Annotated in this window: 51 protein-coding genes (1 of these 51 running past the window's edge); 40 read left to right on the plus strand and 11 right to left on the minus strand. The window is 41.9% G+C overall.

The window, feature by feature from the left end; translation table 11 throughout:
• Window positions 1-269: 269 nt before the first annotated feature.
• Both alr and PR800_RS06760 read left to right on the plus strand, forming a co-directional pair.
• On the plus strand, window positions 270-1,352 hold the full coding sequence (gene alr / locus PR800_RS06755) for an alanine racemase (protein ID WP_102139108.1): 1,083 nt from the start codon (window positions 270-272) through the stop codon (window positions 1,350-1,352).
• A gap of 102 nt (window positions 1,353-1,454) precedes the next feature.
• Window positions 1,455-2,648, plus strand: coding sequence for an amino acid aminotransferase (locus tag PR800_RS06760; protein WP_166267309.1), 1,194 nt, complete (start codon window positions 1,455-1,457; stop codon window positions 2,646-2,648).
• A gap of 83 nt (window positions 2,649-2,731) precedes the next feature.
• Here PR800_RS06760 and uvrA read toward each other — a convergent pair whose 3' ends face one another.
• Window positions 2,732-5,566 carry an excinuclease ABC subunit UvrA gene (gene uvrA, locus PR800_RS06765; RefSeq protein WP_102139106.1) on the minus strand — a complete coding sequence of 945 codons (2,835 nt, stop codon included), beginning with the start codon at window positions 5,564-5,566 and terminating at the stop codon, window positions 2,732-2,734.
• Window positions 5,567-5,974: 408 nt separating this feature from the next.
• Here uvrA and PR800_RS06770 point away from each other — a divergent pair, with 408 nt between their 5' ends.
• Entirely contained in the window at window positions 5,975-6,496 is a 522-nt protein-coding gene (locus PR800_RS06770; RefSeq protein ID WP_102139105.1) for a single-stranded DNA-binding protein, read from the plus strand.
• Window positions 6,497-6,577: 81 nt separating this feature from the next.
• Here the strand turns inward: PR800_RS06770 and PR800_RS06775 are convergent, their stop codons facing one another.
• Window positions 6,578-6,787 (minus strand): IS3 family transposase, encoded by a 210-nt coding sequence (locus PR800_RS06775; RefSeq protein ID WP_439652721.1) that lies wholly within the window; start codon window positions 6,785-6,787, stop codon window positions 6,578-6,580.
• Between the two features lie 178 nt (window positions 6,788-6,965).
• Here PR800_RS06775 and PR800_RS06780 point away from each other — a divergent pair, with 178 nt between their 5' ends.
• The 3 genes from PR800_RS06780 (at window position 6,966) to PR800_RS06790 (ending at window position 10,781) form a co-directional block, all read left to right on the plus strand.
• On the plus strand, window positions 6,966-7,190 hold the full coding sequence (locus PR800_RS06780; RefSeq protein ID WP_166267325.1) for a helix-turn-helix domain-containing protein: 225 nt from the start codon (window positions 6,966-6,968) through the stop codon (window positions 7,188-7,190).
• 142 nt (window positions 7,191-7,332) lie between these two features.
• A complete protein-coding gene (locus tag PR800_RS06785; protein ID WP_210848956.1) occupies window positions 7,333-9,432 on the plus strand; it encodes a RecQ family ATP-dependent DNA helicase in 2,100 nt (699 codons plus the stop codon).
• Complete coding sequence (locus tag PR800_RS06790) at window positions 9,429-10,781, plus strand: DNA-processing protein DprA (RefSeq protein ID WP_195698157.1); 1,353 nt, start codon at window positions 9,429-9,431, stop codon at window positions 10,779-10,781. Before PR800_RS06785 ends, PR800_RS06790 begins: the two co-directional genes overlap by 4 nt.
• Window positions 10,782-11,411: 630 nt before the next feature.
• Here PR800_RS06790 and PR800_RS06795 read toward each other — a convergent pair.
• Complete coding sequence (locus PR800_RS06795) at window positions 11,412-11,819, minus strand: helix-turn-helix domain-containing protein (RefSeq protein WP_102139104.1); 408 nt, start codon at window positions 11,817-11,819, stop codon at window positions 11,412-11,414.
• Between the two features lie 242 nt (window positions 11,820-12,061).
• Window positions 12,062-13,234: an MFS transporter gene (locus PR800_RS06800; protein WP_272530446.1), complete on the minus strand. Its 1,173-nt coding sequence runs from the start codon at window positions 13,232-13,234 to the stop codon at window positions 12,062-12,064.
• A gap of 331 nt (window positions 13,235-13,565) precedes the next feature.
• On the opposite strand from PR800_RS06800, the gene ivbL reads away from it, so the two are divergent.
• From ivbL to PR800_RS06820, 4 genes are all read left to right on the plus strand, one after another.
• Window positions 13,566-13,655 (plus strand): ilvB operon leader peptide IvbL, encoded by a 90-nt coding sequence (gene ivbL / locus PR800_RS06805; RefSeq protein WP_241098802.1) that lies wholly within the window; start codon window positions 13,566-13,568, stop codon window positions 13,653-13,655.
• Between the two features lie 103 nt (window positions 13,656-13,758).
• Window positions 13,759-15,456: an acetolactate synthase large subunit gene (ilvB, locus tag PR800_RS06810; RefSeq protein ID WP_272530464.1), complete on the plus strand. Its 1,698-nt coding sequence runs from the start codon at window positions 13,759-13,761 to the stop codon at window positions 15,454-15,456.
• Between the two features lie 2 nt (window positions 15,457-15,458).
• Window positions 15,459-15,743: an acetolactate synthase small subunit gene (gene ilvN, locus PR800_RS06815; RefSeq protein ID WP_004260877.1), complete on the plus strand. Its 285-nt coding sequence runs from the start codon at window positions 15,459-15,461 to the stop codon at window positions 15,741-15,743.
• Between the two features lie 194 nt (window positions 15,744-15,937).
• Window positions 15,938-16,600, plus strand: coding sequence for a hypothetical protein (locus tag PR800_RS06820; protein ID WP_272530447.1), 663 nt, complete (start codon window positions 15,938-15,940; stop codon window positions 16,598-16,600).
• Here PR800_RS06820 and PR800_RS06825 read toward each other — a convergent pair.
• Window positions 16,597-17,154, minus strand: a complete 558-nt coding sequence (locus tag PR800_RS06825; RefSeq protein ID WP_102139098.1) for a helix-turn-helix domain-containing protein — start codon at window positions 17,152-17,154, stop codon at window positions 16,597-16,599. The two genes, PR800_RS06820 and PR800_RS06825, sit on opposite strands and share 4 nt — an antisense overlap.
• A 211-nt stretch (window positions 17,155-17,365) precedes the next feature.
• On the opposite strand from PR800_RS06825, the gene PR800_RS06830 reads away from it, so the two are divergent.
• Complete coding sequence (locus PR800_RS06830) at window positions 17,366-18,118, plus strand: sulfite exporter TauE/SafE family protein (protein ID WP_102139097.1); 753 nt, start codon at window positions 17,366-17,368, stop codon at window positions 18,116-18,118.
• Window positions 18,119-18,212: 94 nt separating this feature from the next.
• Window positions 18,213-19,496, plus strand: a complete 1,284-nt coding sequence (locus PR800_RS06835; RefSeq protein ID WP_331001562.1) for an MFS transporter — start codon at window positions 18,213-18,215, stop codon at window positions 19,494-19,496.
• Between the two features lie 45 nt (window positions 19,497-19,541).
• On the opposite strand, the gene PR800_RS06840 is transcribed toward PR800_RS06835, so the two are convergent.
• Window positions 19,542-21,230 (minus strand): ArnT family glycosyltransferase, encoded by a 1,689-nt coding sequence (locus PR800_RS06840; protein ID WP_195698159.1) that lies wholly within the window; start codon window positions 21,228-21,230, stop codon window positions 19,542-19,544.
• A 605-nt stretch (window positions 21,231-21,835) separates the two neighbouring features.
• Between PR800_RS06840 and PR800_RS06845 the strand changes: the two genes are divergently transcribed.
• From PR800_RS06845 to PR800_RS06855, 3 genes are all read left to right on the plus strand, one after another.
• On the plus strand, window positions 21,836-23,182 hold the full coding sequence (locus PR800_RS06845; RefSeq protein ID WP_102139094.1) for an NCS2 family permease: 1,347 nt from the start codon (window positions 21,836-21,838) through the stop codon (window positions 23,180-23,182).
• A 261-nt stretch (window positions 23,183-23,443) separates the two neighbouring features.
• Window positions 23,444-25,093 carry a Na+/H+ antiporter gene (locus PR800_RS06850; protein WP_102139093.1) on the plus strand — a complete coding sequence of 550 codons (1,650 nt, stop codon included), beginning with the start codon at window positions 23,444-23,446 and terminating at the stop codon, window positions 25,091-25,093.
• Between the two features lie 57 nt (window positions 25,094-25,150).
• Window positions 25,151-26,050: a carboxylate/amino acid/amine transporter gene (locus tag PR800_RS06855; protein WP_272530449.1), complete on the plus strand. Its 900-nt coding sequence runs from the start codon at window positions 25,151-25,153 to the stop codon at window positions 26,048-26,050.
• Here the strand turns inward: PR800_RS06855 and metR are convergent.
• Complete coding sequence (gene metR / locus PR800_RS06860; protein ID WP_166267341.1) at window positions 25,935-26,891, minus strand: HTH-type transcriptional regulator MetR; 957 nt, start codon at window positions 26,889-26,891, stop codon at window positions 25,935-25,937. The genes PR800_RS06855 and metR overlap by 116 nt on opposite strands.
• Before the next feature lie 108 nt (window positions 26,892-26,999).
• Here metR and metE point away from each other — a divergent pair, with 108 nt between their 5' ends.
• Complete coding sequence (gene metE, locus PR800_RS06865; protein WP_272530451.1) at window positions 27,000-29,273, plus strand: 5-methyltetrahydropteroyltriglutamate--homocysteine S-methyltransferase; 2,274 nt, start codon at window positions 27,000-27,002, stop codon at window positions 29,271-29,273.
• Between the two features lie 56 nt (window positions 29,274-29,329).
• Here the strand turns inward: metE and PR800_RS06870 are convergent, their stop codons facing one another.
• Window positions 29,330-29,719, minus strand: coding sequence for a YidB family protein (locus PR800_RS06870; RefSeq protein WP_102139090.1), 390 nt, complete (start codon window positions 29,717-29,719; stop codon window positions 29,330-29,332).
• A gap of 382 nt (window positions 29,720-30,101) precedes the next feature.
• On the opposite strand from PR800_RS06870, the gene ltnD reads away from it, so the two are divergent.
• From ltnD to tatC, 17 genes are all read left to right on the plus strand, one after another.
• Window positions 30,102-31,010, plus strand: coding sequence for an L-threonate dehydrogenase (ltnD, locus tag PR800_RS06875; RefSeq protein WP_272530452.1), 909 nt, complete (start codon window positions 30,102-30,104; stop codon window positions 31,008-31,010).
• Window positions 31,007-32,284, plus strand: coding sequence for a 3-oxo-tetronate kinase (otnK, locus tag PR800_RS06880; RefSeq protein ID WP_272530454.1), 1,278 nt, complete (start codon window positions 31,007-31,009; stop codon window positions 32,282-32,284). The genes ltnD and otnK overlap by 4 nt, the downstream gene beginning before the upstream one ends.
• Window positions 32,277-32,918, plus strand: coding sequence for a 3-oxo-tetronate 4-phosphate decarboxylase (otnC, locus tag PR800_RS06885; RefSeq protein ID WP_004260842.1), 642 nt, complete (start codon window positions 32,277-32,279; stop codon window positions 32,916-32,918). The genes otnK and otnC overlap by 8 nt, the downstream gene beginning before the upstream one ends.
• A 10-nt stretch (window positions 32,919-32,928) precedes the next feature.
• The gene (gene otnI, locus PR800_RS06890; RefSeq protein WP_102139087.1) at window positions 32,929-33,708 is read left to right on the plus strand and encodes a 2-oxo-tetronate isomerase; all 780 of its coding nucleotides are present in this window, start codon (window positions 32,929-32,931) and stop codon (window positions 33,706-33,708) included.
• Between the two features lie 12 nt (window positions 33,709-33,720).
• On the plus strand, window positions 33,721-34,488 hold the full coding sequence (locus tag PR800_RS06895; RefSeq protein ID WP_272530456.1) for a DeoR/GlpR family DNA-binding transcription regulator: 768 nt from the start codon (window positions 33,721-33,723) through the stop codon (window positions 34,486-34,488).
• Window positions 34,489-34,551: 63 nt separating this feature from the next.
• Window positions 34,552-35,511 carry a D-erythronate dehydrogenase gene (gene denD, locus PR800_RS06900; RefSeq protein WP_272530458.1) on the plus strand — a complete coding sequence of 320 codons (960 nt, stop codon included), beginning with the start codon at window positions 34,552-34,554 and terminating at the stop codon, window positions 35,509-35,511.
• Window positions 35,512-35,521: 10 nt separating this feature from the next.
• Window positions 35,522-36,898: a GntP family permease gene (locus PR800_RS06905; protein WP_094961394.1), complete on the plus strand. Its 1,377-nt coding sequence runs from the start codon at window positions 35,522-35,524 to the stop codon at window positions 36,896-36,898.
• A 289-nt stretch (window positions 36,899-37,187) separates the two neighbouring features.
• Window positions 37,188-37,946, plus strand: a complete 759-nt coding sequence (gene udp / locus PR800_RS06910) for a uridine phosphorylase (RefSeq protein WP_042848832.1) — start codon at window positions 37,188-37,190, stop codon at window positions 37,944-37,946.
• Between the two features lie 274 nt (window positions 37,947-38,220).
• Window positions 38,221-39,003, plus strand: coding sequence for a tyrosine-protein phosphatase (locus PR800_RS06915; protein WP_096865127.1), 783 nt, complete (start codon window positions 38,221-38,223; stop codon window positions 39,001-39,003).
• Window positions 39,004-39,152: 149 nt separating this feature from the next.
• Window positions 39,153-39,683: a DedA family protein gene (locus tag PR800_RS06920; RefSeq protein WP_102139085.1), complete on the plus strand. Its 531-nt coding sequence runs from the start codon at window positions 39,153-39,155 to the stop codon at window positions 39,681-39,683.
• A gap of 107 nt (window positions 39,684-39,790) precedes the next feature.
• Entirely contained in the window at window positions 39,791-41,146 is a 1,356-nt protein-coding gene (gene rmuC / locus PR800_RS06925; protein WP_102139084.1) for a DNA recombination protein RmuC, read from the plus strand.
• Window positions 41,147-41,221: 75 nt separating this feature from the next.
• Window positions 41,222-41,977, plus strand: coding sequence for a bifunctional demethylmenaquinone methyltransferase/2-methoxy-6-polyprenyl-1,4-benzoquinol methylase UbiE (ubiE, locus tag PR800_RS06930; RefSeq protein WP_102139083.1), 756 nt, complete (start codon window positions 41,222-41,224; stop codon window positions 41,975-41,977).
• Window position 41,978: 1 nt separating this feature from the next.
• A complete protein-coding gene (locus tag PR800_RS06935) occupies window positions 41,979-42,632 on the plus strand; it encodes a ubiquinone biosynthesis accessory factor UbiJ (protein ID WP_102139082.1) in 654 nt (217 codons plus the stop codon).
• Complete coding sequence (gene ubiB / locus PR800_RS06940; RefSeq protein WP_102139081.1) at window positions 42,619-44,253, plus strand: ubiquinone biosynthesis regulatory protein kinase UbiB; 1,635 nt, start codon at window positions 42,619-42,621, stop codon at window positions 44,251-44,253. Before PR800_RS06935 ends, ubiB begins: the two co-directional genes overlap by 14 nt.
• A gap of 114 nt (window positions 44,254-44,367) precedes the next feature.
• The gene (gene tatA, locus PR800_RS06945; RefSeq protein WP_102139080.1) at window positions 44,368-44,649 is read left to right on the plus strand and encodes a twin-arginine translocase TatA/TatE family subunit; all 282 of its coding nucleotides are present in this window, start codon (window positions 44,368-44,370) and stop codon (window positions 44,647-44,649) included.
• 3 nt (window positions 44,650-44,652) lie between these two features.
• Window positions 44,653-45,195, plus strand: a complete 543-nt coding sequence (tatB, locus tag PR800_RS06950) for a Sec-independent protein translocase protein TatB (protein WP_102139079.1) — start codon at window positions 44,653-44,655, stop codon at window positions 45,193-45,195.
• 3 nt (window positions 45,196-45,198) lie between these two features.
• On the plus strand, window positions 45,199-45,966 hold the full coding sequence (gene tatC, locus PR800_RS06955) for a Sec-independent protein translocase subunit TatC (RefSeq protein ID WP_004260806.1): 768 nt from the start codon (window positions 45,199-45,201) through the stop codon (window positions 45,964-45,966).
• Window positions 45,967-46,060: 94 nt separating this feature from the next.
• On the opposite strand, the gene rfaH is transcribed toward tatC, so the two are convergent.
• Window positions 46,061-46,555, minus strand: coding sequence for a transcription/translation regulatory transformer protein RfaH (gene rfaH, locus PR800_RS06960; protein ID WP_102139078.1), 495 nt, complete (start codon window positions 46,553-46,555; stop codon window positions 46,061-46,063).
• Between the two features lie 165 nt (window positions 46,556-46,720).
• On the opposite strand from rfaH, the gene pepE reads away from it, so the two are divergent.
• The 3 genes from pepE (at window position 46,721) to fre (ending at window position 49,886) form a co-directional block, all read left to right on the plus strand.
• On the plus strand, window positions 46,721-47,446 hold the full coding sequence (gene pepE, locus PR800_RS06965) for a dipeptidase PepE (RefSeq protein ID WP_166267357.1): 726 nt from the start codon (window positions 46,721-46,723) through the stop codon (window positions 47,444-47,446).
• A gap of 252 nt (window positions 47,447-47,698) precedes the next feature.
• Complete coding sequence (ubiD, locus tag PR800_RS06970; protein ID WP_102139076.1) at window positions 47,699-49,174, plus strand: 4-hydroxy-3-polyprenylbenzoate decarboxylase; 1,476 nt, start codon at window positions 47,699-47,701, stop codon at window positions 49,172-49,174.
• A 10-nt stretch (window positions 49,175-49,184) separates the two neighbouring features.
• On the plus strand, window positions 49,185-49,886 hold the full coding sequence (fre, locus tag PR800_RS06975; RefSeq protein WP_166267361.1) for an NAD(P)H-flavin reductase: 702 nt from the start codon (window positions 49,185-49,187) through the stop codon (window positions 49,884-49,886).
• A 278-nt stretch (window positions 49,887-50,164) separates the two neighbouring features.
• Here the strand turns inward: fre and fadA are convergent, their stop codons facing one another.
• A complete protein-coding gene (gene fadA / locus PR800_RS06980) occupies window positions 50,165-51,331 on the minus strand; it encodes an acetyl-CoA C-acyltransferase FadA (protein ID WP_272530460.1) in 1,167 nt (388 codons plus the stop codon).
• A 4-nt stretch (window positions 51,332-51,335) separates the two neighbouring features.
• Window positions 51,336-53,528 (minus strand): fatty acid oxidation complex subunit alpha FadB, encoded by a 2,193-nt coding sequence (gene fadB / locus PR800_RS06985; RefSeq protein WP_272530462.1) that lies wholly within the window; start codon window positions 53,526-53,528, stop codon window positions 51,336-51,338.
• Window positions 53,529-53,785: 257 nt separating this feature from the next.
• Here fadB and pepQ point away from each other — a divergent pair, with 257 nt between their 5' ends.
• The 4 genes in view from pepQ to hemG are tightly spaced (at most 60 nt apart) and all read left to right on the plus strand, a layout consistent with a single transcriptional unit that may run on beyond the window.
• Entirely contained in the window at window positions 53,786-55,120 is a 1,335-nt protein-coding gene (gene pepQ / locus PR800_RS06990; protein WP_102139072.1) for a Xaa-Pro dipeptidase, read from the plus strand.
• Entirely contained in the window at window positions 55,120-55,734 is a 615-nt protein-coding gene (locus tag PR800_RS06995) for an IMPACT family protein (protein WP_102139071.1), read from the plus strand. Before pepQ ends, PR800_RS06995 begins: the two co-directional genes overlap by 1 nt.
• Window positions 55,735-55,762: 28 nt before the next feature.
• Window positions 55,763-57,214: a Trk system potassium transporter TrkH gene (gene trkH / locus PR800_RS07000; protein WP_166267368.1), complete on the plus strand. Its 1,452-nt coding sequence runs from the start codon at window positions 55,763-55,765 to the stop codon at window positions 57,212-57,214.
• Between the two features lie 60 nt (window positions 57,215-57,274).
• A protein-coding gene (gene hemG / locus PR800_RS07005; RefSeq protein WP_102139070.1) for a menaquinone-dependent protoporphyrinogen IX dehydrogenase crosses the window boundary here: on the plus strand, window positions 57,275-57,671 show its 5' portion. It continues 128 nt past the right edge of the window; 397 of the gene's 525 nt are visible here — the first part of the coding sequence; its start codon is at window positions 57,275-57,277; the stop codon falls past the right edge of the window.

The raw sequence follows: 57,671 nt of genomic DNA on the forward strand, positions 1-57,671 counted from the left end.
TCGTCATATTTCGCGCTGTCGCGGTGTTGGCTTCATTCCTTAATCCTAGTCACATACTTTTGTATGCTCCTAGGATTATCTCAATCGCCGCCTAGCGACAACGCAAACTATTTAGAGTATTGGAACTAGCGTATTAAAATTAAATGATCCATAAAAATAATATCGAATGGAAATTGATATTTTTTAGCGTATAACAAATAGAGAACATATTGGGCTGCCAAAGGGCAGCTTAATTTTTAGCGGGTTTAGAGAAAAAGAACGAGGAAACAATGAAAGCGGCAACCGCATTGATAAACCGCCGCGCTCTGCGACACAACTTGCAACGGGTGAAAGAAATTGCACCAAATAGCCAAATGATTGCAGTTGTCAAAGCAAACGCTTATGGTCATGGGTTAGTAGGGGTTGGTCAGGCAGTAGAAGAGCTGGTGGATGGCTTTGGGGTGGCAAGGCTCAACGAGGCGCTATTGCTGCGGCAACATGGTGTGGTAAAACCGATTGTGTTACTGGAAGGTTTTTTTGAGCAGTCTGACTTGTTGTTGATGGCAGAAAACCAGATTGATACCGTGATCCACTGTATTGAACAACTTGAAATGCTAGAAGCCACCAAATTGCCTTATCCTCTTAAAGTTTGGATGAAATTAGATACAGGCATGCACCGCCTAGGTGTCCTCCCTAAAGATGCTGAAGGCTTTTATCAACGTTTACAACGCTGCCAACAAGTTCAGCTTCCTATCAACATTGTTAGTCATTTTTGCCAAGCGGATACCCCCCATTTACCGACAACTGAAAAACAAATTGCCTGCTTTAAACAGTTTATTGCTGATAAAGAGGGGGAAAAATCCATTGCGGCCTCCGCGGGGATTTTACTTTGGCCAGAAGCTCATTATGACTGGGTACGTCCAGGGATCATGATGTATGGCGCTTCGCCACAAGAGGGGAAAAGTGCACAAGACTTCGGTTTACTTCCCGCGATGACACTAAAATCAACATTAATTGCGGTTAGGAAACATGCGGCAGGGCAATGTGTAGGTTACGGTGAAACATGGTGCAGTGATAAAGAGACTCTACTTGGTGTTGTTGCAATCGGCTATGGTGATGGTTATCCACGTAACGTACCTTCAGGTACACCTGTGTTAATTAATGGACGAAAAGTGCCTATTGTTGGGCGAATTTCCATGGATATGACCGTGGTGGATTTAGGGTTAAATGCCAATGATAAAGTGGGTGATGACGTAATTTTGTGGGGAAATCAACTACCGGTTGAAGAAATTGCCACACAAACGGGTATTATCAACTATGAGTTGCTGACAAAGTTAACCTCTAGAGTTGCAATGGAATATGTAGACGAATAGCCAGCAAAGGGTTATTTTCAGATAACAACGTAAAAATGGCGCTAAATAGGGCAAATCATCGCTTGGTTTATTTAGCGTAAAATAATGATTAGGAGATGTCCTGTGTTCGAACATGTTGATGCTTATCCGGGCGACCCAATTCTGTCGTTAATGGATGAATTTAATAAAGACACTCGTGAAAATAAAATTAATTTGAGTATCGGTCTTTACTATGATGGTGAAGGGAAAACCCCTGAACTGGCGACAGTCGGTACGGCAAAAGCAGCGTTAAATAAACTGCCAGCAAGCGCATCACTGTATTTGCCTATGGAAGGTTTGAAAGATTACCGTACTGAATTGCAAAAATTAGTATTTGGTGAGGATTGCCCATTAATTGCACAAGAGCGTATTGCTACTGTGCAAACCATTGGTGGTTCTGGTGCATTGAAAATTGGTGCAGATTTTTTACATCAATATTATCCAGATTCCGAAGTGTGGTGCAGTGACCCAACTTGGGAAAACCATGCTTCTATTTTTTCAGGTGCGGGTACAAAAGTGCATTATTACCCATACTTTGATGAAAAAACTAAAGGCGTTAAATTTGATGAAATGTTAGCAACATTCAAAAAATTACCTGCTAATAGCATCATCCTAATGCACCCGTGCTGCCATAACCCAACAGGCTCCGACCTGACTCCTGCACAATGGGATGAAGTCACAAAGGTGGCATTAGAGCGTAAACTGATCCCATTTTTAGATATTGCTTATCAAGGTTTTGCAGAAGGCATTAATGAAGATGCTTACGCTATCCGAACGATGGTTAAAGCTGGCTTGCCTGTGTTCGTTAGCAATTCATTCTCTAAAATCTTTGGTATTTACGGTGAACGTGCCGGAGGGCTATCCGTTATTTGCGAAAACCCAGATGAGCGCGACCGTGTATTAGGTCAGTTAAAAGCGGGTGTTCGTCGCTTATATTCAAGCCCGCCATCGAATGGCGCAAAAATTGTTGCAGCGGTATTAACCAATAGCGCAGAAAAAGCCAAATGGTTAGCAGAAGTGGAAGAGATGCGTTTGCGCATTTTAGACATGCGTACGGTACTGGTTGATGAGCTGAAAAAAGCATTACCAAACCACAATTTCGACCACTTGTTAAAACAACGCGGTATGTTCAGTTACACTGGTTTTTCTAAAGAGCAAGTTGCTCGCCTGAAAGACGAGTTCGCGGTTTACTTGGTTGGAACTGGCCGTGTTTGTATGGCAGGCGTCAATCGCCATAATGTTAAACGCATTGTGGAAGCATTTGCTGCGGTTAGCTAATAACTCTTAGCTATCGTAATAATTATCAGGGAGCAAAATACTCCCTGATAATCTTCTTACTTATTTTTTAATGGCCTTTTTACTTAGTAGCCGCGTTCTAAAATCGTTTTTAAGAACCTTGCAGTGTGAGATTTTTTGCACTCAGCCACTTCTTCTGGCGTGCCGGCAATTAAAATTTCACCGCCACCGCTCCCTCCTTCAGGGCCTAAATCAACAATCCAGTCTGCCGTTTTAATCACATCAAGGTTGTGCTCAATCACTACAATGGTGTTTCCTTGGTCACGAAGTTGATGTAAAACGACCAAAAGTTGCTGGATATCAGCAAAGTGCAGGCCTGTTGTCGGTTCATCCAATATATAGATAGTTTGCCCTGTTCCGCGTTTGGATAGCTCTTTGGCTAATTTCACACGTTGTGCTTCACCACCGGATAGCGTCGTTGCTGATTGGCCGAGACGGATATAGGATAAACCAACGTCCATCAGAGTTTGTAGCTTGCGAGCAAGGGCAGGTACGGCATCAAAGAATTCACGAGACTCTTCGATGGTCATATCCAGCACTTCATGGATATTTTTACCTTTATATTTAATTTCTAGTGTTTCGCGGTTATAGCGTTTGCCTTTACATTGGTCACAAGGGACATACACATCAGGTAAGAAGTGCATTTCAACCTTAATGACGCCATCACCTTGGCAAGCTTCGCATCGGCCGCCTTTAACGTTAAAGCTAAAGCGCCCTGGGTTATAACCACGAGTTCGAGACTCAGGCACACCGGCAAATAATTCACGAACAGGTGTAAACACACCGGTATAGGTAGCAGGGTTGGAACGTGGTGTACGGCCTATTGGGCTCTGGTCAATATCAATGACTTTGTCAAAGTGCTCTAAGCCTTCTACATCCAAATAAGGGGCAGGGGTGATGGTGGTCGCCCCATTTAATTGGCGTTGAGCAATAGGGAATAGCGTATCGTTTATTAGTGTTGATTTACCTGAGCCAGACACACCAGTGATGCAGGTAAATAACCCGACAGGGACTTTTAATGTCACATTCTTCAGGTTATTGCCCTTGGCCCCAAACACCGTCAGCATTTTATCTTTATTAATTGGAACGCGTTTTTGTGGAATGTCAATTCTGCGCTCACCGCTTAAAAATTTACCAGTGAGTGAATCTGGGTTTGCGACAATATCTTCCAGTGTTCCTTGGGCAACAATTTGCCCACCATGCACCCCAGCACCGGGTCCGATATCAATCACATGGTCTGCAGCGCGGATCGCGTCTTCGTCATGTTCAACGACGATCACAGTATTTCCTAGATCACGAAGATGGATCAATGTTTCAAGTAAGCGATCATTATCCCGTTGGTGTAAGCCAATTGAAGGTTCATCAAGAACATACATCACTCCCACTAAACCAGCACCAATTTGGCTTGCTAAACGAATGCGTTGTGCTTCACCACCAGACAAGGTGTCAGCAGAACGTGAAAGTGTCAGATAATTAAGCCCAACATTGACGAGAAATTTCAGGCGATCGCCAATTTCTTTTAAAACTTTTTCTGCGATTTGAGCGCGCTGACCTGTGAGTTTTAGGTTCTGGAAAAATTCCATTGCGTGGCCAATGCTGTAATCTGCGATTTCAGGCAATGTCGTATTTTCAACAAATACAAAGCGTGCTTCTTTACGTAAGCGAGTCCCATGGCAAGAAACACATGGACGGTTACTGATATATTTCGCTAATTCTTCACGGACAGCCGTTGATTCTGTTTCTTTATAACGACGCTCCATATTATTGAGCACGCCTTCAAAAGGGTGTCGGCGCACGGTGATGTCACCACGATCATTACGGTATTTAAACTCAATCGTTTCTTTGCCTGAGCCGTATAAAATAATTTTTTGAATGGCAGGGCTCAGAGTGTCATAAGGGGCTTCCACATCAAATTTATAATGCTCAGCTAATGACATCAGCATTTGGAAATAGTAAAAATTACGGCGATCCCAACCCCGAATTGCACCACCCGCGAGTGAGATTTCAGTATTTTGAATGACTCTTTCGGGGTCAAAAAACTGCTGAACACCTAAGCCATCACAGCTCGGACAGGCACCTGCAGGGTTGTTAAAAGAAAATAGGCGAGGTTCAAGTTCCACCATGCTGTAGCCGCAAACGGAACAGGCAAAATTGGCAGAAAAAACCAGTTCTTCTGCATTGGCGTCATCCATATCTGCAACAATTGCGGTACCGCCAGACAGGTCTAATGCAGTTTCAAAGGATTCGGCTAAACGCTGAGCAATATCATCACGAATTTTAAAACGATCGACAATCACTTCAATCGTATGTTTTTTCTGTAATTCGAGCTTTGGCGGGTCGGATAGATCGCAAACTTCTCCATCAATTCGGGCGCGGATATAACCTTGACTGGCTAAGTTATCGAGTAACTTAACGTGCTCCCCTTTACGTTCTTTAACGACAGGCGCAAGTAGCATCATTCGGCGATCGGTGGGCTGAGCCAGAACATTATCGACCATCTGGCTAACAGTTTGAGCAGCAAGTGGTATGTCGTGATCAGGGCAGCGAGGTTCACCAACACGTGCAAATAATAACCGCAGATAGTCATGAATTTCTGTGATGGTTCCGACCGTCGAACGTGGGTTATGTGAAGTGGATTTTTGTTCAATCGAAATCGCAGGGGATAACCCTTCAATATGATCGACATCCGGTTTTTCCATTAAAGAAAGAAACTGGCGAGCATAAGCAGATAAAGATTCAACATAACGGCGCTGACCCTCTGCATACAGGGTATCAAAAGCTAAAGATGATTTCCCTGAACCAGATAACCCAGTAATAACAATGAGTTTGTCGCGAGGGATGATGAGATTGATGTTTTTCAGATTATGCGTGCGTGCGCCGCGGACTTCGATATTATCCATTTACCACTTCCCGGATGATTTGATATTGAACAATCGCAAGAGACTATTATCACATATTTATGGCTGAATGGATATACAGTATTTCCTATTCGTCATATTTCAAACCGTGGCGGTGTTAGCTGCTCTCTGCGATATCTTCGCTTGCCGCCTAGCCACTGCTTGAACTATTTAGAGTAAGATTTTAATAGTGAAACAGAAAAACAGCGATCTGAATTTATCGAAAAGATAGATGCTGTGCGAATTATTTTATGTCTATACTGAAAATTGGCACGGTAGAATTTCACCAAAAGTTGGAAAGCGTTTCGCAATAACGCTCAGTAGTTTCAATTTCGTGGTGCAAAAAAGCGAGGTCGTGGTAAACTTCACGGCTAATCCAGAGATTAAAATTCAATGCATCAGGAGTAATAAATGGCCAGCAGAGGCGTAAATAAAGTAATTCTTATCGGTAACCTAGGACAAGATCCAGAAATCCGTTATATGCCTAACGGCGGAGCTGTGGCAAACCTGACTCTGGCAACTTCTGAAAGTTGGCGTGACAAGCAAACCGGTGAGATGCGTGAAAAAACCGAATGGCACCGCGTGGTTATCTTCGGCAAACTTGCTGAGGTAGCCGGTGAATACCTGAAAAAAGGTTCACAAGTCTATATCGAAGGTTCTCTGCAAACACGTAAATGGCAAGACCAAAGTGGTCAAGACCGTTATTCGACAGAAGTTGTTGTGAATATCGGTGGATCAATGCAAATGTTAGGCGGCCGTGGCGGTGATGCACCATCACAAGGTCAAGGCGGCCAAGGCGGTTGGGGCCAACCTCAGCAGCCACAAGCAGCACAGCAATTTAGTGGCGGCGGAGCCCCTGCAGCACGCTCATCAGCGCCTGCTCCACAAACCAATGAACCACCAATGGACTTCGATGACGATATTCCGTTCTAGGATTTATCTTGGAGTTATTTTTAATAAATGAAAATTAAAGTCCTTTAATTGTGAAGTGCCCATAAAGTTGGACATTTTTAGCTAAGCGGCTTGTAAGGCCTGATTTCGATATTCAACCGGAGTCAGGCTTTTTAGTTTGGAGTTGGCCCATTTGGTATTGTAATACTCTATATATTTGTCAATTTTTTCAGTTAGTTCATCGGTATTTTGAAAATTATGTCCATGGTACATTTCTGGTTTTAATAGTCCGAATATGTTTCCAGTAGTATCAAAGTGGATTTCACCAGTCACAACGTCCATCACATAATCAATGGATTGGTCAAAAACATACCTGTCAACTATTATAAGGCAGACTACCAAAGAATGTTTGGTGATCAATAAGACTGAAAGTTTTTCTTACTTGATCTCCCTTCCAGATCCTATATATTGACATTTTGGTACTTTTTCGACATTGGTGAAGAATCTCGTCATGAGTAACCCCATATTGACTATCAAAGACGTGGCCGATTACCTCAAGGTGAATGAACGAACTATATACCGTTTGGCTGCAAGTGGTGAACTACCAGGCTTTAAAGTTGGTAACTCCTGGCGATTTAAACAAAGCGAGCTGGAGCAATATATCGCCGCCCAGCACAACCGAGCAAGAGTGAGTGAAGTCATTAAATCAGCAAGCAGTAGTTCAGACGATAACTAGAAATTTGGCCCGACGGCATAACTGGAAAACATCGAAGTAATTGAAAAACGACTGTGAAAATCTGCTGATGCCCTAAAGCCCACGACTAGCTACGGCTCAAACTTATGAGTAACGAGCTAACCATGTAAATCAAGGAGTGATCATGAATCGAGCCCAAGCCCAACAATTACTAAAAGCTGCCTTAGCTAATCCTGCCGCCGAATTCCGCGATGGCCAATGGGAAGCTATTGATGCATTGGTGAATCATCGTCAAAAGCTGTTAGTGGTGCAGCGCACCGGTTGGGGTAAAAGTTCGGTTTATTTTATTAGCACCAAAATATTCCGAGATCGGGGGATGGGACCGACTATTATCGTTTCGCCTTTGTTAGCTTTGATGCGTAACCAGATCGAATCGGCGCAGCGTTTGGGTATTGTCGCCGAGACCATGAACTCAAGCAATCAAAACGATTGGCAGGCGGTGACCCAGCGGGTTCTGAATAATCAAATCGATTGTTTGTTGATTTCCCCTGAGCGCTTGGCCAACGACAACTTTATCCAAACCGTGTTACAACCCATTGCCGATCGTATCGCTCTGATGGTGATTGATGAAGCGCATTGTATTTCGGACTGGGGTCATGACTTTCGCCCCGATTACCGTCGAATAGTGAATATTCTTCGCCAGTTGCCTGCCAATACGCCGGTACTGGGGACTACAGCAACAGCTAATAACCGTGTAGTTGAGGATATTCAAACTCAGCTTGGAACTATTCAAATCCATCGAGGCCAGTTGATCCGAGAAAGCCTTGCATTGCAGACTATGATATTGCCCGACCAGGCTTCTCGATTGGCTTGGTTGGCGCAGGTGATACCTACATTACCGAACACAGGTATCGTTTACACCTTAACAGTACGGGATGCCGAACAGGTAGCTGAATGGTTAAGTGATAATGGCATAGACGCCAGAGCTTATCACGGCAGCGTTAAAGCAGATGGTTTTGAAAATAGCAACTTATATCGACAGTATCTGGAGGAACTGCTGCTCAATAACCAGTTAAAGGTGTTGGTGGCTACTACAGCCTTAGGGATGGGGTACGACAAGCCGGATCTAAGCTTTGTTATTCACTATCAAGCGCCGGGCTCTATCGTTGCCTATTATCAGCAGGTAGGGCGCGCCGGTCGTGGTATTACTTATGCTGTAGGGATGTTGATGTCGGGTGTTGAAGATCAGGATATTCATGAATTTTTCCGCGACTCGGCTTTTCCTTCAGAGGAGCATGTTAATGAGATCTTGTCAGTTCTAGAGCAGAACGATGGTGTGTCGATCCGTAGCATTGAGGAGCAAACCAACCTTCGGCATGGCCAGATTGAAAAAGTATTAAAGCTGCTGAGCGTGGAAAACCCTGCACCTGTCATTAAAGACGGAAGTCGTTGGGTTAGAACACCGGTTCGTTACCAAATGGATCATGCCCGAATTGCTCACTTAACCGGGCAGCGGGAGAACGAATGGCAAGAGGTTCAGGCATATTTGAATGATACTGGCTGCAAAATGACTTTTCTGCGCCGGGCGCTGGATGATCTCGATCCTACGCCTTGCAATAAATGTTCATCTTGCCTAGGGCAGGCCGTCATCAATACTCCGATTGATCCTGCTTTGGTGCATCGTGCAGGTACCTTCCTTAAGCACGCGGAAATGGTGATTACCCCTAAAGCACAAGTGGCGGCCAATTCCTTTCTGGATTACGATTTTCATGGTAATCTACCCCAGCAACTTCGCGCACAAGAAGGCCGTGTTTTATCCCGCTGGGGGGATGCTGGCTGGGGTAGTACGGTTGCTGACAACAAGCATGCCGGGCGTTTCAGCGATGAGTTGGTTGAAGCCATGGCGGAAATGTTTCTTCAGCGCTGGCAGCCGGATCCTGCGCCACAGTGGGTGTGCTGCGTGCCATCGCGTAATCATCCTGAACTGGTACCGGATTTTGCACGTCGTCTGGCTGCACGATTAGGTCTACCATTTGTGGATGCAGTTAGCAAAGTCAAAGACAACCAGCCGCAAAAAGGCCAGCAGAATCGTTTCCATCAATGTCGCAATCTAGATGGCGCGTTTGCTGTAACTCAGCTTTATAGGGAACAGCCAGTTTTGTTAGTTGATGACATAGTAGACTCCGGCTGGACGCTGACGGTCATTGCAGCACTCTTACAGCAAGCAGGCAGCGGAGTAGTTTATCCTGTGGCACTAGCTTCATCTTCGGTGAAAGACTCATGATTGAATCCACTCTATTGTCACCTACGGCGCAAGCGACCTTGCTGCTGACCAGTTATTTTTCGAAAACTAGTAGCGAAGCTGCCAAGCCGCTGACTAATACGGAGTGGGGACGCTTTGCCTTATGGCTAAAAGAAAAGTCCACCACTCCCGCCGACTTGTTGATGACTGACCCGAAAGCATTGCTGCATGGTTGGTACGATGCGCGTATCAGCATGGAGAGAATCATTGAATTGTTGAGTCGTGGCCATAGCCTTGCACTGGCTATGGAAAAATGGCAACGGGCTGGTCTCTGGGTTGTAACCCGCTCAGATCCAGAATATCCAAAACGCCTAAAGCAACGGTTGAAAACCGATTGTCCGCCGGTGTTATTTGGCTGCGGTAATAAATCCTTGTTAAATGCAGGTGGCTTGGCGGTTATTGGCTCGCGAAATGCCAGTGAGCCTGATCTGGCCTTTACCGAACAGATAGGAGCGAAAGCCGCAGTAGAGGGTATTGCCATTGTTTCTGGCGGTGCACGGGGGGTCGACGAAACGGTAATGCAGGGTGCCATCAAACAAGGTGGAGTGGTGATCGGCATTATGGCCGATAGCCTGCTAAAGGCATCAACCAGCAGCAAGTGGCGAAAAGGGGTAATGGATGGTCATACTGTGTTGGTATCGCCTTTCTACCCTGAGGCAGGATTCAGTGTAGGTAACGCTATGGCCCGCAATAAATATATCTATTGCCTTGCGGATAGCTCTCTGGTGATTCACTCAGGTAAAAAAGGCGGTACACTAAACGGTGCAGAAGAAAATCTGAAAAAAACATGGGTGCCTCTGTGGGTTAAACAAACGACTGATAAAGATGCCGCGAATGCCGATTTGGTTGCCAAAGGTGGTCGTTGGCTGGAGGCAGACTCTCAAGCCTTCACTATTTCCGATTTAATGAGTAATGAAGGTGGCTGTGAGAATCAGGTAGAAGGGCAGATAGGCGATTTATTTTCCATGCCTGCTCAGTCGGAATTGTTTTTTCAGCCTCAGTCTAGTCCTGAGCCACAATCTGAGCTTGAAGAAGACGTTATCGAGTCAGAGCGTGAAATAGTCGTTAGCAAAAGTCAGGCAAATATTGAGACTATTCCAGAGCAGGCAACCAAAAGCGAAGCTACGCCAGCAGGGCCTGTCGATTTTTATCAGCTGTTTGCCTCCGAGCTTCAACAATTGGCTGAAAAGCCAGTTACCCTTGATACGCTAGTTGAAAGCACTCAGCTTCATAAGTCTCAGTTAACTGAATGGCTGAAACGCGCTGTTGATGATGGCGTGGTGAAGAAGCTCAATCGCCCGGTACGTTATCAAGTTAAGAATAATAAATAGAGGGATTTATTCATGATTATGAATAAATAGACGCTAGTTCAGGAAGTCATCGCAGTATAGTGGCCTGATTTTGGCTCCACAGTTAGTTGAGCAAAAATACTAAGGTTTGATATAGAGTTGGGGGTAAGAGTGGAAAATGGATTTTTTCACTGAGATCTTACTAGAATATGATTCAATGTTTGTTAAAAACAGCCCGCTTTCGAATACTTACCTATTTGATTTTGAGGGAGCAGCCTGAGTTGAGAAAGTGCTGTTAATGAAAGTGTCAAGATTCTACCTTTACGCTTGGGACAAATACTCCCAGAGTACCGGATCAGAAAGTTGATAATATTAGGCTTAACTAAACGGTTTTTTCTCTGCTTTATGTTAATTACTGTTCTACTTTGTTTGCTTATCAGAGTATGCAAATAAAATAAATAATAAAATTAAAATCATATATCCAGAAAATTATTTTTTATTAATATGGTAAACTAAATATAAAACTAAAACCTTAAGGATTTATTAATTTTAAATTAAAAGTTTCTTAAATGAATAGAAAATAAAAAAGCCCCAGTAATTAACTTACATAGGGCTTTGTATTGGTAGTGTTATTAAAAAAGGAAATATAAATTTTATTTTCATATTAGCGTATCAAGCTACTTTAGGTTCCAGTAGTAATGGGTCATTTTGACTTTCACCGGACAGTCGGTAGATTGACGGTGATGTACCTAAATAAGCTCTAAATCGCTTTGCAAAAGATTGCTGGGAGTCAAATTGGTATTTTAATGCAATATCAATAACCTGGAGTTCAGTGGAACACAGGTCTTTAGCGGCTTCACAGATCCTCCTTCGGCGAATATATTCACCTAAAGGCATACCAACGACTTTTCTAAATACTCTTTGTAAATGCCATTTTGTATATCCTGATTTTAGTGCGATATCATCAAGTAATAGACGACTGGTTAAGTTCATTTCAATCCAAACTAATATTTCATTAACAACTGTAGATTGAAATTCTGTGTATTTCCCATTGCAGGGAACAGGGATTTCTTTATACATAATATCTTCCTATTAGTTACTTTTTAATCTTATCCCTCATTCAGTCAATAGCCAATAAATAAATAGTAAACAAAGTTGAATACAGTTTGTTAATTGGCAAAATAGACAAAATACCGATTTTTAATTAGTTTATAGCCAGTGGAGTTTATCTTAAGGAGATATATTCATCATGATATCGATTAATAATAGATAAAACTATTAGGCTCTCTGAATATAAAACCATCGTACAGTGATGTAACTTTTCATTGGCGTTTGGGGATATATTTTTTTAGCTTCCAAAAACTAATTAAAATGGTGGTGGAAATGACTACAGATAGGGCATTCATCGTCTGCCAACCGAATATAAAGAAAAGAACTCCTGCCCCTAAGCTACCTATTCCTCCGAAGAAATAGATAAGAAAGTCGGTCATTCCTTGCACTTTAGCGCGTTCATGAGCTTCATAGGTATGTGGTAATAAGTTAGTGGTGCTAATTAAAATTAAATTCCAGGCGACACCGACAAAAATACCAGCCAACAAATAATTGTAAAAATGGTTACCTAGCAGGTTCATAGTAGCTGATAAAATTAACAATATGATACCGCAGAAAATAATGCGTTTTGCCCCTAAATGATGGATTAATGTTCCAGTGAAAAATGATGGTGCAAACATACCTAATACATGGAATTGAAATACAATCGCAATAGAGGAAAAGGCGAAATCATGTTGTTTCATGGATAACGGTATTGAGGCAAAGGTGAAAACCACAATGGCATATCCAACCGCGCTAACAATGGCGATTAATTTTAAAATAGGTTGTGAATACAATGCACTGTAGTTGCGTTTGACTAACGCTTCATCCGATGGTGTTTTCTCTATTTTCTTTAATGGCACAACTAATAATAGAATAAATGCGATCACATAGATGGCGGCTAACGTGATGAATGGCCCTGCAAACGGGTGCTCTACAAAAAATCTTTGGGTAGTAATGGCTAATGTTGGGCCGATTAAGGCGGCGGCGATACCTCCGCTCATGACAAGGCCAATAGCTTTTGCTCGCAAAGAAATTGGTGCTTCTTCGATAGCAGCAAAACGGAATTGTTGTGCAGTACCAATAGCAATACCAGTGAAAAATAACCCGATGGAAAAATAAACTAAATGGCTTTCTATCACGCCCAGAATAGAAAAGCCTGCGCCGATTAACCCACCGATATTACCAATAATAAAGCCTACTCTTCTCGAGTACTTTTGCATTAAAAACGCGATCGGAATAGTTGCTAAGATTAAGCCAACGTATTGGCTTACCAGTGGAATTGTCGCATACGTTGGGTTGATAGCCAGTTTTTCGCCAATAACCACTGCTACAGAAAGGACAATAGCATTTCCTGTGATAAATAATGCAAGTGTGATGGTTAACCACCAAACGGATTTTGGCATATATCCCTCTGTTTATTAATTAAAAATCAATTAGTTAATGTTTCCATCAAGAGCGAACCCCCTTGAGTTGGAGTAAAGGATACAACTTAAAGTTAACTTTAAGTCAAGGTTTTTGCTGGGATTTTGAATGGTGATTAATTCTATATTTTTTTATTTTTCTAGATAATATCTCTACTGGAATGGGGTGTGATGAATGTCGCAATTACCATTCCTTTGGAATAAAACAAGAAAAAATGATTGTCATGCTACGAAATTTATGTTTTCTTAAGAAAAGAAACTGAAAAATAATAATCAATAAATTAGACAGACTAAACAGGAAGAACCCGTGAACATGACTATTCATCATTCCAACCTACTACTAACCGCGCCACGTGCCGCGGTGGTCGTGCGTGTGGTGGTGGTCGTGGGCTTAGCGCCGTAACGGGTACAAATCAACGTAGATTTAGAAACCCCGCCGGCGCAAACCGAGCGGGGTTTTTTATCACTTCTCGCTCGAGTCCGCAGGCTAGCAAAGGATAATTATGATGAGCGAATCGGGCACCACAACACCACATAAAACCCGCTTTACGGGTGCAGAATTAATCGTACATTTACTGGAAAAACACGGTATTACCATCGTTTCTGGCATTCCTGGGGGAGCGGCTTTGCCTTTTTATGATGCATTAGGGCAAAGCCAGAAAATCCGTCATATACTGGCTCGCCATGAGCAAGGAGCAGGTTTTATTGCTCAGGGAATTGCGCGTACCACAGGAAAAGCCGCAGTTTGTATCTCTTCAAGTGGGCCTGGGGCAACAAACTTAGTGACTGCTATTGCCGATGCAAAACTGGATTCTATCCCGCTGGTTTGTATTACGGCTCAAGTTTCTTCGTCAATGATTGGCACGGATGCTTTTCAAGAGGTTGATACCTATGGCATTTCGATTCCAGTGACGAAACATAATTATTTGGTTCGTAATATCAATGAATTGCCACAAGTGATTTGTGATGCTTTTCGTATTGCAGAGTCAGGCCGCCCTGGACCTGTTTGGATTGATATTCCAAAAGATGTTCAAACTGCCACAATTGAACTAACTGAAATACCAGAAGTATTACCGAAAGATAAAGCTCCTGCTTTTGACATGGAAAAAGTTCTGCAAGCGGCTGAAATGATTAATAACGCGAAACGTCCAGTATTGTATTTTGGTGGTGGGGTGATTAGCTCCGATTCTACAGAAACGGCAATCGCATTTGCGGAAAAAGCCTCATTACCAACAACCATGACCTTAATGGCACTTGGTACTATCCCGATGAGGCATCCGTTATATTTAGGTATGTTAGGTATGCACGCTGCGGCAAGTACTAACATGATAATGGAAGAATCGGATCTATTGATTGTTATTGGTGCACGCTTTGATGATAGGGCGATAGGCAAGGCAGAGAAATTTTGTCCTAACGCGAAAATCATCCATGTGGATATCGATAAAGCAGAAATCAGCAAAATTAAGCGCCCAGATATCGCTATTCATGCAGATGCGGGGCAAATATTGGAGCTGTTATTGCCTTTGGTTGAACGTAATGAGCGCGCTGATTGGATGGCGCAAGTAAATCAATTAAAAGAGAAATATCCACTGAATTTCAGTGATGCGGATAACCCGCTGAATCACTATGGCTTAGTTCTGTCTACAGCACGTGCGGTAGGTGAAGATGCAATTGTGACAACGGATGTTGGTCAGCATCAAATGTGGGCAGCTCAAGCTTATCCTCTGTCTCGTCCACGTCAATGGCTGACATCAGGCGGGTTAGGTACCATGGGGTTTGGTCTGCCTGCTGCGATAGGCGCGGCGTTAGCAAAACCTGAAAAAACGATAGTGTGCTTTTCTGGTGATGGCAGTCTGATGATGAATATTCAAGAACTGGCAACCGCAGCGGAACATCAGTTAAATATCAAAATCATTTTAATGAATAACCAAGCATTAGGAATGGTTCATCAACAACAAGATTTATTTTTTGAAAACCGCATATTTGCTGCAGCTTATCCGTACCAAACTGACTTTATCAAAATTGCGGCAGGGTTTGGTTTGCAAACTTGCGATTTAAATAATGAAGCAGACCCTGAAATGGCGTTAGAAGCGATAATGAATACCAAAGGTCCATGTTTGATCCATGCCTTGATTGATGTTAATCAGAAGGTATATCCAATGGTTCCACCGGGTGCAGCTAATATTGATATGATTGGAGCGTAATTATGGTATTTGAACATCATCCGATTGCTTTAGAGCTAATTGTTCGTAACCACCCAGGTGTAATGTCACATATTTGTGGTTTATTTGCCCGTAGAGCATTTAACGTTGATGGCATTCTCTGTATGCCGATTAAAGATAAAGATGAAAGCCGTATATGGCTATTAGTACAAAAAGATGAGCGCTTGTCGCAAATGATTAACCAAGTTGAAAAACTAGAAGATGTTCGAGAGGTACGCTTTAGTGATGATTTGCGTCTCTTCGAAACAATGGAAAATTATTTGCAGTAATTCTGAGATTAAGTTTTATGACCGAATAGCCCATTCAACTGTGTGGGCTATTTTTGTTTGATATTTAATCATAGTGATAAATGGGGTTTCCTAAAGCGAACGAAAATGATATAAATTCAGTTGCTGAACAATAATTTTTCGAATGTATTGTGGGTTTCTATTTGGTAAATTGAATAACAAACAGGTATGAATCTATGCAAAATAACATCTATTTATCGAACACTTATCAGTATGAAATCGAAACTTCCTTACTGGCGCAAGGGGAAGATGATGAGGGGCATTGGGTTGCTTTAAAAGATAATATTTTCCACCCACAAGGTGGTGGGCAACCCATGGACACAGCTTGGGTGAATGATATTGCTGTTCGTATTAAGAAACAATTGAGTGGCTTGATTGTGGCATACTTACCAGAACATGTCATTTTGAGCCAAGATAGCAATGTGGTTGCAAGGGTCGATAAGGAAAAACGTCAGCGTTATGCGGCGCTACATACTGCTGGTCACTTGTTGAATTGGGAATTACGTCGCTTTGGTTGGCTTGCACAAAAAGGCCATCACTTTCCTGATGAATCACGGGTGGAATTTAGCATGATGGAAGGGGATGTCACGCCTTTTGAAGAGCTAGATAGCCAATACATTGAAGATATTGTTAACCAAAGCCTTCATAGTGGGCGAGCCGTTGCAATAAAGCAAAAGGGGGATTTGCGGATCAGTTATATCGACCAAACTGAAGAAATGCCTTGTGGTGGAACACATGTTTCTTCGCTAGATAACATTCAGCATTTTTCAATTAAGTCGATGAAATTTAAAAAGGGGACGTTGCGCATTAGTTATGATGCACAACATGCCGCAATTTAAACGCTATCACTAAGGTGAGAGTAAGTCATGACGACGGTTGCTTGCAGCTCTCCCTCCATACAGAGATAACTATGTGGGAAATCACCACTGAAAGCATAAAAATCTCCCGCTTCTAAGACGATATTTTGGTCGTCATGTAGCCGTAACATGAGTGAGCCAGAATTCACCATAATGTGTTCGTGGGTTCCACTCATATGGGCGGGGCTATTAATGATAGCGCCTCTCTTCATGGTTAATTGCCAAATTTCAGAGATATTTCCCATGCTAATGCGAAACTTAAACTGTTGTGAATACTCTTTTTCATTGGGAGTGGCTTTGAGAAAATAGGGATAGGCCTCATGTTGCCGTGTAAACAGATCGCTTAGTGGAAAGCGCAGGGCAATGGCAATCGACTCTAATGTATCAATGCGTGGGTTTGAATCGCCAGATTCTAACTTGGATAAAGCCGCTTTCGAGATCCCCGATAGACGAGATAGCTCGTTTAGTGAAAGATCTCTTGCTTGCCTAAGTAAACGAATTTTCTGCCCGATTTTTAAATTAATTTTTTTATCCACAATGTGTCTTTACCTGAATTTTAATTTATTGTGCTAGTTCTGTATCACTCAGTGAAGCAAATTATACACTCTTAGTTGTATATTGTATTTAAAGTGGCTATTTTGTTTTTTGATATAGATTTGAAATTTAAAACCCTACAAAAATAAAACTATTTTCTGTATTTGAAAGAACCTATAGTGAGGACGTTAAAAAACGTCTGGAGTTAAGGTCATGCCGTTTGAATTATTATCATTAGAAATGGCGATTTGTTTCTCAACGCTACTTTTTGCTTATTTGGTTTTTGGTATGGCGGGGTTTGGTTCGGCCCTCATAGCAACCCCTGTGCTAGCCATGTATTTGCCATTAAATATGATTGTTCCAATTCTTGCGCTAATTGATCTAACCGCCGCAGTTTTGAACTTATTTAAAGATGGCAAAAATGCGGATTATCAGGAAATTAAATGGATAATTCCATTAATGATAGTAGGGAGTTTAGTTGGCGCTGCGATTTTATTAAAAACACGTCCCGATATACTCGTATTATTACTTGGGTTATTTGTTGTTGGTTATGTATTACATGCATTCTTTTCTAAAAAATCAAAATTACCCTTTTCAAAGGCATTGGTTGTCCCATTTAGTTTAGTGGGCGGTGTTTTTAGTGCTTTATTTGGTAGTGGTGGTTTTATCTATGCCATGTATTTATCGAGCCGAATTGAAGATAAACAACGTTTTCGACTCACTCAAATGACGTTAATTGGGTTTAGCACGCTAACTCGAGTGGTGATATTTTTGGTGATGGGAGTGTATCTCAATCTGGATATTTTATTGATTGCCTTAGCGTTTTCTCCTGCTATGTTAATCGGTACGTGGGTTGGGCGGCATATAACATTAAAAATTTCACGTGAAAGTTTTTTAAAATTTATTAATGTCATTATTTTATTATCAGGTATTGCTCTGCTTTATCGATATTTCTTCGTCCTTTAAGTATTTAGAATATTAAAAATAGTTTTATAAAGATAAATAGCAGAATATATAGGTCGTGTTACAATCATCGCGAACATTATTGGTTTTACTAATAATGATGTGGTTTTTTATTTCTCATAACAATCTATTTTATGGAGTTAAAGTCTGTTATTTTGTTAAAAAGAAACAGATTAATTTCAATATGAGCTCTGATAATCAGCGTTTACAACATTTTCGTCGTTCCCCATCCTTTGCTATTTTTACCATTACAATGAGTATTGCTGTCATTGGTATCGTTATTGGGCTAAGTATTCCAATGGTAGCGCTTAGGCTAAATAATTATGGTATCAATGAGTTGTATATTGGCATTATTTCAGCGGCACCTGCATTAGGCATGTTTTTAATTGCACCTGTCGTTCAACGTATTGTGCGTTGGTCAGGTAAGCGAAAAGCAATGCTATTGGCAACGATTGTTTCTGCCATTAGCTTATTACCATTATTGAGCACATTACCTCTTTGGTTATTATTTCCGTTACGGTTAGTAACAGGCTTGGCGAGCGGTGTGCTGATTTGCTTGGGTGAAACGTGGATTAACGAATTATCGCCTGAAAATAAACGGGGCCGTATTTTGGCAATTTACACCACTGTATTCACAGTAAGCCAGCTACTCGGGCCTTCCTTTATTGCTTATTATGGTGTGGAAGATAAATCCCCTTTATTGATTTGTACGTTGATCCATTTAATCTCTGTGGCACTATTTATTTTAATGGATCAAAAAGTCGGTGACCGTTTAGCCGAAAATGCCGAAAAATCTAATTTTTCAATTGTTCAATTTGTGAAAATTGCACCGGGTATTTGTGGCGGAATTTTATTTTTTGCCTTTTTTGATGGAACCATTTTATCGATATTCCCAATCTATGGCATGGGAATGGGTCATACAGAAGCGGTTGCCGCATTAATGATCAGCGCTATTCTTGCTGGGGATGCCATTATGCAACTTCCTTTCGGCTGGCTAGCAGACCATATGAATAGAGAAAAATTGTACCGAATCTGTGGCATTATCACACTTGCAGCCAGTCTATTATTGCCTTTCCTTATAACTCAACCTTATCTGATTTGGGTATTACTGTTTGTCTTAGGGGCGACAGCAGGGGCAATTTATACTATTGCGTTGGTGCAAATCGGCCAATATTTCAAAGGGAACGAGTTGATCATTGCTAATGCTGCGGCTGCCATGCTGTGGGGAATTGGTAATTTATCAGGGCCACTACTTGCGGGAATTGCGACTTCAATCTCACCTGTAGGCTTACCGGTGTTATTGGTTCTGTCTGTGACTGTATTTTTATGGTTCACACGAGAAAAATACAGTGCCCAAAAAGTTGAGCAAGTTACCCAATAAGCTCATTTGCGGTGCTCTACTCAGCCAGCGAGCACCGCAAATAAATTACTCAATAACTTTATACACAACGAGGTTTTCTCTGAATTCATCCGGCCGATGATTGTGCCAGAATAATTCCATGCCTTGCGGTGCAGGTTTAATCGTTTTTGAGAGTACAATTAGCCAGCGGCATTGTTCCGGTTTTTCAAACCGATCTTGGCGTTGGTGTAATACCCCCGCGTAGTAGTAGAGCATCGGTGCTTCAGATTCACCAATATTATCAGATGCCATACAATCATTTTCTGTAAATTGGCCAGATAAATGTTGGTTTAAATCGACAAAAACCCCTTCGAAACCTTTTGCGTAGTCTATCCACCCCAAAAATAAGGTTAAAATTACCCCCCAAACAGCACATAAGCCTAATAACCAGTTTTTCATCATATGAAAAGCAGGTGGCATGAAGTTTGGAATAATTTTATTGCGTAAAAACCATACCAATGTAATCAACAGAGCACAGATGAATACAACGGGAGAAAATGCCATTTGGTAGCTCATAGGGAGCCAGCGGCCAAATGGAGCTAGCCATTCTTGTTGATAGCCAGCCAAAGAGATGAAGTAGCAGGCCCATAAAAAAAGAATAAGTACAGACCACAAAACAGCTGCAAAGCGGGCAATATTATTGAGGAGCTTTTCTGGGAAACAAAATAGTGTCTGGCTTCCTAATATGGCCATGGGGGCAATAAAAGGCAGTAAATATAACGCCCGACCAGAAGCTGAAATCTGTAAAAAAACGATACCTAATAAAGGAAATAGCGCCAATAGAAACTCGTTAGAATTAAATAAACGCTTAACCGGATGCCTTAGAAAATAAGCAACAGCCAGTAAACCAGAAGGAAAGGCAAATAAGGAAACTGCCGCAGGGATCCGGGTTAAATTAGCTTTTGCCCCTAATTTTTCAACCGAAAAACCAAAGAAGCGGCCGATATTATTTTCCCAAAACCACACGATAAACAAATCAGGGTGTTGAAGGTACAGTTGGATAGGCCAAGGTAAAATCGCGATAAAGGCAATTAACCCTGCAGTTAAGCTGTATAACCAAAATTGCTTAGTTCGGCATTGAGCGAGAAAAATTGGCGATAAAAATAGGCAGATCCAGAGAACACCAGGGATAAAAACACCTTTTGACAACATGGTGACGATGGTTCCAAGGGATAACCAAAGTGCAGACATGTGCATTTTTTGTTGTTGTATCAGCCCTAATAACCCATACAAGCCAATAGTCGTCCCAGCCATCAGCGCAACATCGGTAAACATATCATGGCTATGCCTGATAACACCGGGGGCACAAGCATACAGTGCAAATGCGACCCAAATACGGGTATCGGTGAAGTCTTTGGCATGGAAAAAACGGCGCGCCAAAAGAATAAAAAATGAAAAATTGATCACCGAAAAAAATAAGCTTGCACTACGGGCGGCATCATAAAGTGGGATAAAACTTGAAAACAAATGAGAGGTAATTGCTGCAACCCAATAATAAAGCGGAGGTTTTTCCATAAACGGCTCGCCCGCATTTGTGGGGACTAACCATTTACCTGTTTCATACATAGTTTGAATAATACCAAAACTATAATTTTCATCTTGCTTCCAAGGGCTATGACTATATATTCCTGGTAATAAATACATAGCAAGAAAACTAATGAAAAGTAATAAAATACTCCGCTGTAATATGATTAATGGTGCATTTTTATTTGGCATTTTAATGTGTTTTTACTGGATTAAATTGAAACTATAACTGCAGTTGATAATAATTGAGATTATATACTAAAATATATATTTACTCAGTGAGTGATGGTTATTTTTTTATAAAAAACAATAGGGAACGTATTTTTAGGTACGTTTTTAAATAACGCATATTACCACCAATAAATAAATTTTCAGCTATTCGTTTTGTAAGAAAATATTCTAGGATTGTATCAAAAAAATAACCGTACTTTTTAAACAGACACTATATGAAAGGTATTTAGCTATTTTTACGTAAGGTAAATGTAACTAAAAAGAATTGTTATTTGAAAATAATGTTCATTACATAAGAACCTGGGTATTTAGATGTTAAAAAACAGTTAGTGGGTAAGAAATGCTAAAAATACTTGATCATTCCCCCTGTTTAGAATGATAATTGCTCCCCTCACAACATGTTTTATTCTAGTTTTAAAGCCAAACGATTGCGTAGCTGTTTTTATTGGGATTTTTTCCCAGTTAGTTTGTTTTTTCTGAAAAACGTAATCGTTTACGTCGATATATAGATTAGTTGTTAGCAGTACTTGAGTGCTTTCGTTTTCCATTAACAGCAGAGGTATACCATGTCAGGCCAACAGGCTTCATCCAGTTGCAAATTGGATTCATTTTTCAAGATAACAGCGCGCGGCTCTTCAGTTCGCCGTGAAATCATTGCAGGGTTAACCACATTCTTAGCGATGGTTTATTCTGTCATCGTTGTACCTGGCATGTTAGGGCAAGCAGGGTTCCCTCCAACTGCGGTATTTATTGCAACCTGCTTAGTGGCTGGCTTTGGCTCTTTATTAATGGGGTTATGGGCCAATTTACCGATGGCGATTGGTTGTGCGATTTCACTCACTGCATTTACTGCATTCAGTCTGGTGTTAGGGCAGCAAATTAGTATTCCTGTGGCACTAGGCGCTGTATTTTTAATGGGGTGTTTGTTCACCATCATTTCTGTTACAGGTATTCGTAGTTGGATTTTACGCAATATGCCAATGGGTATTGCACATGGTACAGGTATTGGTATCGGTTTATTTTTACTGTTAATCGCTGCTAATGGGGTGGGTTTAGTGATCAAAAACCCAAATGCAGGCCTGCCTGTTGCTCTGGGTGAATTTACGTCTTTCCCTGTCTTGATGTCACTCATTGGGTTAGCGGTCATTTTTGGTTTAGAAAAACGTCGCGTTCCGGGTGGTGTGCTCCTTGTTATTATTGCGATTTCAATTATTGGTTTAATTTTTGATCCTGCTGTGAAATATCAGGGCTTCTTCAAGTTGCCTTCATTGGGTGATGACGGGCTCTCATTGGTTTTTAATATGGATATCATGGGTGCATTACAGCCAATGGTATTGCCAAGCTTGCTTGCATTAGTGATGACGGCAGTTTTTGATGCGACAGGTACTATCCGCGCAGTGGCGGGACAAGCGAATTTATTGGATAAAGACGGCCAAATTATTGATGGTGGTAAAGCATTAACAGCAGACTCCGTGAGCAGTATTTTTGCGGGGGCGATTGGTGCATCTCCTGCGGCGGTATATATTGAATCTGCGGCAGGTACCGCTGCGGGTGGTCGTACCGGTTTAACCGCAGTGGTGGTTGGCGTACTATTCTTATTGATTCTCTTTTTATCGCCACTCTCTTATTTGGTGCCTGCCTATGCAACGGCTCCTGCATTGATGTATGTTGGGCTTTTAATGCTCAGTAATGTTTCTAAGCTTGATTTTGATGATTTTGTGGACTCAATGTCTGGCTTATTATGTGCGGTGTTCATTGTTCTGACTTGTAATATTGTCACAGGTATCATGTTGGGCTTTGCCGCTTTGGTTATCGGCCGTATTTGTGCAGGTGAATGGCGCAAATTGAATATTGGTACTGTCATTATTGCGGTACTTTTAGTGGCATTTTACGCTTCAGGATTAGCAATCTAAAGTGAATTGCTTCAAGAAGGTGGCCAATGTTGCCACCTTTTTAACTTATTGTATTAATTAATCGTAAAGTCTTAATTTTTTCCCCGAAAATGGATGGCTAGGGATAAAATAGAGAGAAGGCAGTTAATCAAGTGGCTGTGTATGACTTCCACTGGTGGCTGGCTTGGTCTCAATTATCATGGTCTGGACGGTGCTATCTCTTACTATGCGGCGGCAGGCAATTCTTGGTTCTAGTCGCTAGGTTAATTCAGTAAGGGCAACATGGAAATTTTCTTTACTATTCTTATTTTGATTTTAGCTGTCTCTGTTTCAGGGGTGGCCGCTAAAATTCTTCCTATTCGTATTCCTCTTCCTCTCATTCAAATCGCTATTGGTGCGCTATTGGCTTGGCCACAATTTGGCCTACATGTCACCTTTGACCCAGAACTTTTTATGGTTCTGTTAATCCCACCTTTGCTGTTTGTTGATGGATGGAAAACGCCAACCCGTGAGTTCTTTCAAAACGGTCGAGAAATTTTTATTTTAGTGTTGGTTCTCGTATTGGTTACGGTTATTGGGATAGGTTATTTAATTTACTGGTTGATGCCCGGTATTCCATTGATTGCTGCGTTTGCTCTAGCGGCTGTATTATCGCCCACCGATGCCGTTGCATTATCTTCCATTGTTGGAAAAGGGCGTATTCCTAAACGGATGATGAGTGTGCTAGAAGGAGAGGCATTGATGAATGATGCCTCTGGTCTGGTTGCATTAAAATTTGCGGTAGCAATTGCCATGGGAACCATGGTGTTTAGCGCCTCTGGCGTTACCATTGAATTTTTCAAAGTTGCGGTTGGCGGGCTACTCGCAGGTATCATCGTGACTTGGCTATACAGTAAATCATTACGTCTAATGAGCCGCTGGAGCGGTGATGACCCTGCAACCCAAATAGTATTTATGCTATTGCTGCCATTTGCATCATACATGATTGCGGAACATATTGGTTTTTCAGGTATTTTAGCTGCCGTTGCGGCGGGTATGACCATTACAAAATCGGGGGTTATCCGTAACGCTCCATTAGCGATGAGGCTACGTGCTGATAGCGTTTGGTCGATGCTTGAATTTGTCTTTAACGGGTTGGTTTTCATCATGTTAGGGCTTCAATTGCCCGGTATTTGGGAAACGTCCGTTATCCAAGCGGATCTCGACCCAAGCGTAGAAACGTGGATGCTATTTGCCGCGGTGGCAATTATCTATTTTGCTTTACTGCTATTGCGTTTTTGTTGGCTATGGCTGATGAAAAGGTTTAGCCGTTTGTTCTTAAAGAAAAGGCCACTGCAGTTTGCGAACTATACCGTGCGTGAGCTTTGGCTTGCCTCTTTTGCAGGGGTACGCGGGGCGATCACCTTAGCGGGTGTGCTCTCTATCCCGTTATTTTTAACGGATGGCTCGCCATTCCCTGCACGTTACCAGTTAGTATTTATTGCCGCGGGGGTTATCTTATTTTCCATTTTTGCAGGTGTGGTCGCTTTACCGCTTCTGCTGCGTAATTTTAAAGTGGGCGACAAAGAAGCCGATGCCAATGAAATCCGCATGGCAAAAGCCGCAATGGCTGAAGTGGCGATTGTCAGCTTAAATAAGATGCAGGAACGTTTATCTGCTGACGTTGATGAAAAACTCGACTCAGAAGATATCAGTGAAGTTGCTTCCCGTGTGACGGGTTATTTAAGACGACGTACGGCAGGGCAAGATGAAATTGACCATAATTTGCTGATAGAAGACCTTGAACGACGTTTTCGTTTAACGGCTTTACGTGCAGAGCGTGGTGAGCTTTATCACTTGCGCGCCACCAAGAAAATCAGTAATGAGACGCTACAAACGCTGTTGGTCGATCTGGACTTATTAGAAGCCGTCTTGATCGAAAAAGAGCATTAAAACCAAAAAGCGAGTATTCTAGCCAACATTCTTAAGTTTGGGGCGAAATACAGCATTATGTGGTTACTTGTTATCACGACGCTGCTTTGGGCAGCGTCGTTTAGTCTTATCGGCGAATACCTTGCGGGCCAAGTAGATAGTTGGTTCTCAGTATTAGTGCGGGTTGCACTGGCTTCGCTGGTTTTTTTACCTTTCCTACGTTGGCGCCAGTTTAGCGCTAAAGTGATTTCGCTCTATATGCTAGTGGGCGCTTGCCAACTTGGCATCATGTACCTGTTTGTATTCCATGCTTATCAATACCTTACTGTTGCTGAATTTTTGCTTTTTACAGTGTTAACACCGCTATACGTCACGTTAATTTATGACTTATTAGAACGGCAGAAGCTGCGTAAAGGCTACCTGTTTAGCTCATTATTAGCGGTGATTGGTGCGGCAATTATTCGTTATGACCACTTGAGTGAATCTTTTTGGTTAGGTTTATTTTTTGTGCAGTTGGCTAATATCTTTTTTGCGATTGGACAGGTGGGGTATAAACGTCTGATGGAGATACATCCGATCCCTCAACATCAGGCTTTCTCATGGTTTTACCTTGGTGCAACGCTAGTTGCATTGCTTGGATGGCTGCTATTTGGTAATAAATCGATGATGCCGACAACGACTCTCCAGTGGGGCGTCTTATTGTGGCTGGGTATTGCAGCTTCAGGCATTGGCTACTTTATGTGGAACTATGGCGCAACCAAAGTGGATGCCGGAACCCTTGCTATTATGAATAACATGATGGTCCCAGCGGGGTTATTAGTGAATTTTGCTATCTGGCAACAACACCCGGATTGGCTGAGTTTTACCATAGGATCGAGCCTAATAGTTGCTTCTCTTTGGGTGCATAAGCGTTGGATCCTTTCGCGGCCTTCACATAAGACAAGTACTCCACAGCGTGATCCGTCGTCGCCTCAGTAAATGCTTCAATAGCTGGCTGGCGCTGTTCTCCTTCACGGCAGGCCGCATACAGCCGGCTCCACAAACCGCTACCCAAGGTTTTGGTTTTTATTAGCCCTTGTTTTTCAAATGAATCAACCGCCCAGTGAGGAAGTGCAGCGATACCCATTTTAGCAGCGACCATTTGGATTAAAATTAATGTGTTATCGACATTTTTTACGTTAGGTGACACACCCGCAGGTTGCAGAAAATGGCGCCACACATCGAAGCGATCCCGTTGTACTGGGTAGATAAGCAACGTTTCATCTGCCAAGTCATGGGGGTCAATATGTGGTTTCTTGGCTAGAGGGTGGTCGTTCGCCACAATCAACTTCACTTCATAATCAAACATTGGCGTATAGTGGATCCCTTGATCTGGCAAGATGTCAGAAGTCATCACAATATCCAATTCCCTTGAGAGCAATTCAGGTTGTGGGTCGAAGGCCACCCCAGATTTAAAATCCACACTAACTTGTGGCCAAGTTTGTCTGAATTGCTGTAGTGCAGGGGTCAACCACTGAATACAGCTATGGCATTCAATCGCGATGCGTAACGCACAAACCCCAGGCTCATTACATACTCGAATAGCATCTTTCACTAATGGCAAGACTTGTTGTGCCAACTGTAATAAGACTTCCCCTTGTGGCGTAAAGCGCAAAGGTTGGCTTTTACGAATAAATAACCGGAAACCTAGCCGATGCTCTAAATCACTAAATTGGTGTGATAAAGCAGACTGTGTCTGGTGCAAGTGTGTTGCTGTTGCCGCTAATGAACCGTATTGGCTGAGCGCTTGCAATGTTTTTAAATGTTTTAGTTCGATCATGAGAAACCTTCACGGTGACAATGAAAAATTTGCGCTTGTGCTTTATACAGTACCTGTTGATTATGGATGTGTAAACATCTAGACGGCTAAATATTTTAAGGGGTCAATATGTCTGTTATAAATCATACACTTGGTTTTCCACGTGTCGGTCTAAAAAGAGAGCTAAAACGTGCACAAGAAGATTATTGGGCAGGCAAGATTGACCAAGCCGCGCTATTAGAAACCGGTTATCAGTTACGTGCGCGCCATTGGCAACAACAAAAAAGTGCAGGTGTTGAGCTATTACCCATTGGTGATTTCGCTTGGTATGACCAAGTGCTGACAACCAGTTTGCTATTGGGCAATGTACCGCCACGCCATCAAAATGAAGATGGTTCGATTGATTTAGATACCTTATTTCGTGTTGCTCGCGGTCGCGCACCAACGGGCAAACCCGCTCCCGCAGGTGAGATGACGAAGTGGTTTAATACGAACTACCACTACATCGTGCCTGAATTTCAAAAAGGGCAACAATTTTCCCTGTCTTGGACACAACTGTTTGATGAAGTCGATGAGGCATTAGCATTAGGCCACAAGGTAAAACCCGTTATCATTGGCCCTATAACCTACCTCTGGTTAGGTAAAGTGAAAGGTGAACCATTCGACCGCTTATCATTATTGAATGAATTATTACCTGTATATCAGGAGATCTTGTCTCGCTTAGCAGAAAAAGGCCTTGAGTGGGTACAAATTGATGAGCCTGCATTAGTGTTAGATTTACCAGAGCAATGGCAGCAAGCTTATCAGCAGGCTTACCAAGCGCTGTCAGGCCAAATAAAATTACTGTTAACCACCTATTTCGATGGCATTAGTCACCATGTAGACTTGATTAAGCAACTCCCTGTGCAAGGTCTACATGTTGATGTGGTTGCAGGCGCTGATGATATTGAAAAATTACACCAAATACTGCCAGCAGACTGGGTATTATCACTAGGAATTATTAATGGCCGTAATGTATGGAAGGCGGACTTAGGTGAAAAATTTTTACAGGTGAAACCGCTCTTAGGTCAGCGTGATATATGGGTAGGAACGTCATGTTCATTACTGCATAGCCCAATCGACTTAAATGATGAGACGCGTTTAGATACCGAAGTAAAAAGCTGGTTCGCTTTTGCTATCCAAAAATGCGAAGAACTTGCTCTGTTAACTAAAGCGTTAAATCAGCCAACAGACAGTCACATTGCTGAATTAGAGACATACAGTGCACCTATTCGAGCGCGTAAAACATCAACTCGAGTGAATAATGCATCAGTGGCTCAGCGTCTGGCTGCAATCAGTGAAGGGGATACTGAGCGTTATAGCCCATATCCACAGCGAGCAGCGCGCCAACGTCAACGCTTTAACTTACCATTATGGCCGACCACCACGATTGGTTCTTTCCCACAAACCAGTGAAATTAGAACGCTACGTTTAGATTTCAAAAAAGGAAATGTGGATAAAACCTACTATCGCACCAATATTAGTGAACATATTAAGCAAGCTATTAAAGAACAAGAAATTTTAGATATCGACGTTCTTGTGCATGGCGAAGCTGAACGTAATGACATGGTGGAATACTTTGGTGAGCACTTTGATGGTTATGTATTTACCCAAAATGGTTGGGTTCAAAGCTATGGCTCACGTTGCGTTAAGCCCCCAGTGATTATTGGTGATATTAGTCGCCCAGAAGCGATAACCGTGGAGTGGGCAAAATACGCTCAGTCCTTAACGGAGAAACCGGTCAAAGGGATGTTAACTGGCCCTGTCACTATTTTGTGTTGGTCATTCCCACGTGAAGATGTTAGCCGTGAAACGATTGCTAAACAGATTGCGCTAGCGTTACGTGATGAAGTCGATGACTTACAAAAAGCGGGGATCGGTATTATTCAAATCGATGAGCCTGCACTGCGTGAAGGGTTACCATTGCGCAGAGATGAGTGGGCGGCTTACCTAAAATGGGCAGTTGACGCCTTCAAGCTTAGTGCTGCGATTGCTGATGATGACACGCAAATTCACACTCATATGTGCTATTGCGAGTTTAATGACATCATGGATTCTATTGCGGCTCTGGATGCCGACGTGATCACGATTGAAACATCACGTTCAGATATGGATCTGTTAGACGCATTCGAAGATTTTGATTATCCAAATGAAATTGGTCCCGGTGTCTATGATATTCACTCACCAAATGTACCTAATGTGGAATGGATTGTTGCATTATTAAGAAAGGCGGCGAAGCGTGTCCCGGTGGAACGTTTATGGGTTAACCCAGATTGTGGCTTAAAAACTCGCGGCTGGCCAGAAACTCGCCAAGCATTAGCTAACATGGTTGAGGCAGCGAAACAGCTTAGAAATGAGCAGTAAAATGGTGATCAGCTAGTGTGTCTAAAAGGCAGGGGAAACCTGCCTTTTAGAAAATATTAACCAAATAATTTAGATTTCAGTAAGTTCATACCGATAGAAGCAAGATCGAGGCTTTCAGGAACTTCGCCATTTGGTGTGGCACTATCAACTAATTGAGGAAGATATTTAGCAATCATTTCTGAGGTTGCTTGAGGCTCTAAGCCAACCTGTTGAGCTAACTCTTGGATATTGGCATTTCCAAAAACTTGCATTAATTGGCTAGCATCGATAGGTAAATTATTACCTTCACTGATCCACGATGCAATAACACCACCTAAGCCTTGTTCGTTAAATTTTTCGATAACACCTTGAAGGCCACCTTGCTCCTCAACCCAGTTTATTACTGATTGAAATTGTTGCATTTTGTCGCCTGCAACCATACCCATCATTTGCTCAAATAACCCCATGTTATCTCCTAGGCAATCAGCCAATTTATGCTCTCATCCATAGTATGGAGCATTATTCAAAAAATTGTAGTCGGCTATTTTCAGCAATTTGAGTTTTAGGTCAATAGAAATGATGCATTGAATATAGTGCAGTAGAAAAATAACGGTTTTTCATTTGTGAATTAAATGTGAGTAAACGCAATGGGCATCACATTTTTTATCACATTATCTTGTGAAGGGGGCGCTGAGGGTTTTGTTCATTTAATTTGTTTTGATTCAATTGATTACGTTTTATTTGTTGGTTTTTTATATTATCTTAAATGTGATGTTAGTCATGTGTTTGTGAATTTTATTGTGTGAAAATTCACAACAGTCACGAAGATTAACAACATCAGGGGTCATTATGGGAAATTTCGTTAATAAAGTTGGCGTGATTGGCCTAGGTTCTATGGGGATGGGGATCGCACAATCTCTTATAAAAAATAACATTCCTACCTATGGATTTGATTTAAACCAAGGTGCTTGCGAAAGCCTACTTCGTGGTGGAGCTGTTGCAGTGGGGCAAAATGCAGCGGAATTCGCCCATGAGATTGACGCTTTATTGTTAGTGGTCGTCAATGGTCGTCAAGTTGAAGCGATTTTATTTTCGGGTGAACAGCCTATTGTTGAGCAATTACGCCCCGGTACAGTTATTGTACTGCATAGCACACTCTCCGCTGAGCAAACAAAAAATATCGCTCAGCGCCTTGCCTCATATCAATTACCGCTTGTAGATGCGCCTATTTCAGGCGGTTCAATTAAAGCCGCTGAAGGGAAGTTGACCATAATGGCTTCAGGTGAGCCTGCTTTATTTGAGCGGCTTTCACCCGTATTTGACGCTATTTCTGAGCGCTTATATCGTGTAGGGGATGACGTTGGCTTAGGCTCAACCGTCAAAACGATTCACCAGTTATTAGCTGGGGTGCATATTGCTGTTGCTGCAGAAAGTATGGCTTTAGCCGCCAAAGCGGGTATTAACCTTGATGTGATGTATGACATTGTTACCCATGCAGCTGGAAATTCATGGATGTTTGAAAACCGCATGCAACATGTTCTAGATGGTGATTACACCCCAAAATCGTCAGTCGATATTTTTGTCAAAGATTTAGGGCTAGTGATGGAAACAGGGAAAGCATTAAATTTCCCGCTCCCACTAGCTTCAACCGCCCATCAAATGTTTATTTCAGCGAGCAATGAAGGTTTTGGTTTGCAGGATGACAGCGCGGTGATCAAAACATTTAAAGGTATTACTTTACCGGAGAAAAAAGCATGACAGTGAAGTTAGGCGTAATAGCGGATGATTTTACCGGTGCGACTGATATCGCAGGCTTTATGGTGCAAAACGGTTGGAAGGTCGTCCAGTTATTGAATGAACCCGATGAAAACACACCGGTACCACAAGATGTTGATGCCATAGTCATTAGTTTAAAAAGCCGCTCTTGTCCTGTCGATGAAGCTGTCAGTGCATCGACCAATGCGTGCAATTGGCTGAAACAAAAAGCGAATTGTCAGCAAATTTTCTTTAAATATTGCTCGACGTTTGACTCAACTGAAAAAGGCAATATTGGTCCCGTTACAGATGCATTGATGGCGCAACTGGGAACAGGCTTAGCATTAGTTTGCCCTGCGTTACCGATTAACGGCAGAACAGTTATTCATGGTCATTTGTTTGTGAATGGCCAGCTACTTAATGAAAGTGGCATGCAGCATCACCCTGTAACCCCAATGACCGACGCAAATTTATTGCGTGTGATGGAAAAGCAATCAAAAGGCAAAGCAGGTTTAGTCAGACTTGATGATATTCAAAAAGGCAGTGACGTTGTTAGCCAAAAACTTGCCGAATTAGCTCAACAAGGTGTGAGTTACGCGGTCGTTGATGGCTTGACGATGGATGATTTGCTTCCTATCGCACAAGCGGTTAAAGCGATGCCATTGTTAACTGGGGGTTCCGGCCTCGGTGCTGGACTGGCCAATGTGGATAGCCAATGTCCATGGGGCGGCACAACGCAACGAGGTGAAAAACCGACAGGTAAAAACAGGAAAACAGTTGTTTTATCAGGCAGTTGCTCGGTAATGACTAACAAACAAGTGCTGGCTTATCAGCAAGTTGCCCCTGCAAAAATGTTGGATGTGGGTGAGTGTTTAAATAACCCTGAGTATGCCAAAACATTGGCAGATTGGGTGCAAGCACAGCAACTAACTGGTTTAGCACCAATACTTTATGCCACTCAATCACCTGAATTATTGAAACAGACACAAGAAAAATATGGCGCAGCGGAATCAAGTTCCGCGGTCGAGAAGGTATTTGGTGAAGTTGTCGTGCTGTTGAAAGCGCAAGGGTATGACACCTTTATTATTGCTGGCGGCGAAACCTCTGGAAAAGTGGTTCAAAGCCTTGGGACAGAACAATTAAGTATTGGTTCACCAATCGCCCCTGGTGTGCCATGGGTACAGGACTTAGCAAGCGGTAACTGGTTGGCGCTGAAATCAGGTAATTTCGGCCAAGAAAATTTCTTCCAGTTTGCACAGGAGATGTTTAATGAGTGATGAAAAGGCGCTGCGCCAAGAGTTAGTCGATTGGGCTAAATCAATGTTTAACCGCGGCTACAGTAGCGGTGGCGCAGGAAATATTAGTGCTCGGTTACCTGATGGTTCGATTATCGTGACACCGACAAACTCCAGTTTTGGTGATTTAGACCCTAACAAACTGAGTAAGCTCGATGCACAAGGCAATTGGATTGGGGGAGATAAACCGACAAAAGAAGTTTCTATGCATATGGCGATGTATCTGCAACGCCCTGATTGCCAAGCGGTTGTTCATCTTCACTCACCTTGGTTAACGGCGTTGTCTTGCTTGCCGGGGTTAGATACAAAAAATTGTTTGCCTCCAATCACACCATATTATGTGATGCGAGTGGGGAAACTGCCATTGATTGAATACTTGCCACCGGGGGATGACCGAATTGGTGAGGAAATTGCAAAATTAGCACCGACACATAATGCGGTATTGCTATCGAATCATGGCCCGGTCGTGGGTGGTAAAACATTAAGACAAGCTTTCTTCAATGCAGAAGAGTTAGAAGATACCGCTCGCTTATATATCACATTACGCCCACATGGCTTTACAACATTAACGCAAGAGCAAGTTGAACAGCTCGAAAGTCGTTATCCACAAAAGTAGAGAGGCGAAAATGGCTAAATTTGCTGCAAATCTAAGCATGATGTTTACCGAAGTGCCTTTTATACAGCGCTTTGAGCGAGCTGCAAATGCAGGGTTCAAAGGTGTTGAATATCTTTTTCCTTATGAAGAAGATGCCGATGTCATTGCTGGTGAGCTGAGTAAACACCATTTAACTCAGGCTCTGTTTAATATGCCAGCAGGAAATTGGGCACAAGGTGAGCGCGGAATGGCGTCGATCCCAGGTCGTGAGAACGAATTTGCCGAAGGCGTACAGACCGCATTGAAATATGCGAAAGCGTTAGGTTGTAAACAAGTTCATGCGATGGCAGGAAAAGTGAATGATAACTATACACTTGAACAGCAAACTGCGTGTTATATCAAAAACATTCAATATGCGGCCGATGTGATGGCTGAGCACGGTATTCGTGTGCTTATCGAACCCATCAATACCCGTGATATGCCCGGATACTTTTTGACCACGCAAAAACAAGCTGAAGCATTACTGCCTGAAATTAATCGTGAAAATGTCTTTATCCAGTTGGATTTATATCACTGCCAAATTATGGAAGGTGATTTATTGAAAACAATTGAGCGTTTATGGGGTAAATTTAGTCACATTCAGATAGCGTCAGTCCCTTATCGTCATGAACCGGATAGCGGTGAAGTCAATTACCCATGGATTTTTAAGCAATTAGATGAAATGGGGTATGAAGGCTGGTTAGGATGTGAATATCATCCAGCAGGCCGTACCGAAGATGGATTAGGCTGGCTTAAACAAGCAAATTCATAATTAGGAGAACCTATGCTCCCTTCTGAGCGTCGTGATTTTATTTACCGTTACGTGCATGAACATCAAACCGTATCGATCAGTGACTTGGTTGAGTTAATGAATGTCTCTCATATGACAGTGCGACGTGATATTCGGATGTTAGAAGAAGAAGGGAAGGTGCTCAGTATCAGTGGTGGCGTTAAGTTAAATGATGTATTGCGCCAAGAGCTACCTTGGAGTGAAAAGGCACGGTTGCATCATCGCCATAAGCGTGAAATTGGCCAGTTTGCCAGCTCATTAGTTGAAGATGGGCAAGTGGTCTATCTCGATGCGGGAACAACCACCTTTGAGATAGCACGCGTACTTGGCGAGCGTTTTAATTTAACGATTGTCACCAATGATTTTTCTATTATGCAGTACTTAATGAATAAATCGCAGCTAAACCTATACCACACCGGGGGATTAGTGGATAAACGTAACCATTCTAGTGTCGGAAATACGGCTGCGATGATGCTGAAAACGCTCAATGTTGATATTGCTTTTATCAGCACCAGTTCATGGGATTTGCAGCATGGGGTTTCTACTCCACATGAGGAAAAAGTTCAGATAAAACAAACGCTATTGGATGTTTCTCGCCGTTGTGTGCTGGTTTCAGACAGTAGTAAGTTCGGCAAATATGGCATGTTTCGTGTTTGCCCATTGAATCAATTGCACGACATCATTTGTGATGACCAATTGCCAACTGATGTGGTGCAGCGGATAACAGAACAAAACATAAAACTTCATTTAATCAAGACATAAAACATAAATAATCTTACCTAAAACTGCATAGCCAGTTAAAAGGCTATAGCAAGGAGAATTACAATGAAAGTTATTATTACTGGTGGCGCAGGCTTTCTGGGCCAGCAGCTAGCCGCTGCTTTGCTTAAAAATAGCCAGGGTTTAAAATTTGACCACCTTGTTTTAGCCGATATTCAATGCCCTACATCACCGGTTGAAGATGCCAGAGTCAGTTGTGTTGCGTTAGATTTAACGCAAGCAGGGGCAGCTGATAAACTGATTGATGCACAAACCGATGTGGTTTTCCACCTTGCAGCTATCGTAAGTAGCCACGCTGAAAGTGATTTTGATTTGGGAATGAAGGTTAACTTTGAAGCCACTCGCCAATTATTGGAAGTCGCTCGTGCCAAGAACCCTGCAATCAAATTTATGTTCACCAGCTCCCTCGCTGTGTTTGGTGGTGAGCTACCTGATGTCATCACAGACTTGTGCGTCGTTAACCCACAGTCGTCCTATGGCGCTCAAAAAGCCATGTGTGAATTGATGGTCAATGACTATTCACGTAAAGGCTTTGTTGATGGCCGTGTGATGCGTTTGCCAACCATTAGTATTCGTCCGGGTGTGCCAAATAAAGCGGCCTCTTCATTCGCAAGTGGCATTATTCGTGAGCCATTAAATGGGATTGAAAGTGTTTGTCCTGTCTCCCCTGACCTCGCGCTATGGTTATCTAGCCCTGAAACTGTGATTAACAACTTTATTCATGCAGTGAGTATCCCTGCTGAGAAATTTGGTAAATCACGCACTGTGAACCTGCCAGGTATCACCGTTACCGTCCAAGGCATGATTGATGCGTTACGTGATGTTGCAGGCCAAGAAGCGGTAGATCTGATTCGCTTTGAACCTGACGAAGCCATTAACCGTATTGTGGCGAGCTGGCCGGGCAAATTTGATATCAGCCGTGCATTGGATCTCGGTTTCCGTGCCGATGGCTCGTTTGGTGATGCGATCCGTTCGTTTATCACCAACCACGGTTCGTCTAAGTAGGAGATAGCCTATGTCCTATATTCCTATTATTGGCCTCGCAGTGGCCATATTTGTCCTGATCTTTTTAGTATTACGAACGCGTGTTCATGCGTTATTAGCAATGCTAATTGCTGCGGCAATCGCGGGTATATCCGGTGGTTTGACCGCGGCAGAGACGGTGACAGTCATCACAAAAGGCTTTGGGTCAACACTCGGTAGCATCGGTATTGTTATTGGACTCGGGGTAATGATGGGAAGGGTGCTGGAAGTTTCAGGTGCTGCTGAACAGATAGCTTATAGCTTTATCAAATGGCTAGGTAAAAAACGCGAAGAATGGGCGTTAGCAATTACCGGTTATATTGTCAGTATTCCTATCTTCGTTGACTCTGCTTTTGTGATTTTATATCCATTGGCAAAAGCATTAGCCAAAAATGGTAAACGTAGCATACTGACTCTAGGCGTTGCACTCGCTGGTGGGTTGGTGGTGACACACCATACTGTTCCACCGACTCCGGGGCCTTTAGGCGTTGCAGGGATTTTTGGTGTCGATGTTGGCGCGATGATCCTCGCGGGTATGAGCCTCGCTATTCCTTGTGTTATCGGTATTGTTTTGTATGCAAAATGGTTAGGGACTAAGTACCCTGAATTTATGCCAGATGAAACGGGCAGCGAAGACCTGAAAGAAGTTCACGCTCGTTATATGGAAGAAAAAGCGAATAAACCATTACCCAGCCTATTCTTATCGCTTTTACCAATTATCACACCTATTTTGTTGATTTTCATAAATGCAATCAATGGGTTAATTCTAAAAACAGAATCTTTCCAAGGCATGGAAAGCAATTGGTACTTCCAAACGTTTGAATTTTTAGGCGCACCAATTATCGCATTATCAATTAGTGTGTTGATCTCTGTTTACACATTAATGCCCAAAGCAACAAAAGAAGAAGTCATCGACCGTATGGAAGAAGGCTTACAAGCAGCCGGTATTATTCTGCTTGTTACGGGGGCTGGTGGTGCATTAGGTGCGGTACTGCGTGATAGTGGCACAGGAAATATTCTTGCTGAACATGTAGCAAATCTGCCAATTACACCTGTATTGATTCCGTTTATTATTGCGACCTTGGTTCGTTTGATTCAAGGCTCGGGTACAGTAGCAATGATTACCGCAGCATCTATTTCTGCTCCAATCATTAGCCAAATACCTGATATTAACTTATTGGTCGCGGCGCAAGCGGCAACCATGGGGTCTCTGTTCTTCGGTTACTTCAACGATAGCCTGTATTGGGTGGTGAACAGAATGATGGGAATTAAGGACGTTAAACAACAAATCATTGTTTGGTCTATTCCGACCACCATTGCGTGGGCGATAGGTCTAGTTGGTGTCCTCGTTCTTGATGTAATTCTCTAGTATAGCGTTACTATTTTTAGTTCTGCCAAATAATCAAAGCGCCCAGTAATCAGGGGCGCTTTTGTCGTTATGTCAAACTTTCATCTATACTGATGGCAATGGGTGTTAAAGAGAAATAAAATCAATGAACATATGTGATGTAAATCACTAAATAATGAAATCAAACTTTTATTGTTTTCATTAAAGGTGATGTTCATCACTAAAAATTTATCGTTTTCTCGTTATATTACAAATAACGATTAATCAGTATCGACTGATTTAATGATGCCATTGTGTAAAGGAGTTTCAAATGTCCGACGTTTTCCACTTAGGTTTAAAGAAAAGTGACTTACAGGGTGCGACCGTAGCGATTGTTCCTGGGGATCCTAACCGTGTTGAAAAAATTGCACGTCTGATGGATAACCCTGTACACCTTGCGTCATTACGTGAATATACCTCTTGGCGTGGTGAACTTGACGGAAAAGCCGTCATTGTTTGCTCAACGGGTATTGGTGGTCCATCAACATCGATTGCCGTAGAAGAACTGGCACAACTTGGTATCCGTACTTTCTTACGTATTGGTACAACAGGTGCAATTCAAGAAGATATTAATGTCGGTGATGTGTTAGTCACAACGGGGGCTGTACGTTTAGATGGCGCTAGCCAACACTTTGCACCATTAGAATACCCTGCTGTTGCTGATTTTAACTGTACCAATGCGCTTTATGCCGCAGCGAAAGATGCGGGCGCAACCGTTCATGTCGGTGTCACCGCGTCATCAGATACCTTCTACCCCGGTCAAGAGCGTTATGATACCTATACCGGCCGTGTAATGCGTCATTTCAGAGGTTCGATGAAAGAGTGGCAAGACATGGGCGTAATGAACTATGAAATGGAATCAGCCACATTGCTGACTATGTGTTCTAGCAGTAAAGGGTTACGTGCTGGTATGGTTGCGGGGGTTATCGTAAATCGTACCCAACAAGAAATTCCAAATGAAGCGTTACTGAAGAAAACGGAAGGTAACGTATTAAGTATTGTGGTTGAAGCTGCACGCCGCTTACTGTAGTCCGTGATTTACTGGCTCGCTTACTTGGCTTTCACTCGGTTGTGGACAAAAAGTAAGCGGGCTTAGTCCTCTTATATATCCCTTATTTCTCTTTATTTCCTTTATAAATATTACAATTGTTAATTAATTTACAGGAAATATTCTGATCCTCTTATTCGCTAGATCTGTTATTGTCATAAAAACAATTATCAATATTATGTGCCCTTAAATTATTCAGGTTACATTTGTTTTGTTGTTAACTGGAATAAAAGCTGTAGGGCGAAAAGGAATTATTATGTCAACAACACCTTATCTTCATCCTTCTGTTTTGCCTTTAAAAGGCGGTATTAACTTCCGCGATCTCGGTGGTAAAAAACTCGCTAATGGTGGAAAAATCAAGCCTGGAGTCCTGTTCCGTTCCGGTGCGTTAGACCGATTAACACAGGAAGACGAAGCGGTTTTACGTTCACAAAATCTTTTCCAAATCATTGATTATCGTGATGAAGCTGAAATCTTAGATAAGCCTGATGTTATTTGGCAAGGAGCGCATTATGTTCATGCTCCAGCAAATCCGTTAGCTAAAGAAGTCACCGCGAATTTAGATAAACTCACACCAGAAATATTGGAACAGTTTGATCCACAAGCCTTCATGTTTCGTTTATATGAATTATTACCGCTGAACAACCCTGCTTATCACCAATTGGTCAATTTACTCAAGCAGCCAGAAAAAGGCGGGATCGTGCAACACTGTGCGGTAGGAAAAGACCGTACTGGGGTCGGGTCTGCACTCGTATTATTTGCGTTAGGGGCAGATTTAGACACAGTAATGGAAGATTACTTACTGACTAATGAAACACTTGCGCCATACCGCAAGCATTTACTCGAAGAGCATGCAAAAACGATGGACGAAAGCATTGTGAAAAAATTTGAGTATGTCTATTCAGTACGTGAAGACTTCTTGAGAACGGCCCTAAACAGCATTGAAAGCCATTATGGCAATGTTGACCAATGGCTAGAAAAAGATTTTGGCTTAGGAAGGCAACAACGAGAAGCACTGCAAAGTCAGTTTTTGGACTAAGTTTCACTAACTGTAAGATGAGTTGTGGATGATCCATTTTTCTGTATCCACAACTCGGTTTTTCCAAAGGTGTTTTTGCTTTGTTTAACTTTGATTTACCACTTTTTCGCTACAGTATTCTGATTATCCCCTTATGAAAGGAACTGACCGTGACACTCCATGAAATTGTCACCATTGTGACGGACTTTACACGCGAACATGAAGTATGGGCGCTTCCTATTATTTTCTTTTTGGCGTTTGGGGAATCTCTGGCATTTTTATCACTTTTGTTACCCGCCACGGTGATTTTACTCGCACTTGGTGCTTTGATTGGCGAAAGTAATATTGCTTTCTGGCCAATATGGTTAGCGGCCGCACTCGGTGCTTTCTTTGGGGACTGGCTCTCTTATTGGATTGGTTATCATTACAAAGAAAATGTACGTCATATGTGGCCGATTTCTCGTAACCCGCAAATGATTGATAAAGGGCAGCGTTTCTTTGACCGCTGGGGTATCTGGGGCATTTTCTTTGGGCGCTTCTTTGGGCCGTTACGAGCCATTGTTCCCTTGGTTGCTGGGATTTGCGCAATGCCACAACGGCATTTCCAACTCGCCAATATCGCTTCTGCGATGATTTGGGCATTTGGTATTTTAGCGCCAGGGGCACTGGGCCTAAAGTGGTTCGCAAGTTGGATTGGCTAAGCTTGCGAAGCGCTTCGCAAAATTTTCTTTGATAGCTAAATTACCTCTGGACACTTATACAGTATCCCATTACCTTACACTAGACTTTGTAAAGTAAGGATTTAACCGTGGATACCTCTCTTTTATATGCTGTTATTGGGGCGTTGAGTGGCGTTTTAGTTGGTGGTTTAGCCACTTGGTTCTCTATTGCCCAAAAAATTGCGCAAAAAGATCAGGAACTGCAGCAACTCAACCGTCAACTTGCAGCAAGTGACGAAAAAAATATTCACCTTGCGCAATGGAAAGAAGAATATGACAGGCTAGATCAAGAACTGCGTACTCAAAGGGACATCAACCGAGAACAAGAAGCAGAACTTCGCGAGGTCATCACCCGTTTTGAGCAAAACCAGCTAGCAAACGAAGAAAAACAGCGAATTTTACAAAATAGTGAACAACGGCTGACAGCACAATTCGAAAACTTAGCAAATCGTATTTTTGAACAAAATGAGCGCCGTGCATCAGAGCAACAACAGAAAAGCCTATTGGCGATGTTGTCACCTTTTCGTGAGCAATTAGAGGGGTTTCGTCAGCAAGTTCAGCAAAGTTTTGGTGAAGAAGCCAAAGAGCGCCACACTTTAGCCTATGAAATTCGGCAATTACAGCAGCTCAATAATCAAATGACCAAAGAAGCGGTTAACCTGACACGAGCTTTGAAAGGGGATAACAAAATTCAAGGGAACTGGGGCGAAACCATTCTTACCAGAATTCTCGAAGTCTCAGGTTTACGTGAAGGAAGTGAATTTGAAACTCAAGTTAGCATCAATACAAGTTATAATAGCCGTTATCAACCGGATGTGATTATCCATCTTCCTGAAGGTAAAGATGTGGTCGTTGATGCCAAAATGTCGCTAGTTTCTTATGAACATTACTTCAATAGCGAAGACCCACATGAACAGCAACAAGCATTGAAAAACCATGTGGCTTCTATCCGCAATCATATGCGTATGTTGAGTCGTAAAGATTACCACCAGTTACCGGGAATTCGCTCATTGGATTACGTTTTAATGTTTATCCCTATTGAGCCTGCTTATTTACTTGCTTTGAAAGAGGCTCCCGAGTTACTTGATGAAGGAATTAAACAGAATATTATGTTAGTTTGTCCTTCAACATTGTTAGTCGCAGTAAGAACGATTAATAATATATGGCGGTATGAACGCCAAGGGCAAAATGCTCAAGAGATAGCAAACAGAGCAGCGAAAATGTATGACAAGCTGCGTTTGTTTGTTGATGATATGCAAGTTTTAGGCGCCAGTCTTGATAAAGCGAATAATACTTACCTATCGGCAATGAAGCGCCTTGCTCAAGGACGTGGAAATTTAATTAGCCAAGCGGAAAGTTTTAAAGAGCTCGGAGTCGAAATTAAGCAACCTATAGCGCCTCAATTAGTTGAGCGGTCTGATACGCCTAATTGTGCGGAATCTTAGACTTCTGATAGGGTTTTGGCTCAAAGACTGTTACACTTCCTACAAAAGTTTGAATGATAAGCAGGCATAAGAGAAATGACTGAACCAACTAAAGAAACCATTGATTTCGGTTTCCGTACTGTCGGCAAAGAAGATAAAGCTGGCCTAGTAGCGAATGTTTTTCACTCAGTAGCATCAAAATATGACTTAATGAATGATTTAATGTCATTTGGTATCCATCGTATTTGGAAGCGTTTTACCATTGAAGCGAGCGGAGTACGTCGTAATCAGCGAGTACTTGACCTTGCAGGTGGAACAGGTGACTTAACTGCTAAATTTTCACGTTTAGTAGGTGAAAAAGGCGAAGTCATACTTGCAGACATTAATGACTCAATGCTAAAAATGGGGCGTGAGAAATTACGTGACCTTGGCATTGTCGGTAATGTTAATTATGTGCAAGCCAATGCGGAAGAGCTGCCATTCCCTGATAACTATTTTGACTGCATTACTATCTCTTTTGGCCTGCGTAATGTCACTGACAAAGATAAAGCGCTACGCTCTATGTTCCGAGTGTTAAAACCAGGTGGGCGTTTATTGGTATTAGAGTTCTCAAAACCAATTATTGAACCTTTGAATAAAGCTTATGACGCCTATTCATTCCATATACTCCCTCGTATTGGTCAGGCGATCGTTAATGATCCCGATAGCTATCGTTATTTAGCTGAGTCAATCCGCATGCATCCAAACCAAGAAACACTAAAAGGTATGATGGAAAATGCAGGTTTTGAACAAGTGTCGTACACCAATATGACAGGTGGAATTGTCGCATTGCACAAAGGGTTTAAATTCTAAGATGGAAGCACCATCAACACATACCGAAAATCAAAATACAGTTTTGTATTCTTTGATAACAGCATTGATGGAAACCTCTCTTAACCACATGTTGTTTAAAGAAAAAGTTCTACAGCCTGCTAGAATGCGTTTGGCTGGTAAAGTGATGGCGATTGAACTTAAAGAACTGAATAAAACGTTAACACTTGTTTTTGCTGAAAACCATGTTGATGTGTTAAGCCAGTGGGTTGAGCCTGCGGACTGTACCATTAAAACATCCATCTTTACGCTTGTTAAATTGAAAGACAAACAGCAATTAGCTCAACTTATCAATCGCGGTGATATCGTGATTGAAGGGGATATGCAAATTGTGCAGCACTGGTCTTCTTTGCTTGATTTAGCAATTTGGAATCCTGCTCACTATTTATCACCTTATATTGGTGATGTTGCAGCCGAGGGTCTTAGTAAGCTACTGAATAAAGGCGCGTGCCTTGCATCTCATTTAGTAAAACGGCAAAAAACGTATATCAAAGACGCAATAGTTGAAGAATGGAAAATGGCTCCTAGCCAACTTGAGCTAGCTCATTTTAGTGATGGAGTTGAGCAAATAGAAAATTCATTGAGTGCGCTTGAACAACGGTTAAGCCAGTTGGAGGAGAAGAATGACACCCGGTGAAATAAAACGACTTTACTTCATTATTCGGGTTTTTCTCTCTTACGGATTAGATGAGTTAATCCCCAAAATTAAACTAACGTTACCATTAAGAATTGGTCGCTTAGGTTTCTTTTGGATCAGAAATAAGCATAAAGACAAAGCATTGGGTGAAAGGCTTCGTCTCGCCCTACAAGAACTTGGGCCCGTTTGGATCAAATTTGGCCAAATGCTATCGACTCGTCGAGATCTTTTCCCTCCAGCAATCGCAGATCAACTTTCGTTATTGCAAGACAAAGTCGCGAGTTTTGATGGCAAACTGGCACGAAGCTATATTGAAGAGTCTCTCGAAGGGCCACTAGAACAGTGGTTTGATGATTTTGATGAGCAAGCTTTAGCGTCTGCGTCCATCGCTCAGGTTCATACCGCAACATTAAAAGAAAATGGCAAAGATGTTGTCATCAAGGTGATCCGCCCTGATATTTTGCCAATTATTAAAGCTGACATTAAATTAATGTACCGCATTGCAAATTGGGTTCCTTTGTTGCCAGATGGGCGGCGATTAAGGCCAAAGGAAGTCGTGCGTGAATACGAAAAAACATTGATTGATGAGCTGAATTTACTCCGTGAATCAGCAAATGCCATTCAGCTTCGTCGTAATTTTGAAAACAGCGCCATGCTGTATGTGCCAGAGGTCTATCCAGATTATTGTCGTGAAAACGTGATGGTCATGGAACGTATCTACGGGATCCCAGTTTCTGATATTGCTGCGCTTAAAGCGCAGGGAACCAATATGAAACTGCTGGCAGAACGTGGTGTTAAAGTCTTCTTCACACAGGTTTTCCGTGACAGCTTTTTCCATGCAGATATGCATCCAGGCAATATCTTTGTTAGTTACGATCATCCAGAAGATCCTCAATACATAGGGATAGACTGTGGAATAGTCGGTTCATTAAACAAAGAAGATAAACGCTATTTGGCAGAAAACTTCATTGCTTTTTTTAATCGTGATTACCGCAAAGTTGCAGAATTGCACGTTGACTCGGGCTGGGTTCCTTCAGACACAAATGTGGAAGACTTTGAGTTTGCTATTCGTACAGTATGTGAACCTATTTTTGAAAAACCATTGGCTGAAATTTCATTTGGGCAAGTATTATTAAATTTATTTAATACAGCACGCCGTTTTAACATGGAAGTTCAGCCACAGTTAGTCTTATTACAAAAAACACTGCTGTATGTAGAAGGGCTAGGACGGCAGCTCTACCCTCAGCTTGACCTATGGAAAACAGCCAAACCATTCCTTGAGGACTGGGTTCATAGCCAAGTAGGGATACCTGCAATCACTCAAGCATTAAAAGAAAAGGCGCCTTATTGGGCAGAAAAAATGCCTGAGATTCCTGATTTGATATATGGTGCTTTGAGGCAGCATAAATACTTACAGTCGAATATTGACCAATTAACACAACAATTGAAAAATCAGCGTAATAAACAGCGTAAGTCGCAATTCCTCCTAGGGATCGGGGCGACATTTGTCTTATGTGGTAGCTTATTTTTTATTTCTGACTTAAAGCAGCTAGCCGTGGTATTTATGGCCGCAGGCGCCTTGTCTTGGCTGTTCGGTTGGTGTAAAACAGACGAAAATTAAGTAAACTTTGTTTTGCGACAAGTTTATAAGGCTGTGAACATTTCCGTATTTTGTGTTGGTTGTATATAATAGATCTCATAACATTGATCCCAAAACTATATAGAGGTATTAACAATGGAATCAACTTTTGCAATGGCTGCTTTCGGTAGTCCTTGGCAACTCATTATCATTGCTTTACTTATTATTTTGATTTTCGGCACCAAGAAATTACGTTCTTTAGGTTCTGATTTAGGTGAATCACTCAAAGGCTTTAAAAAAGCGATGAGCGATGATGAAAAAGCAAAAGCAGAACAAGAAAAGCAAGATGCTGACTTCGCACCTAAAAATATTACGGAACAACAGGCTGCTGAGAAGAAAGAAAGCCCAGTTGAGAGCAAAAATAAAGAGCAGGGTTAAACCGTGTTTGACATAGGTTTTAGTGAACTGTTGCTTATTGCAGTTATTGGTCTCGTTGTATTAGGCCCTGAGCGATTACCAGTGGCAGTGAGAACTGTCGCTGGGTGGATCCGTGCGATGCGTTCTATGGCTGCAAATGTACAAAATGAGTTAACGCAAGAGTTAAAATTGCAGGAACTACAGGACACGCTGAAAAAGGTTGAAGAAAAGGCTAATTTAGAAGCACTTTCTCCTGAACTTAAGCAGTCCATGGAAGAATTGCGTACAGCTGCACAATCGCTTAAAAGCGGCTACCAAGAGACAACCAATGATATTGAAACAGAGTTAAACAAAGCAAAAGAGATCACTGACAGTTACGATAGTGCTGTAAAGGAAGCGAAAGATAATACTCAGCAACCTGAGGAGTCTGATCCAAACCCTGAACATGCAGCGAAAATGGCTGCCGTTGTTGAGGATGAAAAACCGGAAGATTCAACAGCTGTAAAAACAGTAGGATCACTCGAAGCTAACGTAAAAAACTCTAATCAAACTGAAAGTGAAAAATAACACATGGCTGTAAATGATACACAACCACTTATTAGCCACCTCATTGAACTTCGCAAACGGCTGCTAAACTGTTTAATTACAGTTTTAATTGTTTTTGCTGCCCTTGCTTATTTTTCAAATGATATCTATCGGCTGGTAGCAGCCCCTTTGATTGATAAGCTGCCAGTAGGTTCGCAAATGAGTGCGACGGATGTGGCGTCAACATTCTTTACCCCAATTAAATTGACAATGATGGTATCGGTTTTTGTATCGATCCCAGTTATTCTCTATCAAATTTGGGCTTTTATTGCGCCCGCCTTATACAAGCATGAACGCAAACTCATGTTGCCTTTGCTTGTTTCAAGTAGCTTCTTGTTTTATTTGGGAATGGCATTTGCCTACTTCGTTGTTTTTCCGCTCGCATTTGGTTTCTTTGTTAAAACGACCCCGGATAGCGTCAACTTTATTCCTGATATCAGTAAATACCTTAGCTTTGTCATGACATTATTCATGGCTTTCGGTGCAGCATTTGAAGTACCTATTGCAATTATTTTACTGTGTTGGACTGGTGTGACTACACCGGAATCACTGAAACGTAAACGTCCTTATATTTTAGTCGGGGCATTTATTGTTGGGATGTTTTTAACACCGCCAGATGTACTCTCTCAAACTTTACTTGCTGTTCCAATGTATTTGCTTTTTGAACTCGGTGTCTTGCTATCCAATTTCTATGTTGGCAAAGGCAGAAATCGACAAGAAGGGGCAGAGGAAGAAGAAAAAGAAGAGTCCTGATTTGCATCAAATAGCTGTTATTTGTAATGTACAATGACAAAAAAGCCCTCTAAAGAGGGCTTTTTATTGCTTGAAACATTATTGCTTGAAACATTCAATCTGTATTTTTTTTAAACTGTGTGTTATCAACTACTTTTGGTACGCTTTTATTTAAAATATTCAGTAAAAGAATAGAACGATATTCACCATTAGGCTCATCAAAAATAGCTTGTACACCCGCAAAAATACCTTCCGTAATTGTAACCTGATCACCATGCTTTGGCATATCTGGCGCAACGGTATAACTAATGGGAGTTTGTTGTAGAAGCTCAATAATTTTTTCGGGGACTTCCACTGGCAATTGGCCAAAACGAATAAAATGGCTGACCCCTCTTGTTGATTGTACTGTTGTTGTATGAATTTCGTTGTGATCAAATTTCACAAATAAGTAATTTGGGAACAGCGCTTCTTGCACAGTCGTTCTTTTCCCTCTAACCACTTTTTCCATTTCAGTCATGGGCGTCATACAAATAACATTCTGTCGGTTTAAATGCTCCATAGCACGCTCAATTTGCCCTCGTTTGCAGTAAAGCAAATACCATTTTTCCATTTTTTTGAATTCCATCTGACAAAACTATGTTTATGATAACAAATTACGACATAACAATGTGACTAATGAATAATGGCACCATATTATTGATACTCTTAGGTCTATATTAATCCAATATATTCTTATGATAACTGTAGTGCAAAAACTAAATCAGTAGGAGACATAATGGATATCTTTTTGTTGAGTAATGGTAAGCTACCAGGCAACCCTGTATGGCTTAGCTACGCCTTACCTCGAATCAAAGAAATGATTGCTCGTAAGAACATAAAGTCAGCAGTTTTGGTTCCTTATGCGGTTCTTCGAGGTTCACATGATGAGAGAGCTGAACAACTTTCGGAAGCGTTGGGAATAAAAGTTACGACAATTGAGCACTTTTCTAGCCCTGTAGAAGCGATTGAGCAGGCTGAATGTATTCTTGTCAGTGGTGGTAATACTTGGTGGCTGAATAAATGCCTACATGAGAATGGGTTGATCGTTGCTATTCAACGTGCGGTTCGTGAGCGTGGTGTACCATATATCGGCTGGAGTGCGGGATGTAATGTAGCGACGCCAAGTATTCGTACTACGAATGATATGCCTGTTAGTAACGCCGTAATTATGCCATCTCTGGGGCTATTTCCATTACAAATTAATCCTCACTATATTGATGCTCACATCTCTGGTCATATGGGAGAAACTCGTGATGAGCGATTACAAGAGTTTTGTGTGATTAACCCGCACGAAGTTGTTGTTGCGCTCAGGGAGGGAAGTGGGTTACAAATTAAAGGTAATGAACTTCATTATTTCAGCGGAAAAGATGAAGGTTTTAAACTATTTCAGCATAATAAAACATTCTCAGAACAATTTAATACATTACTATTAGAAAAATTAGTCCCTTTTGATTGCCAGTAAAATGGTATACTAAGCCAGAAAAAGATTGATTTTAAAGTGTTTTATACTCCAAATAATTCGAGCTACAGGTAGGTGATAAAGGAAGATTGGCGGGGCACATAGATAAACTATGTGACTCGGCTAGCTGAGAGTAGTCACTTATACTTCAACGAAAAGCGCTGTAACTTGAAGGATTAAGGAGATAGGCTGTAACTTGTAACCTTGGCCGGACGTCTTATAATGAGACTCCCTCTGTAACAGTAAAAGAAGATAATGAAATACCGTGACCTTAGAGATTTCATCTCGCAACTTGAAAAACAAGGCGAGTTAAAACGTATTACAATGGAAGTCGATCCCTATTTGGAAATGACCGAAATTGCAGATCGCACACTAAGAGCAGGGGGACCGGCCCTATTATTTGAAAATCCCAAAGGCTACAACATGCCTGTCTTGTGTAACCTGTTTGGCACAACTAAACGCGTTGCGATGGGAATGGGGCAAGAGGACATAAAAGCTTTACATGATGTAGGCAAATTACTCGCTTTTCTGAAAGAGCCCGATCCTCCGAAAGGCTTTCGTGACCTTTTCGATAAACTACCAAAATTCAAGCAAGTGCTGAACATGCCTGCAAAACGGCTAAGTTCTGCGCCTTGTCAGGAACAAATTTGGGCCGGTGAAGACGTTGATCTGACAAAAATCCCAGTTATGCATTGTTGGCCAGAAGATGCTGCACCTTTAATTACGTGGGGGTTGACAGTCACTAAGGGCCCACATAAAGAAAGGCAAAATTTAGGTATTTATCGCCAGCAAGTTCTTGGAAAAAATAAAGTCATTATGCGTTGGCTATCTCATCGCGGTGGCGCTTTGGATTTTCAAGAGTGGTGCCAAGCTCATCCAGGCGAAAAATTTCCTGTTGCAGTCGCTCTTGGCGCAGATCCCGCAACCATTTTAGGTGCGGTAACACCAGTCCCTGACACATTATCTGAATATGCTTTTGCGGGGTTATTGCGTGGCAATAAAACCGAGGTTGTTAAATGCATATCGAATGACCTTGAAGTTCCCGCTGGCGCTGAAATTATTCTAGAAGGGTATATTGAGCCGGGCGAAATGGCCCCTGAAGGCCCTTATGGTGACCATACAGGATATTATAATGAAATCGATAATTTCCCTGTATTTACCGTAACTCATGTGACTCAGCGTCGCGATGCAATTTATCACTCAACCTATACAGGAAGGCCACCCGATGAGCCTGCAGTATTAGGGGAGGCGTTAAACGAGGTCCTTGTCCCTATTCTTCAAAAGCAATTCCCTGAAATTGTTGATTTTTATCTTCCTCCAGAAGGGTGCTCGTATCGTCTTGCCGTTGTGACAATGAAAAAACAATATGCAGGACATGCCAAAAGGGTCATGATGGGGGTCTGGTCATACCTGCGCCAATTCATGTACACTAAATTTGTTATTGTTTGTGATGATGATATTAATGCACGGGACTGGAAAGATGTTATCTGGGCAATTACCACTCGGATGGACCCTGCCCGTGACACAGTGATGATGGAAAACACACCAATAGATTATCTCGACTTCGCTTCTCCTGTCTCAGGGTTAGGTTCAAAAATGGGACTTGATGCTACCAATAAATGGCCTGGTGAGACAGATCGTGAGTGGGGGCGTCCTATCGTAATGACAGAGAGTGTTAAATCTCGCATTGATGATATTTGGGAACAATTAAATATTTTTGATAAAAAATAAGAGGGAAACCATGGCAACTTTAAGCTGTAAAGTAACATCTGTTGAATCTATCACGGATACGGTTTATCGGGTGATTTTGTTGCCAGATGGTCCTTTTCATTTTAAAGCAGGCCAATATTTAATGGTCGTGATGGATGAGCGTGACAAACGACCATTTTCAATGGCTTCTACTCCAAATAATAAAGAAACTATCGAATTACATATTGGTGCTTCTGAGATTAATTTATACGCAATGGCTGTAATGGATCGAATTCTGGATCAGAAACGTATAAATATTGACATTCCTCACGGTAAAGCTTGGTTTCGGGAAAATAGCAGTAACGCAATGATTTTAATTGCAGGTGGAACAGGTTTTTCCTATACCCACTCAGTATTGCTTGCGGCGTTAGCTGAAAACCCAAATCGTGACATAACTTTCTATTGGGGCGGTCGTCAATTGGAGCACTTATACGATCTTGGTGAATTGCAGGCCCTCAGTGAAAACTATCCTAATTTAAAGATCACCCCTGTTGTTGAGCAACCAGACGAACTATGGCGAGGTAGAACAGGAACAGTCCTGAGCGCAGTATTAGAAGATTTTGGCGATTTGTCCAGTCATGATATCTATATTGCAGGTCGTTTTGAAATGGCGAAAATAGCGAGAGAACGGTTTTGTAATGAGCGCGGAGCTAAATCGGAGCAGTTATTCGGTGATGCTTACGAATTCATTTAACCCGTCATATTTCAAATTGTAGGGGGGGGGCTTCACTCATTCGCTCTAGTTACATACTTTTGTATGCTCCTAGGGTCTCATTTGCTTGCCGCCTACCGATAACCCGAACTATGAGGGTTAAGTTTGTTGTGGTTATTTGGGCAAAAAAAGGCAAAAAAAACCCGCCCCTGACTAGGCGGGAACATCGACAAAATACAATGTTTGCGAAAACTAAAACTAAAACTAAAACTAAAACTAAAACTAAAACTAAAACTAAAACTAAAACTAAAACTAAATTGTTAAACTCGTTCAATAATTGTGGCTATACCTTGGCCGAACCCGATGCACATGGTGGCTAAACCAAATTGTTTATCGTTTTGTTCTAAATGATTAAGCAAAGCTGTTGAAATTCTTGCTCCTGAACAACCCAAAGGATGGCCAAGTGCAATAGCCCCTCCGCTGAGATTTACTTTATCATCTAATTGGTTTTCTGATAGCTTCAAGCCTTTTAGACAGGCAATAGATTGCGCCGCAAAAGCTTCGTTTAATTCAATAATATCAATATCATTTAAAGTTAGTCCTGCGCGTTTCAATGCGAGTTCACTTGCTGGCACAGGCCCAAATCCCATGATTGATGGGTCACAGCCAACAACGGCCATTGCGCGTATTTTGGCTCGTGGCTTAATTCCTTGCTGCGTGGCATAACTTTCGCTAGTCAGTAACATCGCAGAAGCACCATCAGACAGAGCAGATGAATTACCTGCGGTTACCGTTCCACTAGCAGGGTCAAAAGCGGGGCGAAGAGCGGCTAAACCTTGGAGATTTGCATCAAAACGAATCACTTCATCATAATTGACTGAAATGAGGTTACCTGTGGCATCATGGCCACTAATTGGGACGATTTCGTTATTGAACTTCCCTTTTTCCGTCGCTAAGGCAGCAAGTTGGTGAGACCGTAACGCAAACGCATCTTGCTCTTCTCGGCTAATCTTATACATTTTGGCAAGCATTTCAGCGGTTAGACCCATAGCGCCTGCGGCTTTAGCAACGTGTAAAGTCAGCTTAGGGTTGAAATCTATACCATGAGTCATTGGTACGTGGCCCATATGCTCCACCCCACCAATGAGTACAGATTTTGCATCACCCGTCATAATTAACCGACTCGCATCATGTATTGCTTGCATTGATGAACCACAAAGGCGATTTACTGTAACTGCTGGAACTGTATGAGGAATATCCGTGAGCAATGCTGCATTTTTAGCAACATTAAACCCTTGTTCCAGTGTTTGCTGAACACAACCCCAGATAATGTCATCCAATTCTTTTTTACTTGCGTTTGGATTACGTTCAAAAATTGCATTCATGAGGTGTGCAGAAAGGTCTTCAGCTCTAACATGGCGAAATACCCCACCTTTTGAACGGCCCATTGGTGTACGTATTCCATCAATAATGACGACATTTTCCATAAAATTAACCTCTCGCAACTTTTTTGACATCAATCGCCACGACAGGTGGCTGTGGGTAATATCTTGCATTGGTAGCCGCTTTTTCTTTTAAGCCACTAGGCGCGTGATATAGCGGGCTTAAGTGCTGCAAAGATTCCGTCGTTTTCAAGTAAGACTGGCTACCTAAGGTATCTAAATAGCAGAACACTCCCCCTCTAAATGGTGGAAAACCTAAACCATAAACTAAAGCAATATCTGCATCTGAAGGGCTTTGAATGATACCTTCCTCTAAGCAACGAACAACTTCGTTAATCATGGGAGCCATCATTCGAGCAATAATTTCTTCTTTGGTGAAAGTGCGCTTTGTTGGGCAAATAGTAGCAAGTAATTCATCAGTCCGAGGGTCATCAATTTTTTTCGGTTTCCCTTTTTTATCTTTTTCATATTGATAAAACCCTTGGCCATTCTTTTGGCCAAATCGTTGTTGTTCATACATTACATCGATGGCATTTTTTCCTTTTTTCCCCATCCTTTCAGGAAAACCTTGGGCCATAACTTGTTCCGCATGAAAAGCGGTATCAATACCAACGACATCAAGGAGATAAGCTGGCCCCATTGGCCAGCCAAACTCTTTTTCCATGACTTTATCTATTTCTCTAAAGTCAGCTCCATCTTGTAGCAGCAAATTAAAGCCTGCAAAATAAGGAAAAAGTACTCGGTTAACAAAGAAGCCAGGGCAATCATTGACAACAATAGGGGTTTTACCCATTTTATTGGCGTAGGCAACAACCTTAGCAACCGTGTTATCAGAAGTTTGTTCTCCTCGGATAATTTCGACTAATGGCATCCGATGCACTGGGTTAAAAAAGTGCATGCCGCAGAAATTTTCTGGGCGTTTTAGTGATTTTGCGAGGGTTGAAATTGGAATCGTTGAAGTATTTGAAGCCAGTATGGTTTCTGTTGTTACTAAGGATTCAACTTCAGATAATACAGCAGCTTTGACTTTCGGGTTCTCAACAACGGCTTCTACGACGATTTGGCTATTTTCCACCCCGTTGTAAGATAATGAGGGATGAATTGATGATAAGGTTGCTGCCATTTTCGCAGCTGTAATTTTTCCACGCTCAAACTGATTATTTAATAGCTTTTGCGCTTCTTCAATCCCTAAGTCTAATGACTTAACATTAATATCCTTCATTAAGACTGGCACGCCTTTACTGGCTGATTGATAAGCAATGCCACCGCCCATAATCCCTGCACCTAATACTGTAGCATGTGTTGGAATATCAACATGTTGTGCGACTTTTTTACTGTTTGATTTAACTTGTTGGTCATTTAGAAAAATATTCACTAAAGCACGTGCAACATCACTATGCGCTAGAGGAACAAATGCAGCTGTTTCATGCTTCAATGCCTCATCACGAGTGCAATTTGCTGCTTTTTCTATCGTATTCACAGCAGCCATAGGGGCTGGATAGTGTTTGCCAGCAACGTTGTACACCATCCCCTTAGCGACATTGAAACTCATCGTTTGCTCAATAGGTTTCAATTGTAGAGGACTAAGTTTAGGTTGGCGTTTCTTCTGCCAATTGAAGGCCCCGGTGATTGCAGATTCAATAACTTGCAGCGCTGAGTGTGCGAGAGCTTCTGTACTAACAATCGCGTCAATAAGGCCAAGTTTTAAAGCTTGAGAGGCATCGACATCTTTACCTGCAGTAATAATTTCTAATGCGCTATCTAAACCAATTAATCGAGGTAGACGAACAGACCCACCAAATCCAGGCATGATCCCAAGTTTTGTTTCAGGAAGCCCAATTCGAGCATCAGGTGAAGCGATGCGAAAATCAGTGGATAAAACACATTCACAGCCACCACCTAATGCATAGCCATTAATGGCACAAATCGTTGGAACAGGCAGGTCTTCAATGCGATTAAAAATACTGTTAGCGTAGTGCAACCAATCACTTAGCGTTTCTTTTGATGCTTCAAAGAGTGAAAGAAACTCTTTGATATCAGCACCAACAATAAAAGCGGATTTATCAGAGCGGAAAATTACACCTTGCAGCTCGGTTTGTTGCTCAAGAACAGACACGGCTTCATCAAGTGAAGCAACGGTGTGGGTATCCAATTTGTTAATTGGCCCTGGTGAGTTAAAAACCAGTTCTGCAATCCCTTGTTTCAACCATTGAATATAGATAGTGTCACTTTGATAAAGCATTCTGCTCTCCTCTACGTGGTAGTGTTATCTGGTACGACCAGATGAGTTGAGTGTGACTAGAATGTTAATTAATTGCAAACTTTTAATAACAAAAATGGAAGGTTGGTCACAGCAATTAAGTGAAATAATTAATGTTTTAAATGATAAATTAATTATATATCAATTAATTAGTGCGGGTTTGCAACAGAGCGCATATCCGTTAATAACAGAACGTGGTAAGCTTAATTTTTCTAATTAATGCTGAAAGGTTGAAGGAAATGGAAAAACTGACTGCACTTTACGCTGAACATATTAAAACGTTACAAAACAGAACTCAGCAAGTTTTACAGCGCAGCAAATTAGATGCCATATTGATTCATTCAGGTGAACCCCTACGCATCTTTCTTGATGATAGCGACTATCCGTTTAAAGTTAACCCTCATTTTAAAGCGTGGGTACCTGTCACCGATGTTCCACATTCATGGCTATTAGTTGATGGCGTAAATAAACCTAAACTATGGTTTTATTCCCCTGTTGACTATTGGCATAGTGTTGAGCCACTTCCGAACAGTTTTTGGACTAAAGATATTGAATTAATTCATTTAAAAAATGCGGATGACATTAAAACCTTCCTAACAAGTCTACCGAAAGAAAATGTGGCTTATATTGGTTCGGCAACAGCAAAAGCTGAGTCGTTAGGGATTTCGCTACATAATATCAATCCCAAACCTGTTTTAGATTACTATCATTATCATCGTTCTTATAAAACCGATTATGAACTTTACTGCATGCGTGAAGCGCAAAAAATGGCAGTAAATGGGCACCTTGCCGCTCTCGAAGCATTCCGTGCAGGTATGAGTGAGTTTGATATTAATATTAGTTATTTACAATCAACTGGGCATCGAGATACCAATGTCCCTTATGGTAACATTGTTGCGCTGAACGAAAACGCAGCGGTATTGCATTACACTAAGCTACAGCAAACTGTGCCGAATGAATTGCGTAGCTTCCTTATTGATGCAGGAGCTGAATATAACGGTTATGCTGCTGATATTACGAGAACTTATGCGGCAAAAGGGAAGGATGAATTTGCTGAATTAGTTGCGGATGTCAATACAGAACAGCTCGCTTTAATTGATACAATCAAGGCGGGTGTACGCTATACAGACTATCATGTAGATATGCATCATAGGATTGCTAAAATACTGATTAAACATGATATTATTAAAGGTATTAGCGAAGAGTCAATGGTGGAAAGTGGCTTGACAACGCCATTTTTGCCTCATGGTTTAGGGCACCCGCTTGGGTTACAAGTTCATGATGCTGCTGGCTTTATGCAAGATGACAGCGGTACACATCTTGCGGCTCCTAAAATGTATCCATTCTTACGATGTACTCGTGTTTTAGAACCTAAAATGGTGTTAACTATTGAACCTGGGCTCTACTTCATTGAATCTCTATTATCTGAATGGCGAAATGGGGAGTTTAGCCAGTATTTTAATTGGGATAAAATTGAGTTTTTCAAACCTTACGGTGGGATCCGTATTGAAGACAATATCGTGATCCACGCAAATCGTATTGAAAATATGACTCGAGACTTACATTTACGTTAATGAAACCTTATTTAATACCGGCTGAAACTATTTCTTTTACAGAAGAGATCAAAAAAAGCCAATTTATTACGTATTTAGCTCATACAGATGGTATTGACGCGGCAAAAGATTATATTCAATCAATTAAAGCTCAATACCCAGATGCCCGGCACCATTGCTGGGCATTTGTCGCTGGTCGGCCTGATGATTCACAAAAGTTGGGGTTCTCTGATGACGGAGAACCAACTGGAACAGCAGGAAAACCCATTATGGCGCAACTATTAGGTAGCAACCTAGGGGAGGTTACCTGTGTTGTTGTGCGTTATTTTGGTGGGATAAAACTGGGAACGGGTGGGCTCGTTAAAGCCTATGGAAATGGTGTCCAGCAAGCATTAAGAATATTACCGACAAAGACAAAAGTACCACAAAAAATCTTTAATTTAGTGTGTGACTATTCGTTGATTAATGCGATTGAACAACTCCTTGCTCAGGTGAATGGCACGGTTTTGCACAGTGATTATAATGAAACTGTCTCTTTACAAATTGCAATTCCTGCTACTCTTGAGCAGGAGGTCAATGATAAATTACGCGATATAAGTCGTGGGGCCTTAGCGCTCACGCCAGAATCGGAATAGTAAACAGTTTTATCAAGGAACCTGCCGAATGCATTTTCGTGCAATAACCCGCATAGTCGGGCTGCTTGTCATTATCTTTTCTTTTACCATGGTTATTCCTGGTATTGTTGCGCTAATTTATCGTGATGGTGCAGGTCGAGCTTTTAGCCAGACTTTTGTTACTGCTTTGCTAATTGGCCTTTTTCTGTGGCTACCAACCCGCAATAGCCGGCACGAACTTAAAGCAAAAGAAGGTTTCCTTATTGTTGTTTTATTTTGGACAGTGCTGGGAAGCGTTGGGGCATTACCTTTTATTTTTTCTGAAAGGCCTAACCTTTCGGTTACAGATGCTTTTTTTGAATCGTTTTCAGGCTTGACTACCACTGGTGCGACAACGCTGACAGGGCTTGATTCCTTGCCCAAAGCTATTTTGTTTTATCGGCAGATGCTTCAATGGCTTGGGGGGATGGGGATAATTGTGCTCGCTGTTGCAATCTTACCGCTTTTGGGCGTTGGGGGAATGCAGTTATACCGCGCAGAAATGCCGGGTCCTTTGAAAGACAATAAAATGCGGCCTCGCATTGCAGAAACGGCAAAAACATTATGGCTAATCTATGTACTGCTCACAATTGCTTGTGCAGTTGCTTTATGGATAGCAGGAATGGATGTTTTTGATGCTATTTCCCACAGCTTTTCGACTATCGCTATTGGCGGGTTTTCAACTCATGATGCCAGTATTGGTTATTTCAATAGTCCTGCGATTAACACTATCATAGGTATTTTCCTGATTATCTCTGGTTGTAACTTCGGTTTACACTTTGCAGTACTAACTGGACGTAGTTTAGGGATTTATTGGCGCGATCCCGAATTTAGAATGTTCATCAGCTTCCAATTTGTCTTAGTGGTGATTTGTACTTTAATACTTATGTACCATTCGGTTTATGGCAGCTTCGGGCAAACGCTTGATCAGGCATTCTTCCAAGTTGTGTCAATGGCGACAACGGCAGGATTTACGACAGACAGTTTTTCTGGTTGGCCTCTTTTCTTACCCATGCTTCTATTATGTGCTGCATTTGTTGGTGGATGTGCAGGTTCAACAGGGGGCGGATTAAAAGTTATTCGTATCTTATTGCTTTTCTTGCAAGGCTCGCGTGAATTAAAGCGCTTAGTTCACCCAAATGCGGTCTACACAATCAAACTGGGGCAGCGTGCATTGCCTGAAAGGATCATCGAAGCGGTCTGGGGGTTCTTCTCTGCCTATGCACTTGTTTTTGTCGTCAGCTTATTATTGCTGATCGCAACAGGTGTTGATGAGTTTTCTGCATTCTCAGCAATAGCGACCACACTCAATAACTTGGGGCCAGGTCTTGGGACTGTTGCAGATAACTTTACGTCAATGAATCCAGCCGGTAAATGGATTCTAGTGGTGACTATGTTATTTGGGCGTTTGGAAGTGTTTACTTTATTAGTGCTACTGACTCCAACTTTCTGGCGTGAATAATTGAGTGCAATCTATATATAAGACTATCTATATAGAAATGATAATAATCTAGGAACAATAATGAGCTATTTACTTTTACACTCCAGTACGGATGGGCAAACAAAAAAAATTATTTTAAAAATGGCGGAACAGCTGAGAGGCTTAGGTCGTGAATGTGATATTCGTGATTTAAATACTGACCAACAGCTTAATTTATCAGGCTACGATAAAGTATTAGTAGGGGCATCTATTCGTTACGGGCATTTCAATAAAAAACTACAACGCTTTGTGATCTCCCATCAAAATCAATTGAATTCAATGAAGACCGGTTTTTTTGCTGTAAATTTAACGGCAAGGAAAGAAGGTAAGAATACGGTTGAAACTAACGCATATACGCGAAAGTTTTTAGAAGCGTGTCCTTGGAAGCCAACATTGAAGTCTGTTTTTGCCGGAGCGCTGTTTTATCCGCGTTATAAAT

The sequence above is a fragment of the Providencia sp. PROV205 genome, from assembly GCF_028479505.1.
Taxonomy (GTDB): domain Bacteria; phylum Pseudomonadota; class Gammaproteobacteria; order Enterobacterales; family Enterobacteriaceae; genus Providencia; species Providencia huaxiensis.

What these genes read in the sequence shown, in the direction of transcription:
- pepE (WP_166267357.1), top strand. Translation starts at nt 46,721, where the DNA reads ATGGATATCTTTTTGTTGAGTAATGGTAAGCTACCAGGCAACCCTGTA.
- ubiD (WP_102139076.1), top strand. Translation starts at nt 47,699, where the DNA reads ATGAAATACCGTGACCTTAGAGATTTCATCTCGCAACTTGAAAAACAA.
- PR800_RS06800 (WP_272530446.1), bottom strand. Translation starts at nt 13,234, where the DNA reads ATGCCAAAATCCGTTTGGTGGTTAACCATCACACTTGCATTATTTATC.
- PR800_RS06855 (WP_272530449.1), top strand. Translation starts at nt 25,151, where the DNA reads ATGTGGTTACTTGTTATCACGACGCTGCTTTGGGCAGCGTCGTTTAGT.
- PR800_RS06840 (WP_195698159.1), bottom strand. Translation starts at nt 21,230, where the DNA reads ATGCCAAATAAAAATGCACCATTAATCATATTACAGCGGAGTATTTTA.
- fadB (WP_272530462.1), bottom strand. Translation starts at nt 53,528, where the DNA reads ATGCTTTATCAAAGTGACACTATCTATATTCAATGGTTGAAACAAGGG.
- alr (WP_102139108.1), top strand. Translation starts at nt 270, where the DNA reads ATGAAAGCGGCAACCGCATTGATAAACCGCCGCGCTCTGCGACACAAC.
- otnC (WP_004260842.1), top strand. Translation starts at nt 32,277, where the DNA reads ATGAGTGATGAAAAGGCGCTGCGCCAAGAGTTAGTCGATTGGGCTAAA.
- ubiB (WP_102139081.1), top strand. Translation starts at nt 42,619, where the DNA reads ATGACACCCGGTGAAATAAAACGACTTTACTTCATTATTCGGGTTTTT.
- rfaH (WP_102139078.1), bottom strand. Translation starts at nt 46,555, where the DNA reads ATGGAAAAATGGTATTTGCTTTACTGCAAACGAGGGCAAATTGAGCGT.
- PR800_RS06895 (WP_272530456.1), top strand. Translation starts at nt 33,721, where the DNA reads ATGCTCCCTTCTGAGCGTCGTGATTTTATTTACCGTTACGTGCATGAA.
- metR (WP_166267341.1), bottom strand. Translation starts at nt 26,891, where the DNA reads ATGATCGAACTAAAACATTTAAAAACATTGCAAGCGCTCAGCCAATAC.
- PR800_RS06835 (WP_331001562.1), top strand. Translation starts at nt 18,213, where the DNA reads ATGATGTGGTTTTTTATTTCTCATAACAATCTATTTTATGGAGTTAAA.
- PR800_RS06780 (WP_166267325.1), top strand. Translation starts at nt 6,966, where the DNA reads ATGAGTAACCCCATATTGACTATCAAAGACGTGGCCGATTACCTCAAG.
- ilvB (WP_272530464.1), top strand. Translation starts at nt 13,759, where the DNA reads ATGAGCGAATCGGGCACCACAACACCACATAAAACCCGCTTTACGGGT.
- PR800_RS06795 (WP_102139104.1), bottom strand. Translation starts at nt 11,819, where the DNA reads ATGTATAAAGAAATCCCTGTTCCCTGCAATGGGAAATACACAGAATTT.
- fadA (WP_272530460.1), bottom strand. Translation starts at nt 51,331, where the DNA reads ATGGAAAATGTCGTCATTATTGATGGAATACGTACACCAATGGGCCGT.
- denD (WP_272530458.1), top strand. Translation starts at nt 34,552, where the DNA reads ATGAAAGTTATTATTACTGGTGGCGCAGGCTTTCTGGGCCAGCAGCTA.
- PR800_RS06790 (WP_195698157.1), top strand. Translation starts at nt 9,429, where the DNA reads ATGATTGAATCCACTCTATTGTCACCTACGGCGCAAGCGACCTTGCTG.
- PR800_RS06870 (WP_102139090.1), bottom strand. Translation starts at nt 29,719, where the DNA reads ATGGGGTTATTTGAGCAAATGATGGGTATGGTTGCAGGCGACAAAATG.
- otnK (WP_272530454.1), top strand. Translation starts at nt 31,007, where the DNA reads ATGACAGTGAAGTTAGGCGTAATAGCGGATGATTTTACCGGTGCGACT.
- fre (WP_166267361.1), top strand. Translation starts at nt 49,185, where the DNA reads ATGGCAACTTTAAGCTGTAAAGTAACATCTGTTGAATCTATCACGGAT.
- PR800_RS06935 (WP_102139082.1), top strand. Translation starts at nt 41,979, where the DNA reads ATGGAAGCACCATCAACACATACCGAAAATCAAAATACAGTTTTGTAT.
- PR800_RS06820 (WP_272530447.1), top strand. Translation starts at nt 15,938, where the DNA reads ATGCAAAATAACATCTATTTATCGAACACTTATCAGTATGAAATCGAA.
- PR800_RS06905 (WP_094961394.1), top strand. Translation starts at nt 35,522, where the DNA reads ATGTCCTATATTCCTATTATTGGCCTCGCAGTGGCCATATTTGTCCTG.
- PR800_RS06770 (WP_102139105.1), top strand. Translation starts at nt 5,975, where the DNA reads ATGGCCAGCAGAGGCGTAAATAAAGTAATTCTTATCGGTAACCTAGGA.
- tatC (WP_004260806.1), top strand. Translation starts at nt 45,199, where the DNA reads ATGGCTGTAAATGATACACAACCACTTATTAGCCACCTCATTGAACTT.
- PR800_RS06830 (WP_102139097.1), top strand. Translation starts at nt 17,366, where the DNA reads ATGCCGTTTGAATTATTATCATTAGAAATGGCGATTTGTTTCTCAACG.
- PR800_RS06845 (WP_102139094.1), top strand. Translation starts at nt 21,836, where the DNA reads ATGTCAGGCCAACAGGCTTCATCCAGTTGCAAATTGGATTCATTTTTC.
- metE (WP_272530451.1), top strand. Translation starts at nt 27,000, where the DNA reads ATGTCTGTTATAAATCATACACTTGGTTTTCCACGTGTCGGTCTAAAA.
- udp (WP_042848832.1), top strand. Translation starts at nt 37,188, where the DNA reads ATGTCCGACGTTTTCCACTTAGGTTTAAAGAAAAGTGACTTACAGGGT.
- trkH (WP_166267368.1), top strand. Translation starts at nt 55,763, where the DNA reads ATGCATTTTCGTGCAATAACCCGCATAGTCGGGCTGCTTGTCATTATC.
- ubiE (WP_102139083.1), top strand. Translation starts at nt 41,222, where the DNA reads ATGACTGAACCAACTAAAGAAACCATTGATTTCGGTTTCCGTACTGTC.
- PR800_RS06915 (WP_096865127.1), top strand. Translation starts at nt 38,221, where the DNA reads ATGTCAACAACACCTTATCTTCATCCTTCTGTTTTGCCTTTAAAAGGC.
- PR800_RS06785 (WP_210848956.1), top strand. Translation starts at nt 7,333, where the DNA reads ATGAATCGAGCCCAAGCCCAACAATTACTAAAAGCTGCCTTAGCTAAT.
- tatA (WP_102139080.1), top strand. Translation starts at nt 44,368, where the DNA reads ATGGAATCAACTTTTGCAATGGCTGCTTTCGGTAGTCCTTGGCAACTC.
- PR800_RS06995 (WP_102139071.1), top strand. Translation starts at nt 55,120, where the DNA reads ATGAAACCTTATTTAATACCGGCTGAAACTATTTCTTTTACAGAAGAG.
- PR800_RS06850 (WP_102139093.1), top strand. Translation starts at nt 23,444, where the DNA reads ATGGAAATTTTCTTTACTATTCTTATTTTGATTTTAGCTGTCTCTGTT.
- ltnD (WP_272530452.1), top strand. Translation starts at nt 30,102, where the DNA reads ATGGGAAATTTCGTTAATAAAGTTGGCGTGATTGGCCTAGGTTCTATG.
- ivbL (WP_241098802.1), top strand. Translation starts at nt 13,566, where the DNA reads ATGACTATTCATCATTCCAACCTACTACTAACCGCGCCACGTGCCGCG.
- pepQ (WP_102139072.1), top strand. Translation starts at nt 53,786, where the DNA reads ATGGAAAAACTGACTGCACTTTACGCTGAACATATTAAAACGTTACAA.
- otnI (WP_102139087.1), top strand. Translation starts at nt 32,929, where the DNA reads ATGGCTAAATTTGCTGCAAATCTAAGCATGATGTTTACCGAAGTGCCT.
- uvrA (WP_102139106.1), bottom strand. Translation starts at nt 5,566, where the DNA reads ATGGATAATATCGAAGTCCGCGGCGCACGCACGCATAATCTGAAAAAC.
- ilvN (WP_004260877.1), top strand. Translation starts at nt 15,459, where the DNA reads ATGGTATTTGAACATCATCCGATTGCTTTAGAGCTAATTGTTCGTAAC.